The sequence below is a fragment of the Gracilibacillus massiliensis genome (genome assembly GCF_001458115.1).
In the GTDB taxonomy this organism is placed as follows: Bacteria; Bacillota; Bacilli; order Bacillales; family Amphibacillaceae; genus Gracilibacillus; species Gracilibacillus massiliensis.
Map to the genome: position 1 here is coordinate 288,358 of NZ_CZRP01000010.1, position 48,039 is coordinate 336,396.

Sequence of the window (48,039 nt, forward strand, 5' to 3'; positions counted from 1 at the left end):
CATTTTGCAATCCAACTCTTACCTCTTCTTTGAATGGGGCATCTAAATTAGCTTGCATTCGTATCAGTTTATCCTGAGAGACCCCTCTACCATTATCCTCAATGGTAATTTTGTTGAAATTATCATCCATAGAACCTGTTACTTTAACCCATCCATCACCCATGTGCGTTTCTAACCCATGGACAACTGCATTCTCAACGATTGGTTGAAGTGTTAATCTAATAAATTCTTTTTGCCGCATATCATTAGGAATATCGATATCAAACTCCAATCTTTCAGATCTGATTTTATATATTTCTAAATAATTTTCGATCAGTTCAATCTCCTCTTGCAGAGTTGGATTTTGATTTTCCACATCTGTTGTATATCGATAATAATCTGCGAGATGATATGTCATTTTGATTGCAGAATCTGTTGCTCCTACTTTTGTACAGCTTGATATAAAGGATAAACAGTTATATAAAAAATGGGGGTTTATTTGTGATTGTAATTGTTTAATTGATGCTAATCTGGAACGATTTTGTTCCTCGTAAATATTTTCAATTAAGTACTGAATTTTTGCACCCATCTGATTAAAGCTAGAAATTAAATAATCAAATTCATTATTATATTTATTTTTTATTCTGAATGAATAGTTACCTAATTCAAATCCTGAAAGACCTTTTATTAATTGCATAATTGGGCGCTGGACATTTTTATAAAGCAAAAACAATGAAATTATTGTTAATATTAGTAGCGCAGATAGACTAATAATAAACAGATTTCTACTCTCCAATATCGGCATCATTACTTTTTCAATTGGCGTATAGTCAATTAAATAAGTATTTGATACAGGTAAATAAAGATAACTAACTTGATAATTTTCTCCGCTATGATTGTACTCAAATTGGTGATAATTCTCGTCTGTATAATTTGTCCGTAATATTTTTTCAACTATGTTTTCATTTATTTCTTTATTTTTCATTGGCGTCTCTATGTAGTCACCACTGCCAGTGTAAACAAATAAATCACCAACATCGTTTGTGCTATTTTGCATTAAAAGTTCCTTTATATTCTTGGAATCAAATCGTATTTCGATAATTATATTTTCTTCCTCAGGATTACTCTTTTGTGAATGAAATTTTGTATATAGAAGACGGAAGTATGATTCTTTTCCTACTTCGTAATACTCCCACTCACCATAATTCCCCTCTAAAAACAAATTATTTTTATTGATTAAGGTGGAGGTGGAGATTACTCTATTTAAATCAGAAAAATAAACAGATATCTCCGTATCAAATGGATTAGAGAATATTTGAAGGAACATTTTTTCCTTGAGTTGACGTTGGCTATCAACCCTCAAGTAAGGATCTTCTAGCAACACACTACTTTGCAAAAGCGCAACTGATAAGTCTTGAGACAAAGAACTAGGAACAAGAGACAACCTTTCTAGGCTGTGTTCCATTTGTTCCTTTAAGTAGGAAAGTTGATTTTTTTTATTGTTCATCATTTCTTCTCTCATTGTAGAGACGCTTGTTTGATAAGAATAGGAATGTAATATGACAATAGGAATGATTAATAATGCAATAATAATAGTAATTTTCACAAAAAAAGATTTTTTCTTTTTCATCAACCCCAACCCCTTAATGATTCTATTTATTAAACTCTTGTTGTTCACTTAAAAATAATTAAGTTTATTATACGCTAAAATCTACATTCATCTATAAGGAGATTGGACATTGTTAAAACAATTCATATATAAATAAAAGAAACCTCAGTTAGTGATAAGGTAAATAGAATCACTAACTGAGTACAGTTCAACTAAATAACAAAATCCACTTCTTCTTAAGACTGCATTCTCTTCTTGATGTATATAACAGATACTCCAATGATTATAAGAATAGCACCCAATAAAATCCAATTAAATAAGTTGGTTGCTGTATCTGGAAGTTTATCTTTCTCATTTTCTTGATTATTTTTCTGATTCGTTTCTTGATTGTTATCCACTTGGGGATCTTCCTCATTAGTTTGATCTTGATTTTCCACTTGTTGATCTTCTTCATTAGTTTCATCTTGATTATCCACTGGTGGATTTTCCTCATTATTAGCATCATCTGTTTCTTCAGCAAAAACACCGTATATTGAGAAATGTGGTACTTGTAATCTAATCGTACCTTTTTCAGCTTCTCCTCCTCGATGTTCCCATTCACCAGTTTTTTCATTAAGGTAGTAGATATTAATCTCATCTGCAGAGTAATTGGACGAATCGTATTCTAAAACTAATGTAAATTCTCCATTAGGCTCATTTCCAATTGGATAGTCAAATTCAAAGTCAAATAGGTCCCCTGCTCTATTTAGGCCCTCATATGTTAAATCAACCTCTTTAACTATTAATGTAGTGCCGGTTGGCAGATCATTAGGCAGAGTGATTTTTGAACGACTTCCTTCGATGGTAATAATGGAACCTGCCTCTACTGAAATTTTCTCCTCAATGCCAATTTCAATTGTCTTCTGTTCATCATTTGGGTCTTCATTCATAGATTGTAAAAATACATCAATAGCAGATTTTAATTCACCTATAGCCACATCCACTTCATCTTGTGTTATCTCAGAATTATCGAGAATCATTTGAGATTCTTGAATTACTTGCTCTAGTGCATCAACTGCAGTTTGTGGATATTGTCCTGTAGAATCCCCTATCTCAGATTCATCAAGATCAGCTTGAGCTGACTTAATAATAGTCTCTAATTCTGTTTTGTCTACTTCTGGCGATTTATTTACAGTATTTTTAAAATCTGATACTGATTCTTCTAATGTAGCTCTTGCTTGATTTATTTCTACTTGCTTTAAATCGTTTTTATCTAGAATCAATTGCGCTTCTTGAATAGCCCCTTTTAGTGCTTCAACTGCCGTTTTTGGGAACTGACCTGGTACCTCTCCTATCTCAGCTTCATCAAGAAGTGTTTCAGCTGTCTGGATAGCATTTTCCAATTCTGTTTTATTTACTTCTTCTTCAGGTTCAATAGTTAACTCAAGCTGTGTTTCAAATAAAAAACCACCCGTAAGGTCACTATAGGAATCAACTATTGCGCTAATATGAGTTGTTCCTGCTTGGTGAGTAGATACAATAAAACTATTATCTTCTGTTTTTTCAATGGTAGCGATTTCTTCATCACCCGATATCCAATAAATTGGTTTATAATCAGCTGTGGATTGAAACACACTCACTTCAAATTCGATAGTTTCCCCCTCAACCATTGTTATTTTCCCATTACTTGGGATCGGATTACCATCTATCCGTTCAATCGACATATCCTCCGCAATAATTGGTGATTTTATATCCACTGTTAGTTCTGCTGAAAGACCACTTTCAGACGTTGCTGTAATAATTGCTTGTTTTATTTCACCTTGCGAACCATCATGGGCATAAGTATTTATACTAACTTCTTTTCCGCTACCTTCTACTTCCGCCAAGGATGAATCACTAGTTTCCCATCTGATCTCCTCAATAATAAATGAAGGAGTTAACTCTGCAGTAATATCAAAGCTTTCTGTCATTACAACTGATTTATTAGACTCACTTAATACAAGTTCCGTTGGTTGTGTAATAAATTTTCCTTTTACTACAAAATCAACAATGGACTGCCAGTTTGTTTGATTCTCTTGGGTTGCCTCCACAATGGTAACTTTAATATACCTTCCTGTTACATCTTCTGGTAATGTATTAGAAACCGATTCAGAATCACTAAAAGAGTCTGTTTGATCGAACACTTCTTCGTATGTTGATCCATCATCTGAAACTTCAATAATATATTTTTGTAATGCCCAAAATTCCATATCTATCTGGTTAATTTCAGCTGTTTGTCCTAGATCAATCCACCAAGAGTTTGTGCCACTTGGCGTACCTGGTGACCATGCCGTGTCTTCATCAACATCATCCACAGCACGTGAAGGTGGGTGATTGGCATTTAGACTACTTGCATCTGTGAATTCCCCTCTTCCAATTTGTAATTCATCCGTTACTAATACTGTAGTTTCAGCTTTATACCCACCATCCACTGTCTCTACAGTTATCGTTGCCTCTCCTGCATTTTCAGCAATTACAAAGCCATCATTTGTTACTTTAGCAATAGTTTCATCTGAAGAGGACCATTCAACATTTGTATTATCAGCTACAGATGGAATAACTGATGCTTGCAATTGTTGATATTGACCAGCAATTAATTCAAGTTCTGTTAGATCAATCTCTACTCCTGTAACAGAAAGATCATCTGCTACTAAAACGTTAACGATTGTGGTTACTCCTCCATCTTCAGAAGTAATTGTTAATTCGGCTTCTCCATTTCCTACCGCTAAAACTTCTCCTTCATTTACTGTAAATACATTGGTATCACTTGACGACCATTCCAATGCTTTGTTAGTGGTATCTTCTGGAAAAACAGTGGCATTAATGGTTTGAGTATCACCTTTACGTAAGCCTATCATTTCCTGATCTATTTCAATTGTTTCAGCTTTTATCGGCACAACAGATATTGTTACACTATCAGATGCTTCACTATTTTCAACAGATGTTGCCGTAATTGTTGCTTCCCCTTCTGTTACACCTGTTATTTGGCCATTGTTATTAACAGTTGCTATCGATTCATCATTGATTGTCCATTCCAAATCAGGGTACGAAGCATCCTCTGGAAAAACAGTTGCTTCTAATTGCGCAGTTCGGTTAATACCAATAGTTGTAATAGAGGATTGAATTTCTACATTATCGACAGCAATTTTCGTAATTTCTAACATAAAACTCTCTTGAACATTCCCATCTGCTGATGAAATGGTTATTTCAGTGCTACCTTCTCTATTTGCGATAAGCGTTACATCATCTGTAACTAATGGCTGTTGGATGAGATGACCTGAAGTGACAGCTTCAACCGCTTCACCTAAAAATGATGCTACTTCTGGGTCAGAGGAAGTAAAGATCAAACGATTATCTGATGCATCATTTCCAATTTCAGCGTCTATATTAATGTGTTCACCAACAGTAGCTGTAATTAATTGATCAGAGACTTCAGGAGACTTAATAGTAAGGTCACTTGCCAATACTTGCTCATCTACTTTTACATTACGACTTGCAGTAAATCCCCCATCTTCTGTCTTGACAGTTATCGTTGATATACCTGGATTTACACCAGTTACAATCCCATGTTTATCTACTGTTGCTATCGATTCATCGCTGCTAGACCAACTGACATTTGAATACGTGAATTGTTCCACTGGTTTTATGGTTGGTACCAACCTCTGACTTTCACCTGTAACTAATTCTAAGTCTGCTTCATCCAGTTCTACACCTGTCACAGAAGTTGGTTCTACACTATAAGCATCTGCAGAATTGTGAGATACTTTCCCTGATTCTTCTTTTGACGAAGCTTTTCCACGCCATAAGTAAGCAAGCATACCATCCGAGACATGTCCATCGTAAGTAAATAGTGTTCTATTTTCCACTGTGTTTCCATATTCATTGTTACTCCCACCTGGAATCCAAGGTGAGAACCATTCATCATGACCTTCACCTTTACTCAACCACTCAGCTGCCCAATAGAAAAAACCTATTTCAGCATTATGTGGGTTAGGTACATCTCTGAATGCTTGCATATATTCAATCAGCCAATTATATTGTCCTCGCTGTGAAATTTCATAAAATTTATTACTAATATTACCGGAGACATTCATAGGAGAATATTGATTTCTCGTATGTGCAAGTCCAGTTTCTGAGAAAATCACATCTTTATCCTTCCAGCGATTTAAGTTATTTTTTAACATACTGACAATACTTCCAGTTTCACGACCACCATATAAAGAATAAGCTTCGCCGTCCCACTCTATATTATGTTCTTCCACATCTGCATACCAATTATTTGTATAATCCACATCATACCCATTATTCAAATGAAGGAATCCTCTAGTTGTAGGTGAAGCATCCTTTATCCCTTGATATGATGCATTGACCAATTTAGCGAAGCCTTCTTTATAATCAGACCATATCCTTCCTTCTGGCCATACTAATCCAGCGTTCTGCTCATTACCCATCTTGACTGTATCTGGAGTTACACCTTCATCAACCATAGTTTTGACAAAATCATAAGAATAATTATACATAGTTGTTTGTAATTGTTGTAGATCCTGATCAAACCATGCCAATGGTTTCCATGCTTTTCCCGCACTCATCCATTGATCACTATAATGGAAAGAAATTTCAAATTTCATACCTTGTTCTTTTGCACGTTTTCCTATTTCGATTGCTTGTTCCTTACCAAAATAACCTGGAATCATTGTTCTAGGATTTGTTTCTGTCCCTAAATGTTCAAGATCTCGAGTGTAAGTAATGGTATCCATTACCCTCGGCAAACCATCCATAACACCAGATCGAAAATCTTCCCAATCCTCATCTGTAAATTCTGTTTCATCATAGATATAATTTCCCGCTTCCACAAAGAACATTGAGGTAACTGCATTTACACCTCTATTACGGATAATATCAAAAAAGTCTTGCTCAACTCCATTTGCTTTATATTTTCCTCCAAAATCTTCAACAATCGGTAAATAAGAAACATCTACCCCTTTGGTGACCGTTTGATCTAATTCGAATAAATCAATACTATCTACATATCCATTACCTGAACCACCATTCGTTCTTTCCAAATAAATAGTAGCTGTTGTTTCATCTGATCCAGTACTAAAAGCAACAGGTAACAAAGAATAGTTCGTAGTTGTTGACGGAGCTGAACGAGTTTCATTAATTCCTTCTACTCCAATATTTATACGATCTGATTCACTACTCACTTTCGCTCTTACTGTTGCAATGTATTCTGTATTAGGTTTTACTTCAACAGTTTGAGAAATGCGGGATTCTGATTTTAATTCTGTAGCGTATTCACCAGCATCAACGTTTTCATCTACAACATCTGCATCACCGGTAACCGACCAACCATCTGTATTTCCACTTTCAAAATCCCAGTTAACTAGTGGATTATTGTCTGAATGTTCTAAATTAAATTCAACATCATCGACTTCAAGGGTTGTGCCTTCTACTGCATCTTTTAAATAAACACCTATGGTAGCTTGTCCGTTATATACAATGACATTTCGCAATACTACATGATTCCAATCTGATGAATCGTCAGCAAATAAGTTAATAAATGCACGCATTTCTGGGGCACCCGTATCTTTTGCTTCCAAATAAGCAGCTTCCTGTTGAGAACCACTGTCCGGATCAGGATTTGATGTCCGAACTTTAAGAGAAACCGTATATGTCCCCTGTTCTAATCCAGTATGAAATTGATAAATACCAACACTTGGGTTACTAAAGTCTCCCGCTCTTTCAGAAGACTCTAGCTTTACAGAATATTCACCACTATGACCTTCAGATTGTGTCGTTACATCTCCAGCCTCTGTAATGGTGTTCCAGCCATCAGGTGTTAAAGTAGTTTCTTCATCTTCTTCAAAACTGGGATTATTAATAATATTGTCAGTGGTTGCTAATACTTGATGAGTTTCTATTCCGGGGTATGGTGACATAAATAAAATAATAACAAAACAGATAAATAATACATAATGGTGCTTTTTCAATTGTATGTCCATTTTTGATTTTTTCCTCCTTATATTAGCACGCCTTTATTCTAGAGTGATTTTCCTATTTCCTATGTTTTAAAAAACATATTTTGTTTTCATGTAGCAACCCCCTTCAGACAAATTAAACGCTTTCATATTTTGCCTTCATAATAATCTTATCTAATCAAACTATAAGTAATAAGTAAGAAAAAATTAAGAAACATGTTAAAATTTTAATCTTTTACCTGTTTGGTGTTAGGTACAATGAAAAATAGATTTGTAGGTTTACAAAATAATTTTATATAAATTACAAAGGAGAGACTAGCATGCTAGCCTCTCCTTTTATGTACTCGTAATCTATAAACACCTTATTTTATAGCATATCTACATTATTAAATGTTATATTTTCTCCATATGTCGCCTTAATAGTAACATTTCTTAAAGAAAATCCTTTAATATTGTTAGTTTTACATCCATATTTACCTATCGCATTTACATTTATCAGTTGAATATTTTGCAAAGGACTTTCAGGTAAACCGGATAAAAATACAGCATTTCCCGTTAGTGTGTTTAATTCAATGTTTTCAAAATTTATGTCCTTAATAATAGACGTACCCTCATTCAACTCTTCAATTTTATTTGGATCAAATGTGTCATGACTGTAAAATTGATCGATATAAATTGCTCCTCTAAACCACTTACAATCTTGAAGAGATAGGTCATAATTCGCTAATGTACAATCTTTATAATTGATATTTTCTACTATCCCTCCTCTTCCTCTAGGAGCCTTTATACTACCAATACTATAGACATCCTTAAAGTCACAATCTTGTACAACTACATTCCTTACATTTCCCGACATTTCACTTCCGACTGCTACACCAAAACCACTTTTAAATGTGCAATTTGTGATTCTAATATTTTCAGAGGGAATGTCAATCATTCTACCTTCAGCACCCCTGCCAGATTTAATGGCAATACAATCATCCTGACTGGAAATCATTGAATTAAAAATGTATACATCCCTGGATGAATCAGGATTTAATCCGTCGCCATTTGCTATACCTTCATATTTTTTTCCCTGTTCATCTCGCTTCGTATATATCTTAATATTGTTTACACTTACACGGTTACAATATATAAGATGAACACACCATGCAGGAGACTGTTTGATTGTAATATCTTTCAAGTACAGGTTATCGACATTTCTTATACATATTGCCCGACCAGGCTTGCCGTTCTGTTCGGTAATCTCTTTCTCCCTGAGCTTACTTCCGTTTGCATCTATTTTACCTAAACCTTCAATGGTGATATTTTCTAATCTTGTATTATTAGAAATTTTCGTATTGATTAAGCTTGCATAGCATGTAGTTTCTAGACCTTCCCATCTGTATTTGAATAATGGATAATCAGCAGTATCAAAACTGCCTAGTAATAGGCCACCATCTTCAATATAAAGTGTCATATTACTCTTTAGAAAGATAGCACCTGTTACAAAAGTTCCTTTAGGAATATAAACCGTACCACCCTTTTCACACGTGTTGATTGCATTTTGAATTGCTCTAGTACATAAAGTTTTTCCATCTCCGATTGCTCCGAAAGAAGTTATATCATAAGATTTACTTTTATTTTTGGTTTTTATTTTAATAGTATTACTTTTCAAAGAAATTTCACCATTTTTTAAAATAGCTTTTATATATACTTCACTCTCCTGACTGCAGGGTATATTGTTGATGGTAAAATCAGTATTCCTACTAGTTCCAACCAAATTATTGTCCATATAAATATGATATATGGCTACTTTTGAAAAAAGTTTTGGTTTCTCCCAAATTAAAGCAACACTTGATTCTGTTTGAGAGGCTGGAGGAGATAATAAATTTTTAGGAGTTACATCTGTTTTTTTGTTTGTTTTATACATTTCTATTCCCTTTCTTTTGTTAACCATTCATATATTAATCCTACTAATTTTAATAAATTGTATACATTTTGTGATATTCGCAAACACATTATGTCAATAAACTACATCAACAATATCACCTATTATATAGACTCACAATACTAGTTATTTTAATATCATTATCAATAATTTAAGATATCATATAGTATCTATTTATTATATGAATCCTAATATAAGTCTAAATAATGAACATACAGTATTTATAACAATTCGAATGGCTGATCCTAATTACCAATAATTATATCAATCAAAAGAAGAGAGAAATGATAAAACTAGCAAAAGTGAAAAATAACCGTATTAATAAATAAGAGCCCCTGTTAAAGCCATTGCAGAACATTTGGGTAATACGCTAGGTATGATTTATGATGTGCACAGTCATGTTTTTAAAGAATTAGAAGCAGAGAGTAGCAGCAGTTTAAAAGAAAGAAGCCTAACTCTTAATGAACATGCCCTATATCCAGTGTTTATACGGGAGTCTAGAAATAGTTTATGTTAAATACATACTAATTTTACTTTGTATAAGCAAACAAAATATCTATTAGAAACATTGATATAACAAACTTTATCTCGATTGCAAAAAAAAGAAATAAAATGAATGTAATTTGGGCTAAGTGAGGCTGATAATAAAGCGTGGGCAGATGGATGTATAGGAGCAAAAAAACTCTCACAGAATAAGTTAAAAGATAAGTGGTTCATGAGATAATCTTTGATTAATTCTTCATCAATCTCTTTATTTCATCGGCAGTAACCCGAAGTAGAGCTTCATTTTAAAATTGATTAGGAATTTATAAATTATTTACTCAACTTTCGCAGATAGAAAAATGCGTTCAGGATAACTAACTGTAAAGCGTGTCACTATTCAAATATGGTCATTGACAATCGAAATAGGTATAAAAAAACACCTCAACTTTTGGTATAGTGTAATTGACTAGAAAACACTACCAATACAGAAGAGGTGTCTCCTATATGATAGCGAATAATGACCAAAATAATCAACTACCAAATGAACTTTCTTCCATCTTTAAAGAATTAAACGTGTATAAGCATCTTAGAAAAGCTGGTATTACAAAGTCTGTCGGCTTTACTTGTGCCTATCTTTTTCAATTGATTTTTTGTTTGATCTTTGAAAATAAGAACTGGTATCAAGTACTTCAAAGTAACAAAGCGAATGATTGTCCAGAGAAGAATGCCGTCTATCGCTTTTTAAACAAATCTACCTTTGCTTGGAGAAGGTTTTTATTATTTCTAAGCGCTCATACCATTGGAAAAGTAACCAACTTAACGCGTCATGATCGCCCCAAAGTATTGATTGTAGATGATTCTTCGTATGATCGTAACCGCAGTAAATCGGTTGAATTATTAGCTCGCTGTTTTGACCATGCATCCCAAAAAATGCGCTTTTATAAAGGGTTTCGTATGCTTACGCTTGGTTGGTCAGATGGTGCCACATTCATTCCAGTGGACTTTTCTTTATTAAGCTCGAAGAAAAGCCAAATTAATGGCATATCATCAAAAGTTGATAAACGTAGTTCCGGTTATAAACGCAGAGTAGAAGCATTACAAACCGCACCTGAGCAAATACCAGGTATGGTGGAACGCGCGATGAATGCCGGTATCGATGCTTCCTATGTGCTGATGGACTCTTGGTTCACGTATCAGCCTCTCGTTAAGGAGATAAAAGAGCAAGGACTCGATGTCATTGGCATGGTAAAGAACTTGAAACAGCGTTACCTTGTGAATGGCCAACGTGTAAGCTTAAAGGAACTATATCGTTTTGCGAAACCAACAGATGGAAAGAAAGGCATTCTTCGTTCGATTCATACCACACAAGCGAATGGCGTTCCTATTAAAGTTGTCTTTGTTCGTAATCGAAATAAAAAGAGTGAATGGTTAGCTATTCTAAGCACCGATTGTACACTTAGTGATCAAGAAATCATTCGTATTTATGGGATGCGATGGGACATTGAAGTTTTTTTCAAAACAACAAAATCTCTCTTAAAACTTCAAAAAGAGTTCCAAAGTCGTTCGTATGACGGCTTAATTAGTCATACGACCATCGTATTCACACGATATATTGTTCTCTCGTGGCAAAACCGATGTAGCACAGACGAGCGAACACTTGGCGGCATGTTTTATGAATTATGTGATGAAGTTAGTGATCTCGATTGGGCTGTGGCACTTCAGCAGTTGATCGAGCTTCTTGAAGATGCCTTGAAAATGAGCAACAAAAAGGTACAAAAATTAATCAAAAGTCAAGTCCAACAATGGATTGCAGGCTTACCCAGCTATATCAGGGCTTACCTGCCTATTTCAGTGTGCGAAAGTTGAGTAAATAATAAGAACCTTCTATTGTAAAATGATTATATCAACACATACAGAGCAGTGGAGGATGTAAAGGTGGATAATGATTACAGCCATTAAAATGTACCACCTTCTCCATGTTACTTACCACTTACTGACACTGGTTTTACCAATGAGTGACAATAGGTTTATCACTACAATAGCCACAGCAAAGCTGCATGTCCTTTACTGCAGTGCCTCTACTAAGTTATCAGTGATTGGGTGCAGGGTCCCAACCGCTGGTAACTTAGTAGAGATCGGTCGTGGTACGCTATATGTGCGGAGGGAGCCTATAAGGCTTGTTTTTTCCCATCCCGCAATCAACCACTACCACGACCGCAAACAAAGTCAAGGATGGCGGGAGGCAAATACTCATTGGTAAACAATTTGGCGATGTGTGGTAAATTTCTTGGCGATCACTGGTAAATACTATGGGCAAGGGTGGTAAAATCTAGTGGCCGTAATCAGATAAGTGGGAAATATATCGGGAAATACATCAATAAATTAAAAAGGGATTTAGTAAGTCAAAGATTGCTGAAAAACTGGAAATCTCAAGATCAACCGTTCATCGTTATCTAAAAATAATCCCTCGGATATGTCTAAGTGGGTAGATTCCATTCAAACCAGAATCTAGAAATTAGATCCCTATAAAAAGCTAATTTTATCATGGTTAAGAGAGCATCAAGATATTGTTGCGGCACAACTGGAAGGTTAGCTAATAGAAACGAATATGGGTATAAAGTGAGTGAGAGAGCAGAAAATTGTATTCGTACTGGATATTGGAGAGAGGACACCATTCTCGATATTTCAGAGGATTGGCTAATTAAATTTGCTAAGTAAGTGTAAAATAGTCCACACCTATTTCTAGATGTGGACTAATGTTATGCTTACTCTGTTACGGAAAAACAAAGTTACCGTTCGAAAAATATTGCAAGGCGTGAATCGTGTCAAAATCGGCTGTTTTTACGGAAAAACATTAATTACGCTCCCTTATTTGTAAAAGTGGGTTGGAGTTAGGTGTAGTATGGGATAAAGGGATTTGGGTAGGGAAAGAGATTTAATAAGCCCCCTGGAAAATTCGTTTTTCTTATGTTACGATATATAGTAGTGATTACCAAAAAAATGGTTATATAAAAACCCTTTTTTTGTGAAACCTTTTTAAAGTTTCACCGTCATATTATTATAGAAAGAATTATTTATTAAGTAAATAATTCTTTGAATGTTAAATGATTTGGGAGGTGATAGGGTGAAAAAACTTATTGGAGTAACTTTACTAAGTATTTTGCTTTTGGTATTAGGTGCCAACCTATATGCTAATGATGGGAGTAATACTAGCAACATGGAAGAATATTCACCAGAAAATGTTAAGCTTATAGAGACTCAAGTGGATGATAAAACCGGCCAGGTAGTAGAAGTTTATAAAGTGATTGAGGAATAGTTTACAAAATAAACATATAAACCACCAATAAAGCAAAAACTGCTTTATAGCAAATTATTATCTAGATGAAAATTTAAGCGACTTTTATACTTCAAGATGACACTGTTTATGCTTATTAAATGGTGTCTCTTTTTTCTCTTATATTCCTTCTTTAACTCTTTAATCCACACATCCCTATTTTTAATTACCAAACCTTTAGTTCTAAAGTAAAAATTCACTCCCTATATACCTAACATTCCTTCATCATAAATTTATATTATTTTATATTATTAAAAAAGGAGGGTATTCCTAGTTATTATTTTATAGGTTTCTATACCGTATATTGGTGGATATAAATAATTATACAAATAATTCACTAAAGAAGTTGAGGGAAGTTATGTATTTTTTAGGAGATAAATAAGCCAGTTATGTTTAGCTTGTATTAAAACGACTTTTATAAAGAACTATATTTTTTTATAGTTCACAAAATAAGACCCATTTCCCTCGTAACCATTACAGAGGGTCCCATAAATGAGAGACCAGAGATAGATTCTACAAAATAGGAAAATCTATAATTATTGTAACTTTTTTACCGTTGCCACCGTCTTAAGACTAAGAGCTAATTTGATAGAATTTTCAAATGCTCCATAGACGTCTAATTTATGGAGGTGAAAACCAAAGAAATATTACTTTTTCTGAAGACAACATGATATGACATACATACTAAAAATGGAAAGGAAGGAATTAAATTGAGAAAATTAGCAGGAATTCTATTTGCAAGTTTATTGTTTTTTACTTTTGGAGTGAGTGCACATGCCGACACTCTTCCCACAGGAAGTCTTGAAAAGGAATTAGAAGATGCTGTATTGATAGATACACAAACAGATCCAGATACGGGAGTACAAGTTGGAATCTATAAGAAAGAGAACGAAAGTTTAATCACTCCTTTTGCTGGAGATGGTAGTTGGGACGTAGTTGGTTCGGATAATTGGTTGATGACAGGTGATGATAGTAATTTACGAACAGATGCAACTTTCCACTCTTTAGGCGGTGATTATGGTTTTAAGGTACCACCTCACGATTATGATGAATTCTTAGGGTATAATGATCTAGGTATTGTAGTTGAATTATGGGAAGAAGACGTAGGCTCAGGAAATGATGACTATGTTGGAACTTTTGCGGTTAAAGGAGCTGCAAACTATACATTAATTTACGCAGCTAGAGGCGTTAATGCATTTGTTGATGGAGCCAGAGCAGAATTTTATACGAAACATGGTTCAAACTATACTGTACCTGGTAATTTTATAAATGTAACCTACCTTGATTAATCTATAACATTTATCTAGTACAAGATATACTTGTTTTCCATGGGTTGGTATTAATACAAATTTAAGGGGCGCTATACTCTAGCGTCCCTTAAATTTGTTTCATAGTCTTTTTAAATAGAAATGTGAAACCAGAAGAAATGTAATTTAAAAGCAATAATCGGCATTATATGGAATGCCGATTTTTTATGCAATACTAACCAAATTGAAATGATCTAGCCTTTTCTCCATAAAAGCAAAATTCGATATTTTTTGTTTCCTCTTTTAATTGATGCGGAGTAATTGTTTTTGAATATATAGTACCTTGCTCCTTACACTCATATAAATAACATCTATCTCATTCATGCCTTTAACATCTTTTTTCTTTTTACAATAATGGATACTACCTTTAAGAATATGTCAAAACGTCTGTATTAACGTAAGCGTAAGATAGTCCACATCTAATTTCTAGGTGTGGACTATCTTACGCTTACTTATATACTAATAATCTTGTTTCTTTTTCATTATTAGATTAAAGATTACGAAACTTAATAGAAGTATTACCACGTATATTAGTGTGTATACATTAGGGCTTAATAGCATAGATAAGATTTCTAAAAATGATAAATCTTTGAACACAGCTAATCCTTTTCCAGTTGAATTCATCTCAATCCCTGCATATCCGCCTTCTGTAAAATAAAAAATCATCAAATTGGAAAGAAAAAAACCTAGAATAAAGATGAGCAATACACTCAATTTTGATGACTTAAAGAAAAGCCCTAATACTGTACCTAAAAGCACAAAAATCACAGGATACCAGAAAAGTAATGCTTCAAAAGAGGTCATTAAACCAACTCCTTTTACTTTTTTAAAATTTTTATAACATAAAATGGCTTAATCTTTCGCAAAGAAGGTGAAACTAAATAAAGAGTTTTAAAAGTATTAATGAACTAATAACTTAATATTACCCCTAAAGTGAAATGGGAGTGAGAATACCTGTATTTAAATTATTAGTCATAACTAATTTATATTTTTAATGAAATAGTTACATACTTTAACCTACATTGTGATGAAATCTTGTATGAGTAATTCTTCTTTTTCAGGTAAAATAAACTCATTTAAAAGCTTTAAATTTCTTTCCTCATATTCATATAGAGTATTATCTTTTTGACTAAGGATATAAATTTTCTCATTTGCTTGTTTAATTTTTAATACTGAATGATTTATAGTGTATTCTTCTTCTTTAATAAGAGTATTTTTATTTAGAAAAAGCACTTTTGATTTTTCACCGCTCTTGACTATTATAATATGATTATCAGTAACTAATAGATGTGTAGGATTTTTGTATTCTAAATTTTCTTTCTCTATTTTATAATCATCAGTTAATATTTTAGCTATTTCACCTGATTGAAAAACTACATATAAATAGTCTCCAATAAGAATTCCATCAATTGGCGCCGAATTAATGGGAATGGGAAAAGAATCTATTACTTTACCATTTTTTAAATCAATCACGTCTATAGAAAATTTATCTTCATCTTCCAGTAAATGGTCCTTGAATACATATGCTTTTGAAACTTCAGCTTCTGAATTTTCATTTGTTACCATCAATAATGGAAATCCCTTTAATCTAAGTTTTTTTGAACCATCGTTATCCTCTATTAAATATGTAAAAAATTCCCTAACTCCTTTTTCATCACTATTAAATATTGTAAATTCAATTTCGCCAATTTGCTCGTAATATAGTGGGAAATCTAAGGTTTTAACTTCTTCTATATCTCCACCTTTTATCTTAATTAATTTGTCTGAGTATCTTACTGGTAAAATAAATGATTTTTGATTTGCTTTTTCAATTTCGAAGATTCCTTGAGCTTTTATTTCAGTATTACTAACTTCTTCACCTTTTTCGTTAAATATGCTAAAATTACTTTTTGCGGATTCGGCACTAGTATAAATAACACCAAATGAATCTTCTTCTAAACTGTTTTCTTCATTACATCCAATTAAAAATATTAATATTAAAAATATTATATATTTATTCATTGTAGAAATCTCCTTGTTAAGAGTATAGAACGGAGTGGGTATCCCACTCCGTTCTATATTCCAATTTATTGTGTGTAAAATACATAAGTATTATTACTTTGGATTAAATCAACTGGCCAAACGGCTAGCCCACCATCATCAATATCATAGCCTTGTTCATCCCATGCTTTGTAAGCCAATTGAGAGCAATACCAACGATAAGTTACATCCTTATTAAAGAAATTATAATTATAGGGTTCAAGTTCTTGTGCATTTGCGTAATTCTTTGCATTAACATAATCCGCTCTACTTGGACTACCTTTAGGTCTCACACCTGTTACATCATTATATCGAGTCCCCCAATCATTTGGCCAATAGCGTACTCCATTCTGAGCACCTTTGTTTCCAAAAGATTCTAATACCACCTGTGAACTATATACAATTCCTGCATGTCCTCCTGCCCAGCTCGAAGACCCTGAGCTTGTACCATCAAGTGTTACTAATACATCACCTACACTACCCACAACACCTGAAGACTGCGCACTAATAGGTTCTTCATCTGCTTTAACGTCTTTCGAGTTAGTTTCTACTTTAATTGCATCTGGGTTATTTAAAAAGTACTGTGTGTCCTTCTTTGCTTGATTTAATTCTTGAAGTTCTACGTCTGTTAAGTTTTGTGATTCTTCATTCTCAGATGCACTCACTGCAAGACCGGAAGCTCCTAAAAAAAACAGTACGGATGTAATAATTAAAATTTCTTTTAAATAAATCTTCATTTTGAATCCTCCTAGTATATTTTTATAATTAATTTTTCCTTGTCTCCCACCCTTCTTATATTTTTTTAAAAAAAATGTTTCACTTATATAGACACTAGCAAACGAAAAAAGGTTACATATTATTTGAAAATTCTCTCTATTCTTCAATTTCTTATTTTTTCTTTTACATAGTTCATAAGACTAAACCGTAAAATATCTGAAAGTGAATCATCAACAGAAAATTCGGATACTTTCGTTGTAACCATAATATCTGCCTATGACGGTATTACTGAACACTAAAAATATACGGATTTTCCAGTTGATATTTTAGATAATAATTTGTCTAACTCTGTAATAAGAGTGAAAATTACCCATTGATAATATTGAATGTGCATTCCCCTGAGTTAAAAGATAACCACTTATTCGAAGAGAAGGTAGGCCAATTTGCAAAAGATACACTAGTAGGAAAAGAAGAAGAAATCACACTTTTTACAAAAGATGATCCCACAGATAATTATGACTGTCTTTTAGTATATTTACATGTTAGCGAGAAGTTCTATCAAGAAATGATTGGATTAGCAAAAGTAGCATAATTGACAGAGCTGATACGATATAAGCTGAACAGTTATTAAGTGTTGAAAAAGAAGTATAATAAGCAGAGAAAGGGATATGGTAAGTAGACAGATTCGCCACAAACTCCGGATTCGAAATGTTGTTTGTCGAATAAACTTAAAAATATTAAATTAGTTTCCCGCTACAACATAATATACGATCTAAAGCATAATTAATATGGTTCAATGGTTCAGCGGAAGCATCATAAAAATAGTCATCTATTGTATATAACAGAGGTTCATTTTACGGTTTTTCAGATAGTGAAAAAACTCACATTTCAATTGGGTGATTAGGAATTAAAGAGTTAAACCAAGGGTCAAGGTTACCTTTACTACGATGAAAGACCTTATCCATGTATTGAAAAGAGGAGGAAGTTAATCGGAAATCACAGATTAGAATGAAAAGAATTAGAGATGCAGATTTAGTTATTATTAATGATTTGATGTTTATGGCGATGGATTCCTAGGAACCTAATATGTTCTTCCACTTGATTAATGATTTTTATGATCAATCATCATTTTAACATCAAATAAAGCACTTAAAGAGTGGGGAGAACTATTAAGTGAACAAGCAATTACAACGGCAATACTAGATAGAATTTCACCTCGAGTTGAAATCTTTCATTTTAAATGAAGATAGTTATCGAATACACTCCTTACTCCTAGAAATTATTATGTTTAGTATTAAAATCCTCGTTCTCTGTGTCCAATTATTGACATTCATCACTGTATTCGCACAACCAGTTGTGTTAATTAAAAGTTCAATGAAAATTATAAGGTAAAATAAGGTATCATATTCAAAGGGTTTTACGGTGCAAATTATTGTATAAATAGTTAATCTTTTTTATAAACGATCGAACTTTTTTACAAACGGTTAACTTTATTTTAAATTGACATTTATTTGAACATCTTTTCTATAGCTTCTTTAGCTTGATTCCATGTTTTAAAGCGTTTAATGAATACTATAGAAGTAGGATAATGGTTGTCTTTTGCATACTCATTCCATTCGCGAATACTCGAAGTTAAAAACTTTTTATGCTCTTTTTGAAGCATTTTCTTTAATTCTTCTTCGGTATATTTGTACTGCACAGGAACACCTGCTATATTCATTACCTCTTCCCACGAAAAATACTTTTTAATGGTTAAATAAGAGGGTAGTTTGTTATATGAAGCATATTTATCCCAATCTTCACGGGAAGTGAAGTAAGATCGATTTTTTTTGATTATTTGTGTGACGTCTTCCTTTGAATATTTTATCGGATTCGTTTCTCTCGATAACGGTTCGCCTACGATCTCTTTGGCTTTATTCCATGAATCAAAATGCTGAATATAAATTAATTCACTAGGTAAGTCATTGTTTAAAGCATACTCTCGCCATTTTCTTTTACTTGTAAAATGTTTTTTATGATTTTGTGCTATATTTATTAATTCTTGCTCTGAATACCTTCGTTTGTTCCCTTTAAACCCTAAGCGTTGCTTTACAGCATTCCAAGAACCAAAAGTATATATTAATCGAGCAGAAGACGGATAATTATAATGATGGGCTATTTTATCCCATTGAGTAACCGTCATTTCTTCTGTTATCTTTCCTTTTACCCCGCCTAATAGAGCACTTTCTTCGTAATTTTTTGATTCTCTCAAATTATCTGAACCCCTTTTAAAAGGAATATTAATCTACTGATTATTCTTTACCAGTCAGTATAGCATTAATTCGATCTTCATTTGGAAGAAAATGATTTTCTAGTTGATTTTGTGTTTCTTTATACTCCTCTTCATCTTTAGCTTTCTTTAACCGTTCTTTTAAAATACTTTTAGACAGAAAATGAGATTTGTATGATTCTTCCGCAAAACGCCCATAATGATCGGGATTACTAGCATACTTTTTAAAAGCACTCTTAAATAAGGGAGATTTGTTTACATCAAAAAACATTTCAATTTCATCTAAACGTATGGTTTGAAATTTATTATTTGATTGGGTAGGTATTGAAATATCCCATTCATTTAGTTTGATTTTAGAATTATATTTCATATTTAACTTTATTAATTCACAATAAACTTCGCCATTCTTTAATTTGCTGTTATTGAACACATCAATTGGTGAAGGAAGTAAGATATAAAATTCCCGATCATAACTCACTCCTAAAACAAAATTGGAATCTTCCGTTGAAGGAAGCTTTCTTATATTCTGGTATGCCTGTTCCATAGAAATGAGTGTATCATTTCTTTTACGATATTCGTCAATGTGCCAGACTTCGTATGCTTCTTCTCCTTTTTTTCTAAGGTACTTTTTCCGTTCCTTTTCTTCTTTGTAATAGTCTAAACCAAAACGTAATTTATTTATATCCTTCAATCTTTTGTTTTTCCTCTTTTCCTCAACATATCCTTGAGGGTCTTTATACTTTTTGTACGCATCCACGCAATATTCGTATGCGCCATACATTAATATTAATAAAAATGCTACAGGAAAAAACACAATAATTATTACTCCTAATAAGAATGGACTAGCGTAACTTACTACGAAAAATAAAACCATAAATAATAGAATACCAACAACACATATGAGTAACAAACCTAAGACAAATAATAAGAATCGACCAGCTGCTACATAGAATAAATCACCTTCACGAAACACATCAATCTTATAAAACATATCTATTATTCCAAGAGTCCCTAAAAAGTTCCAAACGAATTCAAAATTAAAAGCTATGACTAGTACCAATACAAAACCTACAAGCCCATATATACCTGTTGTCTTTCCTCGCTGATAATTTAAGATTCCATCAATAAAATGCAACAAAGTGTTCATCAAAACATCCTCTCTTTATCATTTATATAATTATACCAAATAACATATTTTTGATCATCATAAATGAAAAAAAGTACCAGACATTAACTGCCTGGCCCCTTATTGTTTATATATTTAAAACTCTTTCCCCTTTTCTAGAAATAATACCCGAATATCGACCATTTATGGGTTTCTGTTTACCAATTTCTACTTTAATCCCAGCCTTCTCAAATATCTCGATAATTTCTTTTTGGTACATTTCTTTTTTAATTGGATCATTATCTAGCAATCCTCTATCTTCCATTCAAATCACCTTTCTTTGTCGTATTTATATCACTGGTATAAAAGTAATTTTAGCTTTCCAAAGAAATATGAGGGATTTCAATAACCATTTCTCCACTATTGGTGCCAACCATTCCAGAGTAACAGTCGTTTACTGGATTCTTCGACAGTTACACATACTCTATTCAATTCCTTAGATGTAGATGATATACAAATTATACCACATTCTTTAGCTGAATGATATTTACCTGAAAGATGAAGATCATCTATTTAATTAATTTGTGACGCAAATTCTTTAAAAAAGAAAATGATTTTTTATAGCTCTGTAATAAATACGTTTCGCCATAAATAGATTTCGTCATAGCCCGAAAAGGTGAACTTAATTTGTATCGCCCCAAAGAGGTATCGATATAAGGTTTTGAGACATTTTGATATTTATTAATTGCTCTAGCCATATTAGGAATTTTAGTTAATGTTTCGACTTCTAGTAATTTTTCAATCTCTTCAATTTCTGAATAGCGGTCATATTTATTCGCGATAAATTGTAATTTTACATTATAACGATTCGAGTATCTTTTAATAGTTTCTGTATATGCCTTAAAATTATTGAAGTCTCCATCATAAATAATCCACCATTCATCCACATATTCTAAAATTTTCGTATTCATATAGTCTCCGCTTTTGTTGTCAATAATTACAGCATCAAAATAGGATGAAGCTTCTAATTGATCCAGTAAAATCTCTTCATATTTATCAATATCGTAATACTTAAAATCACGCGGATCCAGAGGCATCCAATGTACATTACGATATTTTAATTTAACACTCGAAGCTGGAAGTTTTTTATTTTGACTAACTTTCACAAATGAATTCCACTTCTCTATGACCTTTGAATTGTAGCGATTTAATTTATAAATATGATCTGCCTTTTTAACAGGAGCTTCAATGACGCACGTATTAAACTTTAACTCTGATAAATAAATGGCGTAATTCATTGCAATGGTCGTTGTTCCACTTCGAGCAATAGGAGCCCATATCGCAATCATTTGATTAGGTTGCAAACTTAAATTTCGAAATGCTTTATTTTTTATTTCTAATGTTCGGTTCGTATTCTTGCTATATTGCTTCTCTACATTTTGCTTCTTATGTTCCTTATTATTATCTGATCGATCTTTTGCTTTTTTATATCGTGGTTTATTATAATCGCGGTTAGTTTTGTTAACTTTATCTGGTTCCTCTATTTTTAGAAAGTTTTTTAATGTCATAAAAAGATATTCAAAGTCTTTAGCGATTACCATATTATTAGGTAAGTTGTTTTGTTTGATTGGTGATTTATGTTTAAATAAAAAATACTGTGTTTCATCTATCGGTTGCAAGCTTTCTATAAATTCTTCACCCGGCTCTTCAATAATAAACATCGAATTTTTTTCAGATAGATTAGTAATTAGTGATCTGTCATCTGGCAAGACTTCATATTCAACAGTTACTTTTGCTTTTTTAATAAGATTTATTATTTGTGATGCTGCTTGTTCATTAACATACAAGTATACTCTATACAAACAATTCTCCTCCTTGATTTTTGAATTTTACTTTGGATTTTGATTTATTCAATACATAGAACGCAGGTTCTTCTTGGAAATGTGTAATTAGTTCTGAGTTTGCAACAAATAATACATTTTTCCACGTATACGGAATGTAATCATTCATTAGCTGCTCTTTGGTACTATAGACCGCAATAATTTTGCTAATATGAATTTTCAACAACATGTTAGTCATCACATGTTCCAAAAAATACAGCTTATCTAAATCTTTTGTATTACCTTCTTCAATCTTAATGACTATCACATTTACTTCGGCTTTATCGGCTTTATGTTTTAATTTTAATACTTTATCTCCAAACAAATAGTCTTGCATATCGTGCATATATACTTTTGAATTATCTAAAGCATGAAAGCTATAATTAAATTTCTTATTTAGATTCTGTAACACATTAATTGCTACTTTCACCTCATCATTTTTCTTACTTTTAATTTTCTGTGAAATGTTATAAGCGATTGCTCTAGTCCTTTTCATGTGAGTCACATAAAAATCAATATTGCCTATATGAATATCATTTCTTACCATGAATATATTCTTCATATTTCCTAAACGTTTAAAGCCGTTATTCGTAAAAATTCTTTGAGTTGGAAAGGAATCATCTATTAAGCCAAAAACAACGTAAAATTTAAAAGTTGGTAGTATTTGTGCTAACGTCAGATAATTTTCTACTTTCTCTTTTAGCTGTGAAATCGATTCTGTGGCTAAATCGGTTTCAACAAAGACGATCTCTCGTTTTTTAAACAGTAACGCATCTGGTAAAAAATTAACTTGATCTAGTTTTATACCATCTCGAAATTTTGCAGGCCTCATAACACTTATATTAAGACCTTCTTTTTTAAAAGCTAAATACATCTCTAAAGCCATTTGTTGTGTTGCAAAATGATGATCATAATTTGTCATGTGAAAATAACTACTTAATTTCTCCGATACATCTTCATTATCTAATTTGGTATGTTGTCTTAAAATATAAAACCCTTTTTTTCCAATCCGATAAAGATTAAATTCATTACCAAATCGTTTTTTGGAAGTCAAATTTTTCGAAACAACAATATCGTATTTTTCCCATCTCCATATCTTATTACGAAAAGTATTATAACTAATTGTATTATGAGCATTAGCAAATTGGTGTAGTTGCTTAGAAGTTAATAACCTTTGCTGGAATAGATACCATATAAGTAATAAATCATTGTCATCTATATAAACCCCCTTTCCATTTATGCCAAAATTGTAGAATTTTCTCATGTGACTCACTCCTTTTTAAAATAAAAAAAACCCGAAAAAATCACAAATACACACACGAATAGTGTGTTCATGATCTTTTCGGGTTTTTCCCGTTACCTGTTTATTTAGTTATATTTAAGATTGCTAGTAATTAAAAATAATAATCTCATACAATTTTTATGGTGTCAATATTTTTTTAATCACCTGTAAAAGGTTTAGTTAAAACCGGGAAGGTTGATGAGGTGAAGTTATAGTTCTTTTTTCTTTCATAAGCAATAGGAACGCTCATTACTATCTAACACCAATGTTAGAACTTAAGTGTTAGAGAATAATTGATATTTTTTAGAATTAATGTGTTATTTCATGCAATGTTTACCGTTCAATTTAAAAGGTTGCTTTTAGTACATTCTGTGATATAACTTATCCTCAATCTATTATGCAATTTGCTTAATTGAAGATACGATACGGTTCTATATACTTCATTTAAGACGGCCTTACCGTCATTTATAATGAAACAGTTTCTGCTAAAATAACTGACACACTTTACAGGAAATTATCACCCCCATTATATAGTGAGTTGCATCCTCTAATACCAATATAATATGTTAATCATTGTCCTGATTTTAAACGGTGAAGATAAATAACAAATAGTCAAAGTATACAATTTAATGAGAACTAAAGCACCCGTTAACTACTCAAACTATTTCTGTTTCTTCTTTTTTGAAAATACCAACCAATAACATAACGAGCCCGACTATGAAAATAAAGGGAAAAATATACCACATTATCAATGCTGCCCAACCACTTTCTACAATGACTGCGTAGGTTAACCCTATCGCAAAAGAAAAAGCTGGTGAGATTGGTACCATAAGAGCGATGCCCCATACCTTATATTTTTTATTTTTTGGTTTACCTACGCTTAGCTGATAGGCTACAAGGGCACCTATAAATGCAATTCCATACCCTATAAAAATCGCCATTTTACCAATCCTTTCTCTATTTTAATATCCTCTTCTTTCACTAACTTGTTTCTTTAGCACAAGAAGCGAACATCCTTATTGAATAATCGCATCCTTTACTACAACAAGAAGTATGTTCAATTGTTTCTATTTCTCCGTTGCAACTCTAACAGTTCTTTTAACATCTTACTTGTTTTCGAATTATCTATCCCAACCCTCACAGCTATCGATATAATAATAAAAAGAAATAACCAGCCAATTAAGAAAAACACAATTCCAATTGCTAATGGCAATCCCGTAAAAAATCCTGAATCATCACCTTATATCCCCCTCAAAACTTTTATATACTACACTGATTCCAAATCAAAATAAGGTTATTGCTTGTTGAAGATAGGCACCCTTTAGTACAACAAGCACTACTTCGTTAATTTGCATAATTATTATTGTATATACATTTTTCGATAGTATCGATAAGGAAAAGACAAACAGTGGTTACATTACCCTTAATACCATCATACACATTCTTCCATAAAAAAGGGAAGTCCTTAACTGGAAAAAAGTTTTTCCTTTTATCAAGCAAAAACTGTGTCACCTGTTTCAAGCGGTCACAACGGGCTCACAATTTTTTTTCGAAATTCTTTTGATATTCTAATGTGCCGCACAATTAAACCCTAATGTCATACGCAATGACATCTCTAAAAAATTTTTAAAAAATTGTGATGCGATTATAATCACATCACAATTTAGAATGAAGCTTTAAATCCAGAAATCATTGTTATATTGGGACTTAATTGTGCCGCACATTTTTTAAAAACCATTTTTCAATATAAACATATGAATTTGACAAAAGAAATTAATTCATCTAATATCAAAATATCGTTTTTAGCCCCTTGCGGAAAATCAAAAAACGATAATCATTTTTATAATTAAATAATCAGAATGGGACAAACCCAAAAAGTAGACAAGCACTCAAAAGTAGTGTGTATATTGTCATGCTTTTTGGGTTTTTTATTTTTGAAAGGGGGTTATTTTAATCTATTCTATTCGGCAAGGGATACAATACTTTTAAAAAATCGGAGGAAATGAAAATGAGTAAATTTAAAAAAATCGGGTTAACTAGAACACTTGGTATTCAAACAATATTCAAAAGCGAAGATAACAATAATACTTTTCTTTTTATGAACAGCCACATATTACACAACGAACCAAATATGACTGGCAAATCAAAAAATATACTATGTTATATTTTATCTCGCCCACCTCAATGGGAAGTTTCAATAACTGATATTTCAGCAAACATAAAAGAAGGAAGAGACGCAATCAGGTCAGGACTCAAGGAGTTAGAAGAAAAGGGATACATCATTCGTTTCAATATTCGAGATCCAAAAGGAAAAATAGTTAGTAATATAACGTTTGCTTACGATCTACCACAAAAGAAGAATAGAGAGCGAATTATTTCAGCTGCTAAAAAAGAAATAGAAGAAAAAATCGCTAAATTTAGTGATGATGAATTATTGGAACTAACCACATACGGGATACTTGTCAACGGGAAATCAAACACAAGTAATAATAATACGAGTAATAAAGATCTAAATAAGTGCATGAATGGGTCCTCTTCCACTCCCAAAATAGATAATTTACATGCAAGTACGGAAGAACAAATAATTATGGAAAAAGTTTTTAAAGGTTGTGAATATATAGAAGAACCGAAGTTTTTCAATGAAATATACACGATGCTTTTACGGAAATTCAAAAATCAACTTGACCCAAGAATTATAGAACTTGCCTTTTCTCGTTATTTAGAAAAGCGAGTCGATTTATACCAAAATAAAGAAAAAGAAATTACAAATCCAACAGGCTGGTTCTATGATGCCTACCGAGATGCGATCAAAATATATAAAGCACAACGTTATGCGAACAAACGAGAACAAGTAAAGATCGGAAAAGAACTTAAAAAAATTAAAAACATGCACTTTTCACAAAAGGACAAGTTCAAATAAATTACGTATGAGATAACGTTTCTCCATAAATAAATAGTCTGATATAGAACAAAAATGAAGTAATTAAAAATAATAAAGGAAGTGATTACTATACCTATTGCCCAAATTGACGTGTCTGTGAACGAAGATGAGATCAAAGAACAAATAACTCAACGAATAGAAGAGATGATAAGAGATTCTTTATTAATGATTGATGTGGACACTCTAGCTAAAAAACTTTGCATGTCAAAACGTTTCTTAGAAGAAGAAATATTACAAGATGTCAGGATGAAAGCAATAGAACGAAAGAAGTCAAGAAAACGATTCTACTTTTATGATGAAGTAATACCAGTTGTTAAAGAAATTGTATATGACAAGTTCTAATAAAATTGTGGGCAGATGTACTCTCATAAGTGAAGGGTAGCTATATTTATTATATACTCAACTTTCGCACACTGAAATAGGCAGGTAAGCCCTGATGTAGATAGGTAATCCTGCAATCCAGTGTTGGACTTGATTTTTGATTAATTTTTGTACCTTCTTGTTGCTCTGTTTCAAGGCATCTTCAAGAAGCTCGATCAACTGCTGAAGTGCCACAGCCCAATCGAGATCATGAATTTCATCACATAATTCATAAAACATGCCGCCAAGTGTTCGCTCGTCTGTGCTACATCGGTTTTGCCACGAGAGAATAATATATCGTGCAAATACGATGGTCGTATGACTAATTAAACCGTCATACGAACGACTTTGGAACTCTTTTTGAAGCTTCAAAAGAGATTTTGTTGTTTTGAAAAAAACTTCAATGTCCCATCGCATCCCATAAATACGAATGATTTCTTGATCACTAAGTGTACAATCGGTGCTTAGAATAGCTAACCATTCACTCTTTTTATTTCGATTACGAACAAAGACAACTTTAATAGGAACGCCATTCGCTTGTGTGGTATGAATCGAACGAAGAATGCCTTTCTTTCCCCCTGTTGGTTTCGCAAAACGATAAAGGTCCTTTAAGCTTACACGTTGGCCATTCACAAGGTAACGCTGTTTCAAGTTCTTTACCATGCCAATGACGTCCAACCCTTGCTCTTTTATTTCCTTAACGAGAGGCTGATACGTGAACCAAGAGTCCATCAGCACATAGGAAGCATCGATACCGGCATTCATGGCGCGTTCCACCATACCTGGTAGTTGTTCAGGTGCGGTTTGTAATGCTTCTACTCTACGTTTATAACCGGAACTACGCTTATCAACTTTTGATGATATACCATTGATTTGGCTTTTCTTTGAGCTCAATAAGGAAAAGTCCACTGGAATGAACGTTGCACCATCTGACCAGCCAAGCGTGAGCATACGGAATCCTTTATAAAAGCGCATCTTTTGGGATGCATGGTCAAAACAGCGAGCTAATAATTCAACGGATTTACTGCGATTACGATCATACGAAGAATCGTCGACAATCAATACTTTTGGTCGATCATGACTCGTTAAGTTCGTTACTTTTCCAATGGTATGAGCGCTTAGAAATAGTAAAAACCTTCTCCAAGCAAAGGTAGATTTGTTTAAAAAGCGATAGACGGCATTCTTCTCTGGACAATCATTCGCTTTGTTACTTTGAAGTACTTGATACCAGTTCTTATTTTCAAAGATCAAACAAAAAATCAATTGAAAAAGATAGGCACAAGTAAAGCCGACAGACTTTGTAATACCAGCTTTTCTAAGATGCTTATACACGTCTAATTCTTTAAAAGTGGAGGAAAGTTCATTTGGTAGTTGATTATTTTGGTCATTATTCGCTATCATATAGGAGACACCTCTTCTGTATTGGTAGTGTTTTCTAGTCAATTACACTATACCAAAAGTTGAGGTGTTTTTTTATACCTATTTCGATTGTCAATGAGCATATTTGAACAGTAATAAGCTTTACAGCTAGTTATATGGAATGCTTTTTTCTAGCTGCGAAAGTTGAGTTATATACTTTAGGTAAGATATCTTCACTCTATTTTTTATACTACTCAAAAAATATACCTATATTCCTTCATATGCATCTGCCCACGCTTAGAAAGGATAGGTATTATGAGTAAATTAAATAAGTCACGGAAGGATCCTGAACTGTATTATTACTTCAATGCTACAGGTGAAAAGTTATGGTGTTACCGTCATAAGTATTATGATAATGTAGGAAGGCGCAAAGAAAAGAAGAAGAGTGGTTTTAAAACAGAAAAAGAAGCGTATAAGACCTTACTAGAAATAAAGGCATCTACACTTCGTGGAGAAACAAAACAGGTTGATTATGATAATATGTCCGTTTCAGAATGGTTAGATATTTGGTTTGAAACACATCAGAATGAATGGAAGCTTTCTACTGCAGTTACAAGAGAACATATCATTCGATTACACATCAAGCCCGCCATCGGCCATTACAAGTTGCAAAAGTTAGATAAAACTACCTACAGACGTGTTTTTATTAATCCTCTTCTTAAAAAGTGGAAAGTGAATACTGTGAAAGCATACCACAATATATTTAAGATCGCTATTAATGCAGCTGTAGATGAAGAGATCTTAATTAGAAACCGATTTAATAAAATCACACTAACAAATCTTAGTTCCGAAAAGGGAAATTCTGCTGAAGAAAATTATCTAACAACTGAGGAATTAAATAAACTATTAGAAACAACTAAACAACATGCGGATATTACAACCTACACCGCTACTATGTTACTAGCTTATTCAGGTGTAAGATGTGGCGAGCTACTGGGTTTAACATGGGACGATATAGATCTCGATGAAAAAACAATTAATGTGAATAAAACGCGTGATCAATGGGGTACAAGGTCACCTAAAACCGCTAACAGTTATCGTACTATCTTGATTGATAATGTACTAGTTCAACAATTAGAGGCATATAAAAAGTGGTGCAGAGAAACGCTATTTCGTTTTGGTATAAGTTTAAATAAAGGACATACAGTATTTATAACAAATCGAATAGCTGATCCTGTCACAAATAGTTATGTCAATCAAAAGATTAGAGAATTGATAAAACTAGCAAAAGTGAAAAAAATTACCGTTCATGGTCTAAGGCACACACACGCTACCATCTTAATTAATAAGAACGCCAATGTTAAAGCCATTGCAGAACGTTTGGGAAATACACCAGGAATGATTTATAATGTGTACGGTCATGTTTTTAAGGAATTAGAAGAAGAGAGTGTCAAATTATTTAGCAGTAGTTTAGAAGAAAGTGGGGCTAAAAGTGGGGCTAGCTCTAAATAAACACGCCTCAAACCCAGTGTTTATAAGGGAATCTAAATGTAGTTTATGTTAAAATACATATCATGAAATAAAAAGTATTTAAGGGAGTCGTTAAACGTTGCCTAAAAAGTATATTTACCTCATCATAACGTATATTGCAATGCAACTGTCAGGTGCATTAGCATTACCGTTTATAAAACAGATTGAAAATCCGGAAATGTTCTCAGTAGGATGGTCGGTTGCAACTTTTGCGCTAGCACTTATTGTCTCTATTTATTTTTTACGAGATGAAGTGTCAGACTTTTTCCAGTCGGAACAGAAGCAGATTGGAACTATTATCCTCTGGTCTGTGTTAGGTTTTATATTAGTGTTTATCACACAAATTGTTGCCGTTTTAATCGAAACATTTGTCTTCGGGATAAAGCCTGGATCTCAAAACACCATGGATCTGATGAATATTGCTAGACAGGCGCCAATTTTTATTATAATTATTTCGGTATTAGGACCTATTCTTGAGGAGCTCGTATTCCGAAAAGCAATTTTTGGCAGCCTTCATAAAAGAATGAATTTCTTTTTTGCAGCTTTATTATCAGGTGTTATTTTCGCAGCCGTCCATATGGATTTCAGTCATTTATTAACCTATACAGCAATAGGAATGGTTTTTGCTTTCTTATATGTAGAAACCAAACGAATTATTGTACCAATTATCGCTCATATGGCGATTAACACTTATGCGGTGATTGGACAGTTATCGATAGATCCAGAGCAAATAGAAGAACAATTGAAACAGTTGGAGCAGTTACAGTTGATTATCATTGGAGGCTACTAAGATTATGCGTATTTCACCATTACGATCTGCCTTTTTGTACATTGGCTTAGGTGCATTATTCACCTACATCGCCATTCAATCGGCAGAAGAAACGGTTTTTAACTTTATTACGATTGCACTAGCACTATTCGCTACTATTGATTTTGTTGTTGCGATCCGCTTAATTACCTTACATTATCGAATTAAAAAAGCAAAAGAAAATGAGAAAAAATAGTTCTTAAAAAGATAGGGCATGACGTTAATTTACAACGTCATGCCCTTTTCAAATGTCATAGATAGTTTGGATTATTCATCATCTTCTAGTGGGTAGTGTTTCATAAAATAGACAAGTGACTGTAATTCTACCGCTAAATCAATATGGTGTACACGTACACTTTCTGGAACAGTAATTCTTGCAGGAGTAAAGTTCAGAATACCTGTTACCCCAGCCTTTACTAATCGATCGGTTATGTTTTGTGCTTCTGCAACAGGTACAGTTAAAATAGCGACAGAAATATCACCTAGGTTTTGTTCCATATCATCTATATGATGTACCTCAATATCTCCAATCGACTTTCCTACTTTTCGCTTATCGGCATCAAATGCCACTTCTATTTTGGTATTATTGTTTTTAGTGAAATTATAATTTAAAAAGGCTGTCCCTAAATTCCCTACACCTATTAGTGCTACAGGTGTATTTTCATCTTGATCCAATGTTTTTCGAAAGAAGCCGAGCAAATATTCGACATTATATCCATACCCCTTTTTCCCTAATGCACCGAAATAAGAAAAGTCACGTCGAATCGTCGCAGAATCGACTTTCATTGCCTCACTTAATTCTTTTGAGGAGACACGTGATTTCCCTTGGATATGGAGATTATTTAAAAAACGATAGTATAATGGTAAACGTTTCGCTGTTGCTTGTGGTATTTTATTTTGATTCGACATCATTCATTCCCCTTACTTTTAACGCTATGGTTTTGTGAATGTTTTTACTTACTATCTATCTTAACAGAAAAGCATATAATTGTCGTGAAATTATTCACTTATTGATAAATAACCGTGCTTGCAGGTATATCTGCTTTTAGATACACTTAATATATTAGAGGTGAATGGATATGATTTATTTACAGGTGAATAATTTAACAAAACGATTTGGCGCAGAGCTAATCTTATCGAATATAAAGTTAGAAATAAAAAATCAGGATCGTATAGCAATTGTCGGTCGGAATGGTGCTGGTAAATCTACCTTGCTAAACATTATTTCTGGTCAACTTAGCTATGACGATGGGGAGATTCATAAACCAAAAGATGTTTCCCTCGGTTATTTGGCACAGCATTCCGGTTTAGATTCGACTGAAACCATTTGGGACGAGATGGTTAAAATTTTTGAATATCTAAAAAAAGAAGAACAAGCATTACGTAACATGGAACAACAAATGGGAGATCCTGAACTACTTGCGAACACGGAACAATACGAGCAATTATTAGCTAACTATGATCAAAAACAAGAAGATTTTAAACAAGCGGGCGGCTATCAATATGAAGCAGATGTGAAGGCGGTGTTAAATGGTCTTGATTTTCCAGAATCGATGTGGACAACATCGATTGCCACTTTAAGCGGTGGTCAAAAGACAAGGCTTGCGTTAGGGAAGTTATTACTGACAAAACCTAATATACTGATTTTGGATGAGCCGACCAACCATCTAGATATACAAACACTCACATGGCTAGAAACGTACTTAAATGGCTATCAAGGTGCCGTTGTCATTGTTTCTCACGATCGATATTTTTTAGATAAAACCGTGAATATTGTCTATGAAATTTCACGCCATCATTCTACAAAATTCCATGGCAATTATAGCAATTATCTTAAACAAAAAGCGGCTAATTTTGACAAAGACATTAAACTCTATGAGAAACAACAAAATGAAATTAAGAAAATGGAAGAGTTTATTCAAAAAAATATTGTACGAGCCTCCACCACTAAACGCGCTCAAAGCAGGAGAAAACAATTAGAAAAAATGGAAGTAATGGATAAACCAGCTGGTGATGAAAGTTCTGCCAAATTTTCATTTAGTATTGAACGACGAAGTGGCAATGATGTTTTAAAAATTAATGATTTAGCTTTTCACTATCAATCATCAGATCCCTATATCTTTTCCAACCTGCAGTTACACATTGAACGTGGCGACAGTGTGGCACTAGTTGGACCCAATGGTGTCGGGAAATCAACATTACTTAAAACGATTATTGGCCAATTACATCCCGCATCAGGTCAAATTCAGTTAGGTGCCAACGTCGAAATCGGCTATTATGACCAAGAACAAACACAATTAAATAATAAAAAAACCGTATTAAATGAACTATGGGATGACTATCCGATGATGAATGAAAAGGATATTCGTACGATTCTAGGAAACTTCCTTTTCAGTGGCGATGATGTCTTGCGGAATGTCTCTGCTTTAAGTGGTGGGGAGAAGGCGCGTCTGGCGCTTGCAAAATTAATGATGGAGAAATCTAATTTCTTATTATTAGATGAGCCGACTAACCACTTAGATTTAGATAGTAAAGAGGTTTTAGAAGCTGCTCTAATTGATTATCCCGGTTCGATACTTTTCGTTTCACATGATCGTTACTTTATTAATAAATTAGCTACACATATTTTGGAGATGCAAGCAAATAAGACAACCCTTTATATAGGGGATTATGATTATTATGTCGAAAAGAAACAAGAAGAACAAGAATTAGCAGAACTTAAAAAAGCAGAAAAACAAACAGTAGAAAAAACTGAAACGACAAAATCAAATTTTGAGAAAGAAAAGCAACTCAAAAAAGAACAACGTAAAAAGGAACGTCGAATTCAGGAAATTGAAGATCAAATTGAACAATTAGAATCTAAAATGGAAGAAATAGATGCCCTTTTATGTGATCCCGAGGTCTTTCAAGACCATGAAAAAGCCCTAGAGCTTACCACCAATAATGATACATTAAAAGAAAAGCTTGAAGCATTAATGGAAGAATGGGAAACATTGCATGAGTAGGAGCTGGAAGACACCAGCTCCTTTTATTATTCAGTTACACTATGATAGCTTTTATAATACCACTTTCGCTTTTTATTCGGCGATAAGAAACCAAAATGGATCGATCTGCCACCAAGTCCTAATGACAATTCCAGCCAATCTTCCTGCTCATATAATCCTAGTAAATATTCCTCTGCCTGTTTCCTACTGGCTGTACTTCTAAAATCAATGTCTATCCCATCTGCCGTGATATGATCACTAGTTAAGGAACCACCAACTATAGGATGTTGATTATAGCGTAATGGTCTCCACCAATTACGCATTCTTACTGGCTCATTGACCAACTCTCTTATTTGATCAGCTAATGATACTAATGCTGCTCCTTTTTTCCACCATTTATGCGGTGGTAAAAATAAGTTCATACCTAGTTGTCTTGCTATGTCCGGATGATGTGGAGTGAGCATTTCTTCAGCAGAAAAATAGTTCACTCCTACATCTTCTATATAAGTCTGGAAGCCGTCTAAAGTCATTGGATATTCTGTTGGTTCACAATTTTCTCCATCGAAATAAGATAGGGTTTGTTGCCAAAGAAGTCCAATTCGATCGGAATAATCAACTAATGGAACTAAAGGTTTAATCTCGATATGTGCATGATCATCATGGTGGCTAGCATACTCACATAATCCTTCTTCTATTAAACGACGATCATTGAAATAAATCGCTGTTGTTAATGGTTGTATATTAAAAGCGCTTACCATAGCACGCATAGCCGACCTGTCATAATTCTTACTTTCTATCGTTATTCCCCCAGGTGCTGTACCCTTTATCGAAGGTAGACGCAAATCACAGGCTAATCCGGTTTCATGACCTCGATGATCAGGGGTATTACCTCCTGTTTCTAGACTAACATCATTAATCGTTATCGGTGATGCCTCAGGATAAAGCTGCAAATAGTGATCACGATACCATACAGCCGCTTGCTGGATTGTATTATCTAACCAGCTCGTACCGTAATCATGATGGTCCCATTCTTGTGCTCTCTCTATATTTGCAAATGTAATTTGGTCTCCTTCTGGCATTAATAACCATCTTGGCGCATTTTCTGCTCTTAACCAATCATAGGTGGGACCTGGAACATCCACACGTCCATCACCATGTACTTTATTCCTTCCTGCTTTCATCGATTGAATTAAATTAATAATATCAGTAAGATCTTTATCTAATTGATCATTAACTTGGATCCAATGATAGCCCAACTTAAATAAATGTTCTTTTAAACAAAAAATATCTTCAGGGTCGTTTACGCCATTGGTTCCAACACTCGCTGACAAGTAAAACTCATTCATTTTATCACTCCTATTTTAAATGGGAAACTGTGTAATCCCAATTTAAATGGCTATATGGGTTAGGAGTCTTAGGAAGCTTCGTACAAATATAACCAATCAATTGGATCGAGGGTAATACTTCCGTTTCGATTTCTTTTCTTGGTTCTTTTTGTAATTTCATCTTGTGATGATTTCTTTTACCTGGATCTACAGTGATATTTTCTGTTTTTTCCAGATAATCACTTTTACTAGCAATCATCTGATAGTTACCAGGCTCTAACCGAACTTGATAATTTCCTTTTTCATCGGTTTTAATTATTTTACTCTCTTTACTTTTCAAATCTGTTATTTCAATTTCTGCTCCATCAATTGGCTGATTTTGCATATCCATGATCTGACCGATAAGCAGACCCTTCGCTTTACGTATTTTTCCTTTTAAGCGAATTCTTTGTAGTCGTTTGTCATCGATTCTTGTTTGTTTAATGGTAGAAAAGTCTTTGAGAGATGCTTTTTTTATTACTTGAGATGAAATCCTTTGTTTTTGAACATCTTTAATATTGATCATAGGAATCTGTTTGGCAATATGTGCTACTTTTAATGGCTCTATACGCTTTGTGGCTACCAATTTATGAATTTGAGTTTTATTAATCGTGGAAGCTACTTGGTCGAGTATAATCGGACCAAAGGCAAACTTTCTTCCTTGTTGTAAGTCCGTAATAGCTACCTCATTTTTCTTTGATTCCTTTTCAAGTGTAATCGATACGTTACGTACAAAAAGCATGGCTGTTGGATAGGCTGGTAATATTCCCTCTGGCGGATCCTCTCCATCCGATAATAATTCTGATTCATTTTTCCATTTCCAATTCTGATTCATTAATAAACTTGGTTGAAACCAATTCCTTACGATTTCGACCCTGATTACTTCTGCTTTAACTTCAAGAATGTCAATGTCTAATTGTGCTTCTTCCACCTCTTCATCTGTTGTTAATTCTGATTTAGAATAGGTGCTATTCTTTAATAACTCATTAATTTCCTCTCTGTTTAAGGTAACGATTGTCCATTTTTCCTGCTGATCGTCTTTGTAGAAGGTAGGAGGCATAAAGCTTGTCTCATAAAATTCACGATCTATTAAGACATCGGTACGGCTTGAACGATTAAAGTCATCCTTCCAATTCGCCCAAAGTTGTTGAATCCCTAAACCAGATAACTCATCAATGATTGCAAATGCCTTTTCTATTTTACTTTTATATCCCATTACTTCCCAATCTCTTATTGCTTGTTTGACTTTACTCTCAAGTTGCTCGACATGTACTTCATTTAATTCCTGTTGTTGTGGGTCTTCTTCATATTTACTTTTAATTCTAGTTTCATTTAATTCTTGTTGTATATCAAAATACTGTCCCTCATGCTCTCTATATGCTATAAGTTGTGCGGAAGGCATCATAGCTGCGTTACTTTCTTCGTTTTTGATAGCCTGATAAAGAAAATCTTTCGCGTCTTGTAATTCTTGTTCTTCTACTGCTGAAAGTTTATTTTTTGCTAAGGTTACATTTGCAAATATCTGGTCTACTATATCCCATATCATGATCCCACTATGATTCCATATAGGACTGACTTCTGGTATTAAATTCATATTTACTGCAAAGTCTGCAGCAGCACGCAAGCGCTCTTGTTCAGATAAAGAAGAAGAACGGTCTCCAAAAGATAAATCATCTTCCGTTAGGGGAATTGCGATTGGATTGTACGCAATAAATTGTGTGTCTTTCATTTCCTCTTCCAAATATACGTTACGGATCTTTTCCATGATTGCAATAGCGGCATTATTCATCGTTAACCACCCTTTGTTATGTCCAGTTTTCTACATCTGGATTTGGATTAGGTAGCTTAGGCAGTAACTTACATTTAAAACCAATCAATTGCAGGCCTGGAACACTTAAACCTTGTTCTGTGAGATGTGATTCGAAATCTGTTTCTTCATCACCTCTTTGGTAAGAGCCTCCTGCTAACTTTATTGGACCAATCTTAATATCTAACCCTGCATCAATATCTCGTTTAAAACTACTTTCTTCTTCATGTAATTCATCAAAATCGACTTGCACATTTCGAACAAAAATCGCAGTTGTTGGGTAGGCAATCATCGAGCCACTTGGCGGTACTTCACCATCAGATAGTGCGGTTGTTAAATTAGCCAGGTTTGGCATATCTGGTGAAAACCTCCATGCATCACTAAGTAAGAACTCTGGGGCAAACCATGGTCTTGATATCATAGCTTGTGCTACTTCGAAAGACATCGAAAAATTACTTGTATCCTTCACTTCTCGTTCTTTCTCTGTTTCTCCTGATGTAGAAGGTTTAAACCATTTTAATAGAGAAGGTGTTGCACTTCCTTCCCATTGATTTGTTGTTTTATTGCTATGTTCACTTACTTCCGCTTCTTTAAAGGAGTAGCTCATCCAACCATCGGAAAATGGTAATGAAGCAGGTATTAAAGATGTCCAATAAAAAGTAGAACCATTAACAGGATTGGTAATTTCAGATTTACGTAAATCCTCTTGATATTCCGCTTTTAGTAATTGCAAATCTCGTTGTGTCACCGATTCAAGAAAAGCATATATCCGTTCCACATCATATTTATACCCATTGCTAATCCATTTATTTAATGCTGATTTAACTTTACTACGATATAATGGTGCATTTAGTGCAAAATCCTGTACAGCCGCTGCATCGTCAGAATTTAATGCATTTAATCGTTTTGTATTATACAACACAGCTTCATCCACATACTCTCCCTCATATGTCCTGTATGCTTTTACTAAGGCACTGTCATCAATTTTTTCCTTCTTCTCACCGGTAAGCACATCTTCTACTTCTTTAACTTCTTTTAATAGTCCTCGTACTCTATCTATCCGCTCTTTTAATTCTTCATCCAATTCAGCTGTGGCGACCTCACTAAACTGTAAAATATTTTTATAAATAGACACCATACTGACGCCATCTTGATTAAAACTGGTGGTATCAAACATTTTCTTCTGATAGTCTTCGTCATAAATTCCAGTGGGATTTGGAATGAAATTAGTTAATCTCGACCATTCATCTGCTAGAAGCATCCTTTGTCTAACGTCCTCGCCTTCTCCTTCGCCGCCACCGATTCCTCTAGTAGCAAAAAGGAAATCTTCAGGACGAAAAGGGATTCCTGGTTGGCACCATGCGATAAACTGATCATTTGGCAACACTTCTTCGTTAATTTCGTCTATATCAGGTTGGGCTGTCATCGACTCATATAACTTTGCTAACAAAGCTTTAGAAATTTGGTCTTCCTTAAATTTCGCCATTCATATAACCACCCTATTTATTTAGTTTTTGATTGAAAGCGATAAGTAATCTCTTGTGTTGGAATAGTTTTCACATGTGAGGGGTTCATGTTGGAAAGTGGGAGAATTAGTTCTTAGGTGTAAAAGTAGTGAATCGTTTACACCTCCTTCATTTCTGTTAAGCCAAACTACTTATATTAATACTAGTGCTTAATAAGATGTTCGTCAATCCAACTTTTCGCTTACTTTAATCTCTATTTCATGACTAAAAATAGTCAATAATTCTGTAGACTCTAAATGAACTAGATAAATTAGAGTATTTTTTTATTTGTTTTTCTATTACCTTTAATCATATTTTTTAATTGTATCCACAAAGTTATCCACTTATTAAGTATTGTTTCTTCAGTTCTTAACAACTTTGTCCACATTATCCACATTTCAAACTTGTTTTACCCACAATTCCATCCCTTTTTAAACAATTGATATCATTGCTTTTCGATAGTTATGCACATTTTAATATTTCTCCTGTGCATAACTCTAAAAAAGCAAACAAAAAAACTAGGACATATAGAGAGTCCTAGTTTTTAACGAGCTGCATATTTTTCTAGACTTAAGCTGGGGTTGGCGTTGAGATCCCATGAGGCTCGATGTCCTTGTTGAAATGCAATCGATCCAGCAGCAGCTATCATTGCCGCATTATCTGTACAAAGAGACAATGGAGGAAATAATAACTCGATCTCTTTATCAGATTGAAACTTCGTTTGCATAACCGAACGAAGACCTTTATTTGCAGCTACTCCTCCTGCCACAATGACTTGTTTTACTCCAAATTGTTTGGCTGCTTTGTAGGTTTTTTCCGTCAACACATCCACTACACTTGCTTGGAAACTTGCTGCTACATCTTCCTGTTTCAATATTTCCCCTTTTTGATTGGCATTATGGAGTGTATTAATCACAGCTGATTTTAGCCCACTGAAACTAAAATCAAAAGAATCTTCCTCCAACCAGGCCCGCGGAAAGTCAATCGAAGTTTGGCCATCGTGTGCCAATTGATCAATTTTGGGACCACCTGGATATGATAATTTTAAAGTTCGAGCCACTTTATCATACGCCTCTCCTGCCGCATCATCACGTGTTTCACCAATGATTTCAAAATCCCCATGTTCTTTCATCAGAATTAGTTCCGTGTGTCCTCCTGAAACAACCAATGCTAATAACGGAAAGGTGAATTCCTTTTCTAATCGATTCGCATAAATATGTCCTGCAATATGATGTACACCTATTAGCGGTTTTTGATGTGCATAGGCTAAACCTTTTGCGACATTTACTCCTACTAATAGAGCACCCACTAAACCAGGTCCTTCTGTCACTGCAACGGCATTGATATCTTTCATTTCTAATGCAGCTTGACGAAACGTTTCTTCCAACACAATCGTCATTTGTTCGACATGATGTCTTGATGCTATTTCAGGCACTACACCACCAAAGCGTTTATGACTTTCAATTTGCGAAGCAACGACATTTGAAACAATCTCTGTTCCATCTTTAATAATTGCAGCAGCCGTTTCATCACAACTTGTTTCAATTCCTAAAATATATTCACTCATAAATTCACCCACAATACTATTGCATCCTCTTGATTATCGGTATAATAGTTTTTTCTTATTCCACCGGGTTGCAATCCAAAATTTTTGTACATTCTTTGTGCAGCAACGTTCGATACTCGCACTTCTAACGACAAAAGCCTAATACCATGTGCAATACCATAGTTAATCACATATTGAAATAAACCTTGACCATAACCTTTGCCTCGATAGCTTGGATCAACTGCGATATTTGTTATCTGTGCCTCATCTAAAATCATCCAACAACCACAAAAGCCGACAATTTTATTATCGACTAGTGCAACAAAATAGACTGCATAGTTATTATTGTTTAGTTCTTCATAATATATATCTTCAGGCCACGGCTTGGGAAAGGATCGTTTATCAATATTCATGACCGCTTCGATATCTGATTCTTTCATTTTACGAAATTGGACCTTAGCCATTTTGCTTGTTTTCCTGTTCTTTTAACCAATTAGCTTCTGCTTCTACCATGCGAATATAATTTGGAGTTAAGTCATGGACTGATTCAGGATTTTTTTGTGCACCTAGTAGTGCCAGCGTACCTGGTCGAGGCAAATGATCGATATAAGCGGGAATGGATCCCATTTTACCGAGCTTTTCTTTTATAAGCGCCTGATGCAGTTTGATATCCTGACTCAAGAAAACAACTGGTTTTTGTAACGATTTTAATTCCTCTAACCATTGATCCATTTTGATATTTTGATCCTCTTTTTTAATGAAAATACGGTCATGGTTATTTTCGTATAGTCCTGTATACACGAGTCCTCTACGGGCATCAAAGAAAGGGGAGATCAATATATTCTGCTGTCTCACATTATGTGCAAGTAATTCTAGACTAGAAACGGCTACAATCGGAATATTTAATGTCCATGCCATTGTTTTCGCTGTTGCTAACCCAATTCGAACACCTGTATAGGATCCCGGTCCCTTCGCAACAACAATTCGATCCAATTGATCAGGAGTTGTTTCTGTTTCTTTCATTATATGATCAATAGCCGGCATTAAGCCGATTGAGTGATTTCTTTTTATATTTGCTGTATATTCTGCTTTTATTTCATCGTCTTTACTGATTGCTACACCAAGTACTTGGTTCGAAGTATCAATTGCTAACACATTCATTAGTATAACTCCTTACATATCTCTTCAAAATAGCTACCGATTGGTTTAAATATGATCGCTCTTTTATGCTCATCTAGTCGTTTTATTTGAATGGTTAAGCGTTCTTCAGGAAGATAGTCTTCTATAAAAGTGGCCCATTCAATTACTGTAATACCATCTCCATTAAAGTATTCTTCAAAACCAATATCTTCTTCACTATTTTCTAAACGATAGACATCCATATGATATAAAGGGATCTCACCAATATATTCTTTTACAATTGTAAAAGTCGGACTGTTGATGGTTCTCCTTACTCCAAGGCCTGCACCTAGTCCCTTCGTAAAGGTTGTTTTCCCAGCTCCTAGATCACCCTCTAATGTAATAACATCTCCAGGTCGTATTAAAAGAGCTAGTTTATTTGCTAGTCGTCTTGTTTCCTCTTCTGTATATGTTTCAAATATATATTCACTCATTATTTCACCTTCTTAGATGAGTATAGCCTGACTTTTTTAATCTTTTAAGTTGGTCATTATGTAGCAACCAAACGAGACTATTTTGGTTAGCCTGTCCTTTTACCATACCAATCTTAGTAATTGGTGTACCTGTCTTGACAGCACTTGTTTTTAGCTGTTCCCAATTATGACTGGATACTGTGCCTAGAAGCTCAAAGTCTTCACCGCCTGATAATTTCCAATCATATTGCAGTTCCTCGCTGAAATTTTTAAGCAGTGGATGACTGGGCACCTTATCATAATCAATGACAATGGTTTTATGCGAAGCTTCAGCTATTTCATTTAGTTCGTTTGCAATACCATCACTAACATCATTTAGGGTAATTCTATCAATCGTCGTACATTCATTTATAAAATTCACTCTTGGCTCTGGCATGCGATGTCGATCGATAAAATACTGATATTTATCGCGTGCTGATTCACCACTGTTTAATAAAATATGTAAACCACACGCAGAATCTCCTAATGATCCCGTCACAAAGACTATATCATCTTCTAAGGCACTGCTTCGATATCTTACTTTTTTGCTATTAACCGTTCCAATCACGGTGATAGATAAAGATAACTGTTTACCTGATACCGTATCTCCACCAATTAAATCCATTCGGTATCTTTTTGCCAGTTGATTCATTCCGTTGTAGATCTGTTGTAACGATTCTTGTGACCAATTTTTCGGAATGACAATCGATACTAAATAGGATGTGGGTTTACCTCCCATTGCTGCAATATCACTTATATTGGCTGCTAAAGCACGGTAACCAATATGAAAGGGCTCTGTCGTACTAGTTGAAAAATGGACATCTTCAACCATAGTATCTACTGTGGTAATAATATCTTCATTAGTATGCCTTAATATTGCTGCATCATCACCAATTCCTTTTATTGTAGTTGGTTGCTGATAATATTTAGGTTGAATTGACTTAATAAAATCAAATTCTTCCATATAAATCCCTCAGATCTATGTTCATTATCTGTAATATACAAACATCATACCAAAACAACTGCTAAATGGAAAAGAATTTGTGTATAATCATGCTCAACCAAATCCTTTTTGATTCATATCTTTAAATACACAAAAAAACCTTAAGCATAAAATCTTAAGGTTGTTAGTCATAAAATGGCGGTCCGGACGGGACTCGAACCCGCGACCTCCTGCGTGACAGGCAGGCATTCTAACCAACTGAACTACCGGACCATTGGTTGCGGGGGCAAGATTTGAACTTGCGACCTTCGGGTTATGAGCCCGACGAGCTACCAGACTGCTCCACCCCGCGATAATAAAAATAATATACTATTTTAATAATAATATATGCCTGGCAACGTCCTACTCTTGCAGGGGCGCGAGCCCCAACTACCATGGGCGCTGGAGAGCTTAACTACTGTGTTCGGCATGGGAACAGGTGTGACCTCTCCGCTATCGTTACCAGACTTGGGATATACCCTAAAAACTAGATAAGAAGTAAAACAAGGATCAAACAAACCGTACTTTATTAGTATAGATAAGTCCTCGATCGATTAGTATTCGTCAGCTGCACATGTCACCATGCTTCCACCTCGAACCTATCTACCTCATCGTCTCTGAGGGATCTTACTCTATCGAATAGATGGGAAGTCTCATCTTGAGGGGGGCTTCATGCTTAGATGCTTTCAGCACTTATCCCTTCCACACGTAGCTACCCAGCGATGCTCCTGGCGGAACAACTGGTGCACCAGCGGTGTGTCCATCCCGGTCCTCTCGTACTAAGGACAGCTCCTCTCAAACTTCCAACGCCCACGACGGATAGGGACCGAACTGTCTCACGACGTTCTGAACCCAGCTCGCGTACCGCTTTAATGGGCGAACAGCCCAACCCTTGGGACCGACTACAGCCCCAGGATGCGATGAGCCGACATCGAGGTGCCAAACCTCCCCGTCGATGTGGACTCTTGGGGGAGATAAGCCTGTTATCCCCGGGGTAGCTTTTATCCGTTGAGCGACGGCCCTTCCATTCGGTACCGCCGGATCACTAAGCCCGACTTTCGTCCCTGCTCGACTTGTAGGTCTCGCAGTCAAGCTCCCTTCTGCCTTTACACTCTTCGAATGATTTCCAACCATTCTGAGGGAACCTTTGGGCGCCTCCGTTACATTTTAGGAGGCGACCGCCCCAGTCAAACTGCCCACCTGACACTGTCTCCGAACCGGATCACGGTTCTGGGTTAGAAGGTCAATACAGCCAGGGTGGTATCCCACCAGCGCCTCCACGTAAGCTAGCGCTCACGCTTCTCAGGCTCCCACCTATCCTGTACAAGCTGTACCAACATTCAATATCAGGCTACAGTAAAGCTCCACGGGGTCTTTCCGTCCTGTCGCGGGTAATGTGCATCTTCACACATAGTATAATTTCACCGGGTCTCTCGTTGAGACAGTGCCCAAGTCGTTGCACCTTTCGTGCGGGTCGGAACTTACCCGACAAGGAATTTCGCTACCTTAGGACCGTTATAGTTACGGCCGCCGTTTACTGGGGCTTCGGTTCAACGCTTCGCCGAAGCTAACGCATCCCCTTAACCTTCCAGCACCGGGCAGGTGTCAGCCCCTATACTTCGCCTTTCGGCTTCGCAGAGACCTGTGTTTTTGCTAAACAGTCGCTTGGGCCTTTTCACTGCGGCTCACTCACAAGTGAGCACCCCTTCTCCCGAAGTTACGGGGTCATTTTGCCGAGTTCCTTAACGAGAGTTCTCCCGATCACCTTAGGATTCTCTCCTCGCCTACCTGTGTCGGTTTGCGGTACGGGCACCCGTTTCCTCACTAGAGGCTTTTCTTGGCAGCGTGAAATCCGGAACTTCGGTACTAAATTTCCCTCCCGATCACAGCTTGAGCTTGCCAGACGGATTTGCCTATCTGACACTCTTACTGCTTCGACGCACACTTCCAGTCGTGCGCTTTCCTTATCCTTCTGCGTCCCCCCATCGTTCAAACGGAATTGGGTGGTACAGGAATATCAACCTGTTGTCCATCGCCTACGCCTTTCGGCCTCGGCTTAGGCCCCGACTAACCCTGAGCGGACGAGCCTTCCTCAGGAAACCTTAGGCATTCGGTGAAGAAGATTCTCACTTCTTTTTCGCTACTCATACCGGCATTCTCACTTCTACGCGCTCCACCAGTCCTCACGGTCTGACTTCACAGCACGAAGAACGCTCTCCTACCATTGTTCGTAGAACAATCCGTAGCTTCGGTGATACGTTTAGCCCCGGTACATTTTCGGCGCAGCGTCACTCGACCAGTGAGCTATTACGCACTCTTTAAATGATGGCTGCTTCTAAGCCAACATCCTGGTTGTCTAAGCAACGCCACATCCTTTTCCACTTAACGTATACTTTGGGACCTTAGCTGACGGTCTGGGCTGTTTCCCTTTCGACTATGAACCTTATCACCCATAGTCTGACTCCCAAGGTAATATGATTGGCATTCGGAGTTTGACTGAATTCGGTAACCCGGTGAGGGCCCCTAGTCCAATCAGTGCTCTACCTCCAACATACATCCCTTGAGGCTAGCCCTAAAGCTATTTCGGAGAGAACCAGCTATCTCCGTGTTCGATTGGCATTTCACCCCTACCCACACCTCATCCCCGCATTTTTCAACATACGTGGGTTCGGGCCTCCAGTCAGTGTTACCTGACCTTCACCCTGGACATGGGTAGATCACACGGTTTCGGGTCTACGACCACCTACTTATTCGCCCTATTCAGACTCGCTTTCGCTGCGGCTCCGTGTCTTCCACTTAACCTTGCAGGGGATCGTAACTCGCCGGTCCATTCTACAAAAGGTACGCCGTTACCCATAAATGGGCTTCGACTACTTGTAGGCACACGGTTTCAGGATCTCTTTCACTCCCCTCCCGGGGTGCTTTTCACCTTTCCCTCACGGTACTGGTTCACTATCGGTCACTAGGGAGTATTTAGCCTTGGGAGATGGTCCTCCCGGATTCCGACGGAATTTCACGTGTTCCGCCGTACTCAGGATCCACTCTGGAGTCCACTCTTTTTCGATTACAGGGCTGTTACCTTCTATGGCGGACCTTTCCAGATCGCTTCGTCTAAAAAATGGTTTTGTAACTCCGTGTAGAGTGTCCTACAACCCCAAAAAGCAAGCTTTTTGGTTTGGGCTAATTCCGTTTCGCTCGCCGCTACTCGGGAAATCGCGTTTGCTTTCTCTTCCTCCGGGTACTGAGATGTTTCAGTTCCCCGGGTCTGCCTCGTATAACCTATGTATTCAGTTATACGTTCTACTCCATGACGAGTAGAGGGTTCCCCCATTCGGAAATTCTCGGATCAACGCCTACGTACGGCTCCCCGAGACATATCGGTGTTTGTCCCGTCCTTCTTCGGCTCCTAGTGCCAAGGCATCCACCGTGCGCCCTTCTTCACTTAACTATACTTACAATGCTTACGCATGAAAAAGTTTGTTGGTTTTTGTTTGATGTCTTGTCATCAGTTCAAGTGTTGGTTCCTTTACAGGTTCCTTCACTTTCTGATTTTCTTATCTAGTTTTCAAGGTACATATAGAGGAAATTGGTGGNTATAACCTATGTATTCAGTTATACGTTCTACTCCATGACGAGTAGAGGGTTCCCCCATTCGGAAATTCTCGGATCAACGCCTACGTACGGCTCCCCGAGACATATCGGTGTTTGTCCCGTCCTTCTTCGGCTCCTAGTGCCAAGGCATCCACCGTGCGCCCTTCTTCACTTAACTATACTTACAATGCTTACGCATGAAAAAGTTTGTTGGTTTTTGTTTGATGTCTTGTCATCAGTTCAAGTGTTGGTTCCTTTACAGGTTCCTTCACTTTCTGATTTTCTTATCTAGTTTTCAAGGTACATATAGAGAGCATTAATCTCTCAAAACTGAACCAAACAACCAAGTATGATCCTTGCACCTTCAAAGAAGGTGTTCCTATTATCCTTAGAAAGGAGGTGATCCAGCCGCACCTTCCGATACGGCTACCTTGTTACGACTTCACCCCAATCATTGGCCCCACCTTCGGCGGCTGGCTCCAAAGGTTACCCCACCGACTTCGGGTGTTGCCAACTCTCGTGGTGTGACGGGCGGTGTGTACAAGGCCCGGGAACGTATTCACCGTGGCATGCTGATCCACGATTACTAGCGATTCCGGCTTCATGTAGGCGAGTTGCAGCCTACAATCCGAACTGAGAATGGTTTTATGGGATTGGCTTGACCTCGCGGTTTTGCTTCCCTCTGTACCATCCATTGTAGCACGTGTGTAGCCCAGGTCATAAGGGGCATGATGATTTGACGTCATCCCCACCTTCCTCCGGTTTGTCACCGGCAGTCACCTTAGAGTGCCCAACTGAATGCTGGCAACTAAGATCAAGGGTTGCGCTCGTTGCGGGACTTAACCCAACATCTCACGACACGAGCTGACGACAACCATGCACCACCTGTCATTCGGTCCCCGAAGGGAACTCCCTATCTCTAGGGACATCCGAAGATGTCAAGACCTGGTAAGGTTCTTCGCGTTGCTTCGAATTAAACCACATGCTCCACCGCTTGTGCGGGCCCCCGTCAATTCTTTTGAGTTTCAGCCTTGCGGCCGTACTCCCCAGGCGGAGTGCTTAATGCGTTAACTGCAGCACTAAGGGGCGGAAACCCCCTAACACCTAGCACTCATCGTTTACGGCGTGGACTACCAGGGTATCTAATCCTGTTCGCTCCCCACGCTTTCGCACCTCAGCGTCAGTTACAGACCAGAGAGTCGCCTTCGCCACTGGTGTTCCTCCACATATCTACGCATTTCACCGCTACACGTGGAATTCCACTCTCCTCTTCTGCACTCAAGTTCCCCAGTTTCCAATGACCGCTTGCGGTTGAGCCGCAAGATTTCACATCAGACTTAAGAAACCGCCTACGCGCGCTTTACGCCCAATAATTCCGGACAACGCTTGCCCCCTACGTATTACCGCGGCTGCTGGCACGTAGTTAGCCGGGGCTTCCTCGATAGGTACCGTCAAGGTGCCGCCCTATTCGAACGGCACTTGTTCTTCCCTAACAACAGAACTTTACGATCCGAAAACCTTCTTCGTTCACGCGGCGTTGCTCCGTCAGACTTTCGTCCATTGCGGAAGATTCCCTACTGCTGCCTCCCGTAGGAGTCTGGGCCGTGTCTCAGTCCCAGTGTGGCCGATCACCCTCTCAGGTCGGCTACGCATCGTCGCCTTGGTGAGCCGTTACCTCACCAACTAGCTAATGCGCCGCGGGCCCATCTGTAAGTGATAGC

The 48,039-nt window shown here is 35.7% G+C and carries 33 protein-coding genes, 2 tRNA genes, 3 rRNA genes and 1 pseudogene (1 of these 39 only partly in view); 12 read left to right on the forward strand and 27 right to left on the reverse strand.

The genetic code is table 11. The features are described 5' to 3' along the window. From BN3107_RS03520 to BN3107_RS03530, 3 genes are all read right to left on the reverse strand, one after another. Window positions 1-1,609: the 5' portion of a sensor histidine kinase gene (locus BN3107_RS03520; RefSeq protein ID WP_058306260.1), read on the reverse strand. The gene continues 110 nt to the left of window position 1, outside the view; 1,609 of the gene's 1,719 nt are visible here — the first part of the coding sequence; the start codon lies at window positions 1,607-1,609; its stop codon lies off the left edge, out of view. Window positions 1,610-1,824: 215 nt separating this feature from the next. Next, the gene (locus BN3107_RS03525) at window positions 1,825-7,608 is read right to left on the reverse strand and encodes a glycosyl hydrolase 53 family protein (RefSeq protein ID WP_058306261.1); all 5,784 of its coding nucleotides are present in this window, start codon (window positions 7,606-7,608) and stop codon (window positions 1,825-1,827) included. Window positions 7,609-7,951: 343 nt separating this feature from the next. Next, window positions 7,952-9,523: a glycoside hydrolase family 28 protein gene (locus BN3107_RS03530; RefSeq protein WP_231735243.1), complete on the reverse strand. Its 1,572-nt coding sequence runs from the start codon at window positions 9,521-9,523 to the stop codon at window positions 7,952-7,954. Window positions 9,524-10,501: 978 nt separating this feature from the next. Between BN3107_RS03530 and BN3107_RS03535 the strand changes: the two genes are divergently transcribed. The 4 genes from BN3107_RS03535 to BN3107_RS03545 all read left to right on the forward strand — a co-directional run bounded on the left by BN3107_RS03535 (window position 10,502) and on the right by BN3107_RS03545 (window position 14,620). Next, window positions 10,502-11,863 carry an IS4 family transposase gene (locus tag BN3107_RS03535; RefSeq protein WP_058306262.1) on the forward strand — a complete coding sequence of 454 codons (1,362 nt, stop codon included), beginning with the start codon at window positions 10,502-10,504 and terminating at the stop codon, window positions 11,861-11,863. A gap of 542 nt (window positions 11,864-12,405) precedes the next feature. Next, entirely contained in the window at window positions 12,406-12,486 is an 81-nt protein-coding gene (locus BN3107_RS20065; protein ID WP_231735247.1) for a helix-turn-helix domain-containing protein, read from the forward strand. A gap of 635 nt (window positions 12,487-13,121) precedes the next feature. After that, window positions 13,122-13,313 carry a hypothetical protein gene (locus BN3107_RS03540; RefSeq protein ID WP_058306263.1) on the forward strand — a complete coding sequence of 64 codons (192 nt, stop codon included), beginning with the start codon at window positions 13,122-13,124 and terminating at the stop codon, window positions 13,311-13,313. 728 nt (window positions 13,314-14,041) lie between these two features. Then, window positions 14,042-14,620 (forward strand): hypothetical protein, encoded by a 579-nt coding sequence (locus BN3107_RS03545; protein WP_058306264.1) that lies wholly within the window; start codon window positions 14,042-14,044, stop codon window positions 14,618-14,620. Between the two features lie 477 nt (window positions 14,621-15,097). Here the strand turns inward: BN3107_RS03545 and BN3107_RS03550 are convergent, their stop codons facing one another. The 3 genes from BN3107_RS03550 to BN3107_RS03560 all read right to left on the reverse strand — a co-directional run bounded on the left by BN3107_RS03550 (window position 15,098) and on the right by BN3107_RS03560 (window position 17,394). Beyond that, a complete protein-coding gene (locus tag BN3107_RS03550) occupies window positions 15,098-15,442 on the reverse strand; it encodes a hypothetical protein (protein ID WP_058306265.1) in 345 nt (114 codons plus the stop codon). Window positions 15,443-15,655: 213 nt separating this feature from the next. Beyond that, window positions 15,656-16,639 carry a YncE family protein gene (locus BN3107_RS03555; RefSeq protein WP_058306266.1) on the reverse strand — a complete coding sequence of 328 codons (984 nt, stop codon included), beginning with the start codon at window positions 16,637-16,639 and terminating at the stop codon, window positions 15,656-15,658. Window positions 16,640-16,704: 65 nt separating this feature from the next. Then, window positions 16,705-17,394, reverse strand: coding sequence for a hypothetical protein (locus tag BN3107_RS03560; RefSeq protein WP_058306267.1), 690 nt, complete (start codon window positions 17,392-17,394; stop codon window positions 16,705-16,707). A gap of 353 nt (window positions 17,395-17,747) precedes the next feature. On the opposite strand from BN3107_RS03560, the gene BN3107_RS03565 reads away from it, so the two are divergent. Together BN3107_RS03565 and BN3107_RS20375 are read left to right on the forward strand one after the other, a co-directional pair. Beyond that, the gene (locus tag BN3107_RS03565) at window positions 17,748-17,966 is read left to right on the forward strand and encodes a hypothetical protein (RefSeq protein WP_058306268.1); all 219 of its coding nucleotides are present in this window, start codon (window positions 17,748-17,750) and stop codon (window positions 17,964-17,966) included. Between the two features lie 308 nt (window positions 17,967-18,274). Further along, window positions 18,275-18,634 (forward strand): annotated as a pseudogene (locus BN3107_RS20375) (ATP-binding protein); the annotation flags it as partial. Between the two features lie 247 nt (window positions 18,635-18,881). Here the strand turns inward: BN3107_RS20375 and BN3107_RS03570 are convergent. The 6 genes from BN3107_RS03570 to BN3107_RS03590 all read right to left on the reverse strand — a co-directional run bounded on the left by BN3107_RS03570 (window position 18,882) and on the right by BN3107_RS03590 (window position 24,851). Then, complete coding sequence (locus BN3107_RS03570; protein WP_058306269.1) at window positions 18,882-19,625, reverse strand: hypothetical protein; 744 nt, start codon at window positions 19,623-19,625, stop codon at window positions 18,882-18,884. A gap of 40 nt (window positions 19,626-19,665) precedes the next feature. Beyond that, a complete protein-coding gene (locus BN3107_RS03575) occupies window positions 19,666-20,778 on the reverse strand; it encodes a hypothetical protein (protein ID WP_222860158.1) in 1,113 nt (370 codons plus the stop codon). A gap of 118 nt (window positions 20,779-20,896) precedes the next feature. Then, on the reverse strand, window positions 20,897-21,073 hold the full coding sequence (locus BN3107_RS19735) for a hypothetical protein (protein WP_156416107.1): 177 nt from the start codon (window positions 21,071-21,073) through the stop codon (window positions 20,897-20,899). 244 nt (window positions 21,074-21,317) lie between these two features. Further along, window positions 21,318-22,610: a P-loop NTPase family protein gene (locus BN3107_RS03580; protein ID WP_058306271.1), complete on the reverse strand. Its 1,293-nt coding sequence runs from the start codon at window positions 22,608-22,610 to the stop codon at window positions 21,318-21,320. Then, window positions 22,603-23,892: a replication-relaxation family protein gene (locus BN3107_RS03585; RefSeq protein ID WP_058306272.1), complete on the reverse strand. Its 1,290-nt coding sequence runs from the start codon at window positions 23,890-23,892 to the stop codon at window positions 22,603-22,605. The genes BN3107_RS03580 and BN3107_RS03585 overlap by 8 nt, the downstream gene beginning before the upstream one ends. A 674-nt stretch (window positions 23,893-24,566) precedes the next feature. Continuing rightward, complete coding sequence (locus BN3107_RS03590; protein WP_058306273.1) at window positions 24,567-24,851, reverse strand: hypothetical protein; 285 nt, start codon at window positions 24,849-24,851, stop codon at window positions 24,567-24,569. 1,067 nt (window positions 24,852-25,918) lie between these two features. Here BN3107_RS03590 and BN3107_RS03595 point away from each other — a divergent pair. Together BN3107_RS03595 and BN3107_RS03600 are read left to right on the forward strand one after the other, a co-directional pair. Beyond that, window positions 25,919-26,830 (forward strand): helix-turn-helix domain-containing protein, encoded by a 912-nt coding sequence (locus BN3107_RS03595; RefSeq protein WP_058306274.1) that lies wholly within the window; start codon window positions 25,919-25,921, stop codon window positions 26,828-26,830. Between the two features lie 81 nt (window positions 26,831-26,911). Continuing rightward, window positions 26,912-27,193 (forward strand): hypothetical protein, encoded by a 282-nt coding sequence (locus BN3107_RS03600; RefSeq protein ID WP_231735244.1) that lies wholly within the window; start codon window positions 26,912-26,914, stop codon window positions 27,191-27,193. A 57-nt stretch (window positions 27,194-27,250) separates the two neighbouring features. Here BN3107_RS03600 and BN3107_RS03605 read toward each other — a convergent pair whose 3' ends face one another. Further along, the gene (locus BN3107_RS03605) at window positions 27,251-28,612 is read right to left on the reverse strand and encodes an IS4 family transposase (RefSeq protein WP_058306276.1); all 1,362 of its coding nucleotides are present in this window, start codon (window positions 28,610-28,612) and stop codon (window positions 27,251-27,253) included. Window positions 28,613-28,885: 273 nt separating this feature from the next. On the opposite strand from BN3107_RS03605, the gene BN3107_RS03610 reads away from it, so the two are divergent. From BN3107_RS03610 to BN3107_RS03620, 3 genes are all read left to right on the forward strand, one after another. Beyond that, the gene (locus BN3107_RS03610) at window positions 28,886-30,082 is read left to right on the forward strand and encodes a tyrosine-type recombinase/integrase (RefSeq protein ID WP_058306277.1); all 1,197 of its coding nucleotides are present in this window, start codon (window positions 28,886-28,888) and stop codon (window positions 30,080-30,082) included. Between the two features lie 97 nt (window positions 30,083-30,179). Further along, on the forward strand, window positions 30,180-30,890 hold the full coding sequence (locus BN3107_RS03615) for a CPBP family intramembrane glutamic endopeptidase (protein WP_058306278.1): 711 nt from the start codon (window positions 30,180-30,182) through the stop codon (window positions 30,888-30,890). A 4-nt stretch (window positions 30,891-30,894) separates the two neighbouring features. Continuing rightward, window positions 30,895-31,104: a YdiK family protein gene (locus tag BN3107_RS03620; RefSeq protein ID WP_058306279.1), complete on the forward strand. Its 210-nt coding sequence runs from the start codon at window positions 30,895-30,897 to the stop codon at window positions 31,102-31,104. A gap of 71 nt (window positions 31,105-31,175) precedes the next feature. On the opposite strand, the gene BN3107_RS03625 is transcribed toward BN3107_RS03620, so the two are convergent. Continuing rightward, window positions 31,176-31,817, reverse strand: coding sequence for a redox-sensing transcriptional repressor Rex (locus tag BN3107_RS03625; RefSeq protein WP_148434649.1), 642 nt, complete (start codon window positions 31,815-31,817; stop codon window positions 31,176-31,178). 170 nt (window positions 31,818-31,987) lie between these two features. On the opposite strand from BN3107_RS03625, the gene BN3107_RS03630 reads away from it, so the two are divergent. Next, complete coding sequence (locus BN3107_RS03630; protein ID WP_058306281.1) at window positions 31,988-33,913, forward strand: ABC-F family ATP-binding cassette domain-containing protein; 1,926 nt, start codon at window positions 31,988-31,990, stop codon at window positions 33,911-33,913. 26 nt (window positions 33,914-33,939) lie between these two features. Here the strand turns inward: BN3107_RS03630 and BN3107_RS03635 are convergent, their stop codons facing one another. The 13 genes from BN3107_RS03635 to BN3107_RS03695 all read right to left on the reverse strand — a co-directional run. After that, on the reverse strand, window positions 33,940-35,238 hold the full coding sequence (locus BN3107_RS03635) for a hypothetical protein (RefSeq protein WP_058306282.1): 1,299 nt from the start codon (window positions 35,236-35,238) through the stop codon (window positions 33,940-33,942). A 10-nt stretch (window positions 35,239-35,248) separates the two neighbouring features. Then, the gene (locus BN3107_RS03640; RefSeq protein ID WP_058306283.1) at window positions 35,249-37,045 is read right to left on the reverse strand and encodes a carboxypeptidase-like regulatory domain-containing protein; all 1,797 of its coding nucleotides are present in this window, start codon (window positions 37,043-37,045) and stop codon (window positions 35,249-35,251) included. 16 nt (window positions 37,046-37,061) lie between these two features. Then, complete coding sequence (locus BN3107_RS03645) at window positions 37,062-38,549, reverse strand: hypothetical protein (RefSeq protein ID WP_058306284.1); 1,488 nt, start codon at window positions 38,547-38,549, stop codon at window positions 37,062-37,064. 563 nt (window positions 38,550-39,112) lie between these two features. After that, window positions 39,113-40,135, reverse strand: coding sequence for a tRNA (adenosine(37)-N6)-threonylcarbamoyltransferase complex transferase subunit TsaD (tsaD, locus tag BN3107_RS03650; RefSeq protein WP_058306296.1), 1,023 nt, complete (start codon window positions 40,133-40,135; stop codon window positions 39,113-39,115). Further along, entirely contained in the window at window positions 40,132-40,578 is a 447-nt protein-coding gene (gene rimI / locus BN3107_RS03655) for a ribosomal protein S18-alanine N-acetyltransferase (protein ID WP_058306285.1), read from the reverse strand. Before rimI ends, tsaD begins: the two co-directional genes overlap by 4 nt. Continuing rightward, window positions 40,571-41,275, reverse strand: a complete 705-nt coding sequence (gene tsaB, locus BN3107_RS03660) for a tRNA (adenosine(37)-N6)-threonylcarbamoyltransferase complex dimerization subunit type 1 TsaB (RefSeq protein ID WP_058306286.1) — start codon at window positions 41,273-41,275, stop codon at window positions 40,571-40,573. The genes rimI and tsaB overlap by 8 nt, the downstream gene beginning before the upstream one ends. After that, entirely contained in the window at window positions 41,275-41,727 is a 453-nt protein-coding gene (tsaE, locus tag BN3107_RS03665; protein ID WP_058306287.1) for a tRNA (adenosine(37)-N6)-threonylcarbamoyltransferase complex ATPase subunit type 1 TsaE, read from the reverse strand. The genes tsaB and tsaE overlap by 1 nt, the downstream gene beginning before the upstream one ends. 4 nt (window positions 41,728-41,731) lie before the next feature. Continuing rightward, window positions 41,732-42,709: a thiamine-phosphate kinase gene (gene thiL / locus BN3107_RS03670; RefSeq protein WP_058306288.1), complete on the reverse strand. Its 978-nt coding sequence runs from the start codon at window positions 42,707-42,709 to the stop codon at window positions 41,732-41,734. Between the two features lie 175 nt (window positions 42,710-42,884). Then, window positions 42,885-42,961, reverse strand: a tRNA-Asp gene (locus BN3107_RS03675). Between the two features lie 2 nt (window positions 42,962-42,963). After that, window positions 42,964-43,040, reverse strand: a tRNA-Met gene (locus BN3107_RS03680). Window positions 43,041-43,077: 37 nt separating this feature from the next. Beyond that, window positions 43,078-43,194: ribosomal RNA gene (gene rrf, locus BN3107_RS03685) — 5S ribosomal RNA — on the reverse strand. A gap of 67 nt (window positions 43,195-43,261) precedes the next feature. Further along, a 23S ribosomal RNA gene (locus tag BN3107_RS03690) occupies window positions 43,262-46,175 on the reverse strand. 535 nt (window positions 46,176-46,710) lie between these two features. Beyond that, window positions 46,711-48,039: ribosomal RNA gene (locus tag BN3107_RS03695) — 16S ribosomal RNA — on the reverse strand; the annotation flags it as partial.

What these genes read in the sequence shown, in the direction of transcription:
- BN3107_RS03590 (WP_058306273.1), bottom strand. Translation starts at nt 24,851, where the DNA reads ATGGCGATTTTTATAGGGTATGGAATTGCATTTATAGGTGCCCTTGTA.
- BN3107_RS03645 (WP_058306284.1), bottom strand. Translation starts at nt 38,549, where the DNA reads ATGGCGAAATTTAAGGAAGACCAAATTTCTAAAGCTTTGTTAGCAAAG.
- BN3107_RS03595 (WP_058306274.1), top strand. Translation starts at nt 25,919, where the DNA reads ATGAGTAAATTTAAAAAAATCGGGTTAACTAGAACACTTGGTATTCAA.
- BN3107_RS03555 (WP_058306266.1), bottom strand. Translation starts at nt 16,639, where the DNA reads ATGAATAAATATATAATATTTTTAATATTAATATTTTTAATTGGATGT.
- BN3107_RS03560 (WP_058306267.1), bottom strand. Translation starts at nt 17,394, where the DNA reads ATGAAGATTTATTTAAAAGAAATTTTAATTATTACATCCGTACTGTTT.
- BN3107_RS03535 (WP_058306262.1), top strand. Translation starts at nt 10,502, where the DNA reads ATGATAGCGAATAATGACCAAAATAATCAACTACCAAATGAACTTTCT.
- BN3107_RS19735 (WP_156416107.1), bottom strand. Translation starts at nt 21,073, where the DNA reads ATGGAAGATAGAGGATTGCTAGATAATGATCCAATTAAAAAAGAAATG.
- BN3107_RS03530 (WP_231735243.1), bottom strand. Translation starts at nt 9,523, where the DNA reads ATGGTTAACAAAAGAAAGGGAATAGAAATGTATAAAACAAACAAAAAA.
- BN3107_RS03610 (WP_058306277.1), top strand. Translation starts at nt 28,886, where the DNA reads ATGAGTAAATTAAATAAGTCACGGAAGGATCCTGAACTGTATTATTAC.
- tsaB (WP_058306286.1), bottom strand. Translation starts at nt 41,275, where the DNA reads ATGAATGTGTTAGCAATTGATACTTCGAACCAAGTACTTGGTGTAGCA.
- BN3107_RS03620 (WP_058306279.1), top strand. Translation starts at nt 30,895, where the DNA reads ATGCGTATTTCACCATTACGATCTGCCTTTTTGTACATTGGCTTAGGT.
- thiL (WP_058306288.1), bottom strand. Translation starts at nt 42,709, where the DNA reads ATGGAAGAATTTGATTTTATTAAGTCAATTCAACCTAAATATTATCAG.
- BN3107_RS03625 (WP_148434649.1), bottom strand. Translation starts at nt 31,817, where the DNA reads ATGTCGAATCAAAATAAAATACCACAAGCAACAGCGAAACGTTTACCA.
- BN3107_RS03605 (WP_058306276.1), bottom strand. Translation starts at nt 28,612, where the DNA reads ATGATAGCGAATAATGACCAAAATAATCAACTACCAAATGAACTTTCC.
- tsaD (WP_058306296.1), bottom strand. Translation starts at nt 40,135, where the DNA reads ATGAGTGAATATATTTTAGGAATTGAAACAAGTTGTGATGAAACGGCT.
- BN3107_RS03635 (WP_058306282.1), bottom strand. Translation starts at nt 35,238, where the DNA reads ATGAATGAGTTTTACTTGTCAGCGAGTGTTGGAACCAATGGCGTAAAC.
- BN3107_RS03640 (WP_058306283.1), bottom strand. Translation starts at nt 37,045, where the DNA reads ATGAATAATGCCGCTATTGCAATCATGGAAAAGATCCGTAACGTATAT.
- rimI (WP_058306285.1), bottom strand. Translation starts at nt 40,578, where the DNA reads ATGGCTAAGGTCCAATTTCGTAAAATGAAAGAATCAGATATCGAAGCG.
- BN3107_RS03525 (WP_058306261.1), bottom strand. Translation starts at nt 7,608, where the DNA reads ATGGACATACAATTGAAAAAGCACCATTATGTATTATTTATCTGTTTT.
- BN3107_RS03630 (WP_058306281.1), top strand. Translation starts at nt 31,988, where the DNA reads ATGATTTATTTACAGGTGAATAATTTAACAAAACGATTTGGCGCAGAG.
- tsaE (WP_058306287.1), bottom strand. Translation starts at nt 41,727, where the DNA reads ATGAGTGAATATATATTTGAAACATATACAGAAGAGGAAACAAGACGA.
- BN3107_RS03585 (WP_058306272.1), bottom strand. Translation starts at nt 23,892, where the DNA reads ATGAGAAAATTCTACAATTTTGGCATAAATGGAAAGGGGGTTTATATA.
- BN3107_RS03550 (WP_058306265.1), bottom strand. Translation starts at nt 15,442, where the DNA reads ATGACCTCTTTTGAAGCATTACTTTTCTGGTATCCTGTGATTTTTGTG.